Annotated in this window: 59 protein-coding genes (1 of these 59 running past the window's edge); 33 read left to right on the forward strand and 26 right to left on the reverse strand. The window is 48.3% G+C overall.

Annotated features, from left to right (window positions below; genetic code table 11):
* A partial coding sequence (locus ACLR2L_RS02380) for a LysR family transcriptional regulator (protein ID WP_413365369.1) occupies window positions 1-554 on the reverse strand: 554 nt, incomplete at its 3' end.
* A 90-nt stretch (window positions 555-644) separates the two neighbouring features.
* Between ACLR2L_RS02380 and ACLR2L_RS02385 the strand changes: the two genes are divergently transcribed.
* The 3 genes from ACLR2L_RS02385 (at window position 645) to ACLR2L_RS02395 (ending at window position 4259) form a co-directional block, all read left to right on the forward strand.
* The gene (locus tag ACLR2L_RS02385) at window positions 645-1145 is read left to right on the forward strand and encodes a lactoylglutathione lyase family protein (RefSeq protein WP_140958463.1); all 501 of its coding nucleotides are present in this window, start codon (window positions 645-647) and stop codon (window positions 1143-1145) included.
* Window positions 1146-1401: 256 nt separating this feature from the next.
* On the forward strand, window positions 1402-2871 hold the full coding sequence (locus ACLR2L_RS02390) for a M16 family metallopeptidase (RefSeq protein WP_413365372.1): 1470 nt from the start codon (window positions 1402-1404) through the stop codon (window positions 2869-2871).
* 5 nt (window positions 2872-2876) lie between these two features.
* Window positions 2877-4259 (forward strand): M16 family metallopeptidase, encoded by a 1383-nt coding sequence (locus tag ACLR2L_RS02395; protein ID WP_413365374.1) that lies wholly within the window; start codon window positions 2877-2879, stop codon window positions 4257-4259.
* 66 nt (window positions 4260-4325) lie between these two features.
* Here ACLR2L_RS02395 and ACLR2L_RS02400 read toward each other — a convergent pair whose 3' ends face one another.
* On the reverse strand, window positions 4326-6455 hold the full coding sequence (locus tag ACLR2L_RS02400) for a methyl-accepting chemotaxis protein (RefSeq protein ID WP_413365377.1): 2130 nt from the start codon (window positions 6453-6455) through the stop codon (window positions 4326-4328).
* 44 nt (window positions 6456-6499) lie between these two features.
* A complete protein-coding gene (locus tag ACLR2L_RS02405; RefSeq protein ID WP_413365379.1) occupies window positions 6500-7189 on the reverse strand; it encodes a TorF family putative porin in 690 nt (229 codons plus the stop codon).
* Between the two features lie 448 nt (window positions 7190-7637).
* Here ACLR2L_RS02405 and ACLR2L_RS02410 point away from each other — a divergent pair, with 448 nt between their 5' ends.
* Entirely contained in the window at window positions 7638-9926 is a 2289-nt protein-coding gene (locus ACLR2L_RS02410) for a glycosyl hydrolase 115 family protein (protein ID WP_413365381.1), read from the forward strand.
* Between the two features lie 44 nt (window positions 9927-9970).
* On the opposite strand, the gene ACLR2L_RS02415 is transcribed toward ACLR2L_RS02410, so the two are convergent.
* The 7 genes from ACLR2L_RS02415 to ACLR2L_RS02445 form a co-directional block, all read right to left on the reverse strand.
* On the reverse strand, window positions 9971-11995 hold the full coding sequence (locus ACLR2L_RS02415; RefSeq protein WP_140958458.1) for a methyl-accepting chemotaxis protein: 2025 nt from the start codon (window positions 11993-11995) through the stop codon (window positions 9971-9973).
* Between the two features lie 271 nt (window positions 11996-12266).
* On the reverse strand, window positions 12267-13082 hold the full coding sequence (locus tag ACLR2L_RS02420; protein ID WP_413365384.1) for a symmetrical bis(5'-nucleosyl)-tetraphosphatase: 816 nt from the start codon (window positions 13080-13082) through the stop codon (window positions 12267-12269).
* Window positions 13083-13086: 4 nt separating this feature from the next.
* Window positions 13087-13485 (reverse strand): Co2+/Mg2+ efflux protein ApaG, encoded by a 399-nt coding sequence (gene apaG / locus ACLR2L_RS02425; RefSeq protein ID WP_140958456.1) that lies wholly within the window; start codon window positions 13483-13485, stop codon window positions 13087-13089.
* Entirely contained in the window at window positions 13466-14278 is an 813-nt protein-coding gene (gene rsmA, locus ACLR2L_RS02430) for a 16S rRNA (adenine(1518)-N(6)/adenine(1519)-N(6))-dimethyltransferase RsmA (RefSeq protein WP_413365386.1), read from the reverse strand. The genes apaG and rsmA overlap by 20 nt, the downstream gene beginning before the upstream one ends.
* The gene (gene pdxA / locus ACLR2L_RS02435; protein ID WP_140958454.1) at window positions 14275-15258 is read right to left on the reverse strand and encodes a 4-hydroxythreonine-4-phosphate dehydrogenase PdxA; all 984 of its coding nucleotides are present in this window, start codon (window positions 15256-15258) and stop codon (window positions 14275-14277) included. Before pdxA ends, rsmA begins: the two co-directional genes overlap by 4 nt.
* 15 nt (window positions 15259-15273) lie before the next feature.
* Window positions 15274-16557: a peptidylprolyl isomerase SurA gene (gene surA, locus ACLR2L_RS02440; RefSeq protein ID WP_413365389.1), complete on the reverse strand. Its 1284-nt coding sequence runs from the start codon at window positions 16555-16557 to the stop codon at window positions 15274-15276.
* A 39-nt stretch (window positions 16558-16596) separates the two neighbouring features.
* Window positions 16597-18873, reverse strand: coding sequence for an LPS-assembly protein LptD (locus tag ACLR2L_RS02445; protein WP_413365391.1), 2277 nt, complete (start codon window positions 18871-18873; stop codon window positions 16597-16599).
* Window positions 18874-19137: 264 nt separating this feature from the next.
* Between ACLR2L_RS02445 and djlA the strand changes: the two genes are divergently transcribed.
* The 11 genes from djlA to mazG all read left to right on the forward strand — a co-directional run bounded on the left by djlA (window position 19138) and on the right by mazG (window position 30344).
* A complete protein-coding gene (djlA, locus tag ACLR2L_RS02450; protein WP_413365393.1) occupies window positions 19138-19986 on the forward strand; it encodes a co-chaperone DjlA in 849 nt (282 codons plus the stop codon).
* On the forward strand, window positions 19983-20900 hold the full coding sequence (gene xerD / locus ACLR2L_RS02455; RefSeq protein WP_413365395.1) for a site-specific tyrosine recombinase XerD: 918 nt from the start codon (window positions 19983-19985) through the stop codon (window positions 20898-20900). The genes djlA and xerD overlap by 4 nt, the downstream gene beginning before the upstream one ends.
* Before the next feature lie 169 nt (window positions 20901-21069).
* A complete protein-coding gene (gene dsbC, locus ACLR2L_RS02460) occupies window positions 21070-21798 on the forward strand; it encodes a bifunctional protein-disulfide isomerase/oxidoreductase DsbC (protein ID WP_413365397.1) in 729 nt (242 codons plus the stop codon).
* Window positions 21799-21907: 109 nt separating this feature from the next.
* Window positions 21908-23635 (forward strand): single-stranded-DNA-specific exonuclease RecJ, encoded by a 1728-nt coding sequence (gene recJ / locus ACLR2L_RS02465; RefSeq protein ID WP_413365399.1) that lies wholly within the window; start codon window positions 21908-21910, stop codon window positions 23633-23635.
* Entirely contained in the window at window positions 23632-23901 is a 270-nt protein-coding gene (locus tag ACLR2L_RS02470; RefSeq protein WP_413365401.1) for a hypothetical protein, read from the forward strand. Before recJ ends, ACLR2L_RS02470 begins: the two co-directional genes overlap by 4 nt.
* Window positions 23902-23922: 21 nt before the next feature.
* The gene (gene recO / locus ACLR2L_RS02475) at window positions 23923-24618 is read left to right on the forward strand and encodes a DNA repair protein RecO (protein WP_140958448.1); all 696 of its coding nucleotides are present in this window, start codon (window positions 23923-23925) and stop codon (window positions 24616-24618) included.
* Window positions 24619-24773: 155 nt separating this feature from the next.
* On the forward strand, window positions 24774-25526 hold the full coding sequence (gene pdxJ, locus ACLR2L_RS02480) for a pyridoxine 5'-phosphate synthase (RefSeq protein ID WP_140958447.1): 753 nt from the start codon (window positions 24774-24776) through the stop codon (window positions 25524-25526).
* 10 nt (window positions 25527-25536) lie between these two features.
* Window positions 25537-25917: a holo-ACP synthase gene (gene acpS / locus ACLR2L_RS02485; protein WP_140958648.1), complete on the forward strand. Its 381-nt coding sequence runs from the start codon at window positions 25537-25539 to the stop codon at window positions 25915-25917.
* 3 nt (window positions 25918-25920) lie between these two features.
* Window positions 25921-27285: a 23S rRNA (uracil(1939)-C(5))-methyltransferase RlmD gene (gene rlmD, locus ACLR2L_RS02490; RefSeq protein ID WP_413365404.1), complete on the forward strand. Its 1365-nt coding sequence runs from the start codon at window positions 25921-25923 to the stop codon at window positions 27283-27285.
* Between the two features lie 85 nt (window positions 27286-27370).
* Window positions 27371-29551, forward strand: a complete 2181-nt coding sequence (gene relA, locus ACLR2L_RS02495) for a GTP diphosphokinase (RefSeq protein WP_413365406.1) — start codon at window positions 27371-27373, stop codon at window positions 29549-29551.
* Complete coding sequence (mazG, locus tag ACLR2L_RS02500) at window positions 29529-30344, forward strand: nucleoside triphosphate pyrophosphohydrolase (RefSeq protein ID WP_413365409.1); 816 nt, start codon at window positions 29529-29531, stop codon at window positions 30342-30344. Before relA ends, mazG begins: the two co-directional genes overlap by 23 nt.
* Here mazG and ACLR2L_RS02505 read toward each other — a convergent pair.
* Window positions 30341-31258: a hypothetical protein gene (locus ACLR2L_RS02505; RefSeq protein WP_413365411.1), complete on the reverse strand. Its 918-nt coding sequence runs from the start codon at window positions 31256-31258 to the stop codon at window positions 30341-30343. The two genes, mazG and ACLR2L_RS02505, sit on opposite strands and share 4 nt — an antisense overlap.
* Before the next feature lie 247 nt (window positions 31259-31505).
* On the opposite strand from ACLR2L_RS02505, the gene rplM reads away from it, so the two are divergent.
* The 11 genes from rplM (at window position 31506) to ACLR2L_RS02560 (ending at window position 39568) form a co-directional block, all read left to right on the forward strand.
* Entirely contained in the window at window positions 31506-31934 is a 429-nt protein-coding gene (gene rplM, locus ACLR2L_RS02510) for a 50S ribosomal protein L13 (protein WP_140958442.1), read from the forward strand.
* Between the two features lie 12 nt (window positions 31935-31946).
* On the forward strand, window positions 31947-32339 hold the full coding sequence (gene rpsI / locus ACLR2L_RS02515) for a 30S ribosomal protein S9 (protein ID WP_140958441.1): 393 nt from the start codon (window positions 31947-31949) through the stop codon (window positions 32337-32339).
* 139 nt (window positions 32340-32478) lie between these two features.
* Window positions 32479-32859 carry a glutathione S-transferase N-terminal domain-containing protein gene (locus ACLR2L_RS02520; RefSeq protein WP_413365414.1) on the forward strand — a complete coding sequence of 127 codons (381 nt, stop codon included), beginning with the start codon at window positions 32479-32481 and terminating at the stop codon, window positions 32857-32859.
* A 459-nt stretch (window positions 32860-33318) separates the two neighbouring features.
* Entirely contained in the window at window positions 33319-33951 is a 633-nt protein-coding gene (petA, locus tag ACLR2L_RS02525) for a ubiquinol-cytochrome c reductase iron-sulfur subunit (protein WP_413365416.1), read from the forward strand.
* A gap of 1 nt (window position 33952) precedes the next feature.
* A complete protein-coding gene (locus ACLR2L_RS02530; RefSeq protein ID WP_140958438.1) occupies window positions 33953-35218 on the forward strand; it encodes a cytochrome b in 1266 nt (421 codons plus the stop codon).
* On the forward strand, window positions 35215-35949 hold the full coding sequence (locus tag ACLR2L_RS02535; RefSeq protein ID WP_413365418.1) for a cytochrome c1: 735 nt from the start codon (window positions 35215-35217) through the stop codon (window positions 35947-35949). Before ACLR2L_RS02530 ends, ACLR2L_RS02535 begins: the two co-directional genes overlap by 4 nt.
* Before the next feature lie 112 nt (window positions 35950-36061).
* On the forward strand, window positions 36062-36694 hold the full coding sequence (gene sspA / locus ACLR2L_RS02540) for a stringent starvation protein SspA (protein WP_140958436.1): 633 nt from the start codon (window positions 36062-36064) through the stop codon (window positions 36692-36694).
* Entirely contained in the window at window positions 36691-37125 is a 435-nt protein-coding gene (locus ACLR2L_RS02545) for a ClpXP protease specificity-enhancing factor (RefSeq protein ID WP_140958435.1), read from the forward strand. The genes sspA and ACLR2L_RS02545 overlap by 4 nt, the downstream gene beginning before the upstream one ends.
* Before the next feature lie 174 nt (window positions 37126-37299).
* Window positions 37300-38013: a spondin domain-containing protein gene (locus ACLR2L_RS02550; protein WP_413365421.1), complete on the forward strand. Its 714-nt coding sequence runs from the start codon at window positions 37300-37302 to the stop codon at window positions 38011-38013.
* A 9-nt stretch (window positions 38014-38022) separates the two neighbouring features.
* Entirely contained in the window at window positions 38023-38727 is a 705-nt protein-coding gene (locus ACLR2L_RS02555) for a spondin domain-containing protein (protein ID WP_413365423.1), read from the forward strand.
* Window positions 38728-38845: 118 nt separating this feature from the next.
* Window positions 38846-39568 carry a response regulator transcription factor gene (locus ACLR2L_RS02560; protein WP_413365425.1) on the forward strand — a complete coding sequence of 241 codons (723 nt, stop codon included), beginning with the start codon at window positions 38846-38848 and terminating at the stop codon, window positions 39566-39568.
* On the opposite strand, the gene mgtE is transcribed toward ACLR2L_RS02560, so the two are convergent.
* Window positions 39565-40923: a magnesium transporter gene (gene mgtE / locus ACLR2L_RS02565; protein WP_140958431.1), complete on the reverse strand. Its 1359-nt coding sequence runs from the start codon at window positions 40921-40923 to the stop codon at window positions 39565-39567. The genes ACLR2L_RS02560 and mgtE overlap by 4 nt on opposite strands.
* A gap of 248 nt (window positions 40924-41171) precedes the next feature.
* Between mgtE and ACLR2L_RS02570 the strand changes: the two genes are divergently transcribed.
* Complete coding sequence (locus tag ACLR2L_RS02570) at window positions 41172-43166, forward strand: hypothetical protein (protein WP_413365427.1); 1995 nt, start codon at window positions 41172-41174, stop codon at window positions 43164-43166.
* Here the strand turns inward: ACLR2L_RS02570 and ACLR2L_RS02575 are convergent.
* Window positions 43163-43894 carry a helix-turn-helix domain-containing protein gene (locus tag ACLR2L_RS02575; RefSeq protein ID WP_140958429.1) on the reverse strand — a complete coding sequence of 244 codons (732 nt, stop codon included), beginning with the start codon at window positions 43892-43894 and terminating at the stop codon, window positions 43163-43165. The genes ACLR2L_RS02570 and ACLR2L_RS02575 overlap by 4 nt on opposite strands.
* Window positions 43895-44018: 124 nt before the next feature.
* Between ACLR2L_RS02575 and ACLR2L_RS02580 the strand changes: the two genes are divergently transcribed.
* From ACLR2L_RS02580 to yiaA, 3 genes are read left to right on the forward strand one after another with little or no spacing between them, the layout of a single operon-like run.
* Complete coding sequence (locus ACLR2L_RS02580; RefSeq protein ID WP_413365429.1) at window positions 44019-44363, forward strand: hypothetical protein; 345 nt, start codon at window positions 44019-44021, stop codon at window positions 44361-44363.
* A gap of 21 nt (window positions 44364-44384) precedes the next feature.
* Window positions 44385-45188, forward strand: coding sequence for a DUF2145 domain-containing protein (locus tag ACLR2L_RS02585; protein WP_413365431.1), 804 nt, complete (start codon window positions 44385-44387; stop codon window positions 45186-45188).
* Window positions 45189-45197: 9 nt separating this feature from the next.
* Entirely contained in the window at window positions 45198-45587 is a 390-nt protein-coding gene (gene yiaA, locus ACLR2L_RS02590; RefSeq protein ID WP_413365435.1) for an inner membrane protein YiaA, read from the forward strand.
* Window positions 45588-45644: 57 nt separating this feature from the next.
* On the opposite strand, the gene ACLR2L_RS02595 is transcribed toward yiaA, so the two are convergent.
* The 13 genes from ACLR2L_RS02595 to ACLR2L_RS02655 form a co-directional block, all read right to left on the reverse strand.
* Window positions 45645-45821: a hypothetical protein gene (locus ACLR2L_RS02595; protein WP_413365437.1), complete on the reverse strand. Its 177-nt coding sequence runs from the start codon at window positions 45819-45821 to the stop codon at window positions 45645-45647.
* Window positions 45822-45967: 146 nt separating this feature from the next.
* Window positions 45968-47152, reverse strand: coding sequence for a pyridoxal phosphate-dependent aminotransferase (locus ACLR2L_RS02600; RefSeq protein ID WP_413365439.1), 1185 nt, complete (start codon window positions 47150-47152; stop codon window positions 45968-45970).
* Between the two features lie 252 nt (window positions 47153-47404).
* On the reverse strand, window positions 47405-47677 hold the full coding sequence (locus tag ACLR2L_RS02605; RefSeq protein WP_140958425.1) for an HPr family phosphocarrier protein: 273 nt from the start codon (window positions 47675-47677) through the stop codon (window positions 47405-47407).
* Window positions 47677-48522, reverse strand: a complete 846-nt coding sequence (gene rapZ / locus ACLR2L_RS02610) for an RNase adapter RapZ (RefSeq protein WP_140958424.1) — start codon at window positions 48520-48522, stop codon at window positions 47677-47679. The genes ACLR2L_RS02605 and rapZ overlap by 1 nt, the downstream gene beginning before the upstream one ends.
* Before the next feature lie 30 nt (window positions 48523-48552).
* Entirely contained in the window at window positions 48553-49002 is a 450-nt protein-coding gene (ptsN, locus tag ACLR2L_RS02615; RefSeq protein ID WP_140958423.1) for a PTS IIA-like nitrogen regulatory protein PtsN, read from the reverse strand.
* 12 nt (window positions 49003-49014) lie between these two features.
* Window positions 49015-49302, reverse strand: coding sequence for a ribosome hibernation promoting factor (gene hpf / locus ACLR2L_RS02620; protein ID WP_140958422.1), 288 nt, complete (start codon window positions 49300-49302; stop codon window positions 49015-49017).
* Between the two features lie 24 nt (window positions 49303-49326).
* Complete coding sequence (locus tag ACLR2L_RS02625; RefSeq protein ID WP_413365442.1) at window positions 49327-50805, reverse strand: RNA polymerase factor sigma-54; 1479 nt, start codon at window positions 50803-50805, stop codon at window positions 49327-49329.
* 68 nt (window positions 50806-50873) lie between these two features.
* Complete coding sequence (gene lptB, locus ACLR2L_RS02630) at window positions 50874-51599, reverse strand: LPS export ABC transporter ATP-binding protein (protein ID WP_413365444.1); 726 nt, start codon at window positions 51597-51599, stop codon at window positions 50874-50876.
* Complete coding sequence (lptA, locus tag ACLR2L_RS02635) at window positions 51599-52186, reverse strand: lipopolysaccharide transport periplasmic protein LptA (protein WP_413365446.1); 588 nt, start codon at window positions 52184-52186, stop codon at window positions 51599-51601. Before lptA ends, lptB begins: the two co-directional genes overlap by 1 nt.
* Complete coding sequence (gene lptC / locus ACLR2L_RS02640) at window positions 52155-52718, reverse strand: LPS export ABC transporter periplasmic protein LptC (protein WP_413365448.1); 564 nt, start codon at window positions 52716-52718, stop codon at window positions 52155-52157. The genes lptA and lptC overlap by 32 nt, the downstream gene beginning before the upstream one ends.
* The gene (kdsC, locus tag ACLR2L_RS02645) at window positions 52715-53269 is read right to left on the reverse strand and encodes a 3-deoxy-manno-octulosonate-8-phosphatase KdsC (protein ID WP_413365450.1); all 555 of its coding nucleotides are present in this window, start codon (window positions 53267-53269) and stop codon (window positions 52715-52717) included. Before kdsC ends, lptC begins: the two co-directional genes overlap by 4 nt.
* On the reverse strand, window positions 53269-54246 hold the full coding sequence (locus ACLR2L_RS02650) for a KpsF/GutQ family sugar-phosphate isomerase (RefSeq protein WP_413365452.1): 978 nt from the start codon (window positions 54244-54246) through the stop codon (window positions 53269-53271). Before ACLR2L_RS02650 ends, kdsC begins: the two co-directional genes overlap by 1 nt.
* Window positions 54246-55202, reverse strand: coding sequence for a calcium/sodium antiporter (locus tag ACLR2L_RS02655; RefSeq protein WP_413365454.1), 957 nt, complete (start codon window positions 55200-55202; stop codon window positions 54246-54248). Before ACLR2L_RS02655 ends, ACLR2L_RS02650 begins: the two co-directional genes overlap by 1 nt.
* A 570-nt stretch (window positions 55203-55772) precedes the next feature.
* Here ACLR2L_RS02655 and mlaF point away from each other — a divergent pair.
* The 3 genes in view from mlaF to mlaD are tightly spaced (at most 9 nt apart) and all read left to right on the forward strand, a layout consistent with a single transcriptional unit that may run on beyond the window.
* Window positions 55773-56573: a phospholipid ABC transporter ATP-binding protein MlaF gene (gene mlaF, locus ACLR2L_RS02660; protein WP_413365456.1), complete on the forward strand. Its 801-nt coding sequence runs from the start codon at window positions 55773-55775 to the stop codon at window positions 56571-56573.
* Complete coding sequence (gene mlaE, locus ACLR2L_RS02665; protein ID WP_413365458.1) at window positions 56570-57346, forward strand: lipid asymmetry maintenance ABC transporter permease subunit MlaE; 777 nt, start codon at window positions 56570-56572, stop codon at window positions 57344-57346. The genes mlaF and mlaE overlap by 4 nt, the downstream gene beginning before the upstream one ends.
* A gap of 9 nt (window positions 57347-57355) precedes the next feature.
* Window positions 57356-57671: the 5' portion of an outer membrane lipid asymmetry maintenance protein MlaD gene (gene mlaD, locus ACLR2L_RS02670; protein WP_413365461.1), read on the forward strand. The gene runs 155 nt beyond the window's last position; the window shows 316 of its 471 coding nt (coding positions 1-316); the start codon lies at window positions 57356-57358; its stop codon lies off the right edge, out of view.

Raw genomic sequence — 57671 nt, forward strand, 5'->3', positions numbered from 1 at the left:
AAACCAAGGGATTGCAACGTTTGCCACGAAATCTCTTTTACGTTGGCAGGGGTCACCAATAGTAATGGTTCCTGGGCAATAGCGGTGGCTGTTATTTCCCGGTGAGTAGCCGGACGAGTCATTAAACCAACATCAATCGTATCGTTTAGCACCGCATTCTCAATATCGCGATTGGGAGCAAAGCGAAAGTCGATCTGCAATTCCTTGTGTTGTTGCTGCAAATCCAGGCAGTGTGGGTAGAGTTTCAGGCCGATACTGCCAGGTGACATGACGCGAATTTTACCGGCATAAGGAGAGTCAAATCCTATACCCTGTTCCAGGGTTTGCATGGCCGTTAACACGGCTCTGGCGTCGCTGAGTAATCGTGCTCCCGCATCGGTCAGCACAAATTGTTTGCCCTGGCGTATTACCAGCGTGTTTTTAACCTGTTGCTCCAGCTTCATTACGTGCTGACTCACCCCGGATTGCGTCATAAACAGTTTTTCCGCTGTGCGGGTAAAGCTTTGCTCATCGCATAAGGTACAAAATGTTTGCAGCCATTTAGTGTTTATCATAACAAAATGTAATCGTTTCGATTTTGATTGATAATTTTACGTAATCTATGGCGAAAGTTAAGCTTTAAATCAGTCTAAACAGGAGGATTTATGAGCAATACATACCCACGAACGTTTTCACACATTGGCATTTCAGTCCCCGATGTTGAACAAGCGGTTGCGTTTTACACCAGCGTGCTAGGCTGGTATCTGATTATGCCGCCCACAGACATAACAGAAGATAATTCGGCCATTGGCGAAATGTGTACTGATGTGTTTGGTAAAGGCTGGCAGCATTTTAAGATCGCACATTTGTCTACAGGTGATCGCATTGGCGTTGAAATATTTCAGTTTGATCAGCAGCAAAATCCAGACAACAACTTTGAGTACTGGAAAACCGGTATATTCCATTTTTGCGTGCAGGACCCTGATGTAGAAGGATTGGCCGCGCGTATTGAGGCTGCCGGGGGCAAACGCCGGATGCCTGAGCCCCGCTATTACTATCCGGGCGAAAAGCCGTACCGAATGATTTATATGGAAGATCCCTTTGGCAACATTCTGGAAATCTACAGTCACAGTTACGAACTGATTTATAGTGCTGGCGCGTACTGAACCCGATTAACAGCTTGCGCCGACCACGTTGTGGCGGCGCACTGTGCATTCACCCGGCCCTTAATAAAACCATTTCAAAATATGTCTGCACCTTGACCAATCCCTGAACTGGTTGCATGCTGAATATGGCACACTAGGGTGCACACCATCCTGGCGTTAAACTGTCTTTTTTATTGCTGATCACAGCCAGCATTTGTGCGTAGCAATAAAAATTCAAATCTCATCGTTGTAAGTAAAAATAATAAAAGGGAATGTCATGAAAACAATGTCTTTACTGACAGTGGGGGTCATGTCTGCCATGTTGCTGGGTTGTGGGCAGCCCGACTCTGCATCGCAACAGTCTTCGCAGGCCAGCATGCCGTCGGCAGAAAATATTGCAGCAAAAGCGGGTGGCGTATCAATGGGAATCGATTACAACGTTCCTGTTGATTACTTCACATTGGGAAACGGCCTCAAAGTGGTACTGTCGCCCGATAAAACCTCGCCAACCGTAACGGTAGCCGTGTATTACAACATCGGTTTTCGCAATGAGCCCCGCGACAGAACCGGCTTTGCGCATTTGTTCGAGCACATGATGTTCCAGGGCTCTGACAACCTGGGTAAAATGGAATTCATTAAACTGGTGAACGATAGTGGTGGGGTGTTGAACGGCTCCACGCGCTTTGACTACACCAACTACTTTGAAATAGTCCCTTCTCACAAGCTGGAAACCTTTTTATGGGCAGAGGCCGATCGTATGAAAGGTCTGGCTATTACTCAGGAAAATCTCACCAATCAGCAAGGTGTGGTTAAAAACGAAGTGAAGGTAAACGTGCTGAATCAGCCCTATGGCGGATTCCCCTGGCTGGACATGCCGCAATACGCATTCAACAACTGGTATAACGCACACAATTTCTATGGCGATCTGGCGGACCTTGACGCCGCATCACTGGAAGACGTCGATGCGTTCTTTAAAATGTACTACGCGCCCAATAATGCCGCGCTGGCCATTGTGGGCGATTTTGAGCCTGCTGAAGCCAAGGCGATGGTAGAAAAGTACTTTGGCAGCATTGCCTCTGCCGAAGTTGCGCCGCAACCTGATTTGTCTGAACTGCGACAGGAAAAAGAAAAAGTCTTCAATAAGTTCGACAAGTTAGCGCCTAAACCTGCGTATGCGTTTGCTTATAAAATGCCACCCCGTGGTACACCTGAATACTATGCTATGGGCATAATCGACCAGATCCTGGTGCAGGGTGAAGACAGCTTGTTGTATCAGGAATTGGTGAAAAACCGCCAGATCACAGGAGACGTTGGTGGCGGTATTAACTACTTACTGGGTAATATGTTTAATTACAATGGTCCGATGTTATGGATGAGTTCATTTACTCACGACGATACTGTCAGCCGTGAGCAAATTACCCAGGCTATCGATGCCGTAGTCAGTCAGCTTACTGAAAAGCCGCTGAGTGAAGAGGCCATGTCTCGGGCGATCGTAAAAATCCGCTCCAGTTTGTTTGATGCTATCGATGATTTTTACGGGTTTGGCAGGGCTGATTTACTGGCAAGCTTCGCCTTGTTCGACAATGATCCGGGCAAGATTAACGAGCTGGAAGCGAATTTTAAGCAGGTCACACCTGAACTGATTATCAGTACCGCCAAGGAATATTTGCGCCCGACAAACCGGACTGTGCTAACCGTTACGCCAGGTGACGATCCTTTAGCACAATCCGCCAGTGATAAGGAGTAATCAGCATGACGAATTTTAAAACACTCTCTGTATCAGCTTTGTTGCTGATGATCTCTGCTGTATCTGTGGCGAAGGAACTGCCCCCTGTAGGAGGCAAGCCAGGTAATTTCGTGGTACCACAAACCAAACAAGTGGTATTGGACAACGGCCTGAAAGTAACGTTTATTCCCTATGGCAGTACGCCCAAAGCAACAGTGCGTTTGGTTACGCATACGGGCAATATTGATGACGGTGGCAAGGTATGGCTAGCGGATCTGAGCTTTGAAATGTTGCGTCAGGGCACGGCGAATCAATCCGCTCAGGCACTGGCTACTTCGGTTGCCAGTATGGGGGGGCAGATAGAAACATCGGTTGGCCTGGATTCAAGCTGGGTGGGTATGGATGTGCTGAGTGAGTTTGCCGATGAAGCCGCTGCTACCCTTGCTGATATGGTGCTGAATGCGAGTTTCAACGAAAAGGATCTGGCGCGTATTAAAGTTGACCGTCAACGCGAACTGGAAGTAGCGAAGTCGCGTCCTTCCTCTATTGCAACTGAAGCCTTCTACCATAAACTTTACGGTAACCACCCGTATGGTCAGCTTTATCCTACGCAGGAAACCCTGGCTGCTATTAGCACAGAAGAAACTGCCGCGTTTATTCGCACGCAGTTTGTTCCTAACCGAAGTCACCTGTACGTCTCGGGCGTGTTTAACGATTTGGTTGTGCTGGCGGCAATAAAAAATGCCTTTCAGGATTGGCAGCCAGGCGCTGAGAGGGAAAGTAAAACTGTGTTGGCTCAGGCAGGCCCTTCCGTTACCGTAATCAACCGCCCGAATGCACCACAGTCTACTTTGCGTCTGGGTCTTGTTACCATCGCGCCTGACCACGAAGATGCGATGACCATGAACGTAATGAACACGTTACTCGGTGGGGCATTTTCCAGTCGTATCACATCGAATATCCGCGAAGATAAAGGGTATACCTATTCGCCGCGTTCATCCGTGATGGACAGGGTAGGCACGGGCTTTTGGTATCAGGGCGCGGATGTCACCGCAGAATCAACAGCCGCCTCATTGCGCGAAATTGTAAAAGAGATCAATTTACTGGCCAGTGAAAACCCGTCTAAGGAAGAACTGTCGGGCGTGCAGAACTACATGGCAGGTATTTTTGTGCTTCGCAACAGTTCGCGAAGCGCCATTATTAGTCAGTTAGCCTTCACGGAATTACACGGACTTGACGCCAGCTATCTGCAAACCTACGTAGATAACATTTACGCCACTACTCCGGCAGACGTCAGTAATGCAGTAAAGCAATACCTGGACGTAAGCAAAATGCATCTGGTTATTGTGGGTGATGAAACCGACGTGAAAACCCAGCTTAAAACCCTGGACGGGGTGTTGGCACTATAGTCAATGCAGCAGTATGTAGCCACCGGTAAGCACCGGTGGCTATGTTTTACTCTCTAGTTTAGCGCGTTAGCTGGTTTTGAGTTTATTGAGCTGTTCAATCAGGTTGTGGGATGATTGATAAATATTCTGTGCGCTACTTTCTGACATTTTAGACAACGACGCTATTGCTTTAGTTGAATCGCCAATCACGACCATATTCTTATTTAACTCTTCAGATACATGACTTTGCTGTTCGGCTGCGGCCGCAATTTGAATGATACGGTGGTTAATTTCTTCAATTTGCGCAACGGTTTCTTTCATTTTCAAAAACGCTGCATTAGCACACGACGCGGCACTTTCTGCTTTGTCCGTGCCTTTTTTGATTATGTTCACGGTATGCGAAACTTCGGTTTGAAGCGCAGTGATCACTTGCGATATTTCGTCAACCGACACGGCTGTTTTTGACGCAAGGGCACGTACTTCATCGGCCACCACACTGAATCCTCGTCCGTGATCGCCAGCCCGCGCGGCTTCAATGGCGGCGTTAAGTGCCAACAGGTTGGTTTGTTCGGCTATCGAACCAATGACATCCAGAATTTTCCGAATGTTTTCACTGCGCTCCGATACCGCTTTTACTGCGTCGGATGCAACAGCAATTTCACTGGATAATTCTGACGCTTGCTTTGACGCGGCCGATACTTCGGCTTCCGTTTCCCGCACTGAACGTGTCGCCGCAGAGGTGTTGTCAGCCGCAGAAGAGGCTGTATTGGCGACTTCCTGTGCAGTTGACGACATTTCGGTAATGGCCGTTACAATGGTTTCAACCTCGGCCTGCTGTATGTACATTTGCTGATGCGTTTGCTGCGCGTTTTCTTTACTCACCTCGCTCAACGCTATCACTTCTGCTCCCGCGCGTTTGGCGGCATCAAGCAAGGCTCTTACAGTTTCTCGGAACTGATTGAAGCCGTTGCCTAATCGGATCAGTTCAGCATGAGAATGTACGTTGATCGCTTGTGTTAAATCGCCGCCCTGGCCAGCCAGTTCTGCCATGCGGTCCGATACCATCTCAACGGGACGGACAATACTTCGGGTAAACAACTGGATAAGCACGAGGGCTACAATGGTTAACGCAATGGCAATCAAGGCGGTATTAGTGAGGATACTGGTAATTTCATCTGAAATCATATCCGACACAGTATAAACAGGCTGCATAGCGGTTGCGACGTTAATGGCTACAACCAGTTCCCAATTTACCCCTGCGGTGGCAATCGGAATCGGCTGTACCACATACAAATAATTATCCAGGGTGGTCGCCATATTTTTACCCGAAGTTTGCAACAGTTTTTCGCTTTGCTTAAACACGCTGTTAAAGGGTTTGGCCAGGCTGTCTTCCAGGTCTGTGGCGGCGGCAAGAAAGCCTTTGTGACTAACGATATACACTTTTGCGTTACCCTCGTACAAGGACGCTTTTAACTCATTAGCGAGCTTTTGCAGTATAGGTAAGTTCAAATCCGCACCCACCACGCCACGGAATTTGCCTTGTGCTATTACTGGTACCGCCAGGCTGGTCATGAGTTCGCTGTAGCCAGGGCGAATTTCGTAATTGTAAGGATTGGAAGCACAGGGTTTTAGTGAGTCAGACGAACACAAGTACCACTCCGCCGCGCGAAAGCCATATTCATCCACTGTTGTATCGTGTTTCTCATTGGCGTCATCAATTGGCACCTGCGAAATCGAACCGTCGGCCTCTTTCACAAAATACACTTCAAAACTGCCATGGCCATCAACCGAATGTGAAAATCCGCTGATGTATTGCCGATCTTTCCCATCAAACTGGTTATCTTCAAACTGGGCATACAGTGAAGATACGCTGGCGGTTTTAAGAGCGTTCCTCACCATTGCTTCTACCTGTTCACGGGTAAAAGACTCGGGAATGTAACCCTCTATGTTGCTTTTAATCAGGGCAGAGATGCCCAGTGGCACTGAAAACGACTTCTCAAATAAATTACCAATCTGAGCGGCAATGGCATTGGCCCGGGAACGCACGGTGCCTTCAATCTGACTCGATACCTCTTCACTCACCTGATGGGTGATCACCTGCTCGGTTTTTCCCAGCGAATAAATACTCACGCCGATATAACTGGTGGACATCAAAACAAAAAGCGCACCAACAACCAGAAGCAATTTTAAAGATAAACTCTTTCCTTCAAAAAACATGGGCGATCCCCGCACTAAATTTTATCGACTATCAAATTCCCGTTTTACAATCCAAACGTATATCCAATTGTGCCTAACGCTTTGATATTTTTATCATATGCTAAATCTGTTTTTTCCAGTCCCAGGGTAAAGTCTAAGCCAAGCCAACTGAAGGCGGCCTCTGCTTTTACGTGAACATAGTCTTTATCGTTGGTATCCCAACTGTACTGTTCGGGGTCCAGGCTGGCAGAACGGTCAATCTGAAACGTGAGTAACACATCGTCATTTAACTGGTATGCCTGCGAGAGGGCGATGATATAGTGTCTGGCACCCGAGCCGAAATAGTCGTTTGAATACCAAATCTGAGCACGTGTATCGTTGTAGCTCAGGGCAAGGTAAGCTTCGGCGTAATCGTATTGGCTACTGTCGTCACCACCCAGATATGTGTACATAGCCACACCGGCATCGTAAGCGATGTGTTCGGATATATTGCCTGTATGCCCCACGTAATAATCCAACTCGTAATCGGTGCCTTCTCCGTAATCTACCCCGGACGCAAAACTGCCGGCATACCAGCCTGCATCGTTCCACCAATCCAGACTGCCCTGGACGGTAGGCTTGTCATTGGTTTGTGATACACCGTTAAACAAATAGTCTGAGACTAACGTTGTAGTAACCGATACTTCAGCGAAACAGGTCGACGATAAGGCCCAACAACACATCACCCAAAGCGGGCGTACAAAACGGTTGCGCATAAACAAACACTCATGCTTTTCCAAGTCATCTAAGAATAGTTAAGTAATTTCATTTGTGACAACTATGTTAACGAATTAAAAATGTCGGGTATGCTGAAATGGTTCTTTGGTCAGCACGCGTTTAACTCGCAGGAGTTTGAGTCTGTGTCTGAGGCGCTGGTAGGAGGGTATCAAGGGGCAACAGGCTCGCAAACTGACAAACGACCCAAACCGGTTCGTATCCGGAACAATTAAACGGTGCGTATTGACCCTCTGAACACACTGACCTAGCGTGAGGCATGATTACCAATCTGTTGAATCTATGCTGAAGCCTAATGCCTTTTTACGTTGCTGCTTAATGTGTGTTGTTACATTGTTGAGCGCCCGTTCTGGTGCGTCGGAATCGAATACATTTACTTTCCCTGTCAATCAATCCTCAATACCGCTTTTCACCAGTCACTCAGATCCCTTGATCACGTGGGCTGTTGAAGACTTTGCCGTTAATGTGAGTCGCAGGCTAGGCGTGAAAGTATTAGTAACTGATCAACGATTTACCGACGTCTCAGGGGTTATTGTGTCTGTTGAACCCGGCCATCCAAGGTTAGCAGCCCTTGTGAATACACCACACGGGCAGTGGGAAGGGTTTACTGTGTTTGTAGAACACGCGAATTTGCATATCGTTGGGGCGGATGTAAGAGGCGCGGTGTATGGATTGATGACGGTGGCCGAAAAGTTGGGAATCTCCCCCTGGCAATGGTGGGCGGATACTGGCGTAACGCCTGTGTTACCGGAAATGGTAGCGGAAATGGGGCCGGTCATGCTCACCGGTTTGCCTCTTCTAGACAGTCCGGCCGTAAAATACCGGGGCGTATTTTTAAATGATGAGGACTGGGGATTATTACCCTGGGCTTCAAACACGCTCGAACCCAGCGTGGGCAATATTGGCCCACTCACCTATGAGAAAATATTTCAGCTACTACTGCGCTTGAAAGCCAATACTATATGGCCAGCCATGCATCCCGGTACCAGGGCGTTCTTTACCGTCGATGGTAATAAAGCCATGGCGGAGCGCTATCAGATTCATATTGGTACTTCGCATGCAGAGCCCATGATGCGCAATAACGTTGATGAGTGGGACAGTGCTAAAAGGGGCGAGTTCGACTTTGTAAACAATGCCAGCAGGGTGAACAAATACTGGGAAAGCCGGGTAAGCGAATTAAAAGATACACCGCAACTGCCAATATTTACGTTAGGGATGCGGGGTGTTCACGACAGCCATATGCTTGGCACATCGTCTACCGAACAATCGGTGCAAGTGTTACAAAATGTACTGGATACCCAGCGCACAATGCTGTCAGACATTTATGGAAACAGCAATGTCGTTAAGCAGGTTTTTACCCCCTATAAAGAAGTACTTGCACTCTACGGGGCCGGTTTGGTCGTGCCGGACGATGTTACGCTGATATGGCCGGATGATAATTATGGTTATATCCGCAGGCGGAGCAATGCTAACGAACAGCAACGATCAGGTGGAAGTGGCGTTTATTATCACCTGAGCTATTGGGGCAGGCCCCATGATTATCTTTGGTTGAGCACTACCCATCCCGCATTAATTCAGTTTGAAATGGCCAGGGCGTATGCCGACGGGGCCAATCAAATGTGGATAGCCAATGTGGGGGATATTAAACCCTTAGAGTACAACATGGAGTGGTTTCTGCATCTCGGCTGGACCGGACCAGATGATCCTGACGATTCTGCCAGGCAGTATTTAGTTCGCCAATTTGACAGAGATTTTGGTGAGAGTCTCGCGCAACCGTTAGCCAACCTGATGTTGGATCACTATCATCTGGCGTTTATTCGCCGCCCGGAATTTATGGGTTGGAGCCAGACTGAGCCTACTACGCAAACCGGTTTAACAAGCTTTACCGAAACCCAAATCAATCAGCGGTTGGATACGTATGAGCACCTGGTTGCTACCGTGAATAATTTAGAACAATCGCTGTCTGAGGCGCAGCAATCTGCCTGGTTTCAACTGGTCGCTTATCCTGTAAAAGGGGCCGCAGCGATGAATCGCAAGTGGCTTTACCGGCACCTTGCCAGTCTAAATGCCTCCCCGGTGCAGCAACAGCGCCTGATAGAAAAGGCGCGTGAAGCACATAGCGACATTCAACAATTAACGGCAACCTACAATGGGCTAAATAAGGGAAAATGGAATAGGATGATGGATGCCAGTCCCAGGCGATTGCCGGTATTTGCTGAGCCTGAAGTTATTACAACCGGGGTAAACGTTGCAGGTCAGCGGTATAAGTCTGTTTTACTGACTGTCAGTGATATGCATGCCCCAGTAGGGACGCAGTGGCGGATAATGCCTGAACTGGGCTATTCGCGCAGTGCAATGACAGTATTTCCTTTACACTCCCGCTATTTTTATCACGAAAAACCGTCTATTTCTTATCAGTTTACCCTCGAGGATGCGGCCGATGTACTGGTTGATGTCGCCACCTTGCCCACTCACGCCAATGCGTTTGATCATCGCCTGGACATGTCATTAAACGGCAAATTGATTAAGCAAACCTTGCTTAATACGCAAGGGCGGAGTGAATCATGGAAACAAGGCGTACTGACTAATCGAATATTAACTCAGGTTAAGCTTGAGGGGTTAGCTGCCGGTAAATATGAACTGACACTTGCGGTGAATCAAACGGGAATTGTAGTGGACGAAGTGTTAGCTACAATGATCAAAGCAGGGCAGAAATAAGAAATGCGGGCAAACGGCTAAGCCGTTTGCCCGATAAGGATTTATTACACTTTAAACTGACGAATCGAACTTTGCAGTTCTTCTGCAAGACGAGCAACTTCAGAACTCGACTCAGAGGTTTGTTGAGCACCAACCGTGGTTTCTTCAGCAATACCAACAATGGTTTCAAGCTTCTCACTGATGTCCTGGGATACCAGGTTTTGCTCACGGGCAGACTGCTCGATTTGCGAACTGACATCGTGGGCACGGTGCACGGCATCGGAAATGATGTCCAGCGCTTTGGTCGCCATGTCGGTTTGTTCAACACACTTGGCAGTTTGTTCTTTACCCTGATTCATTACCGCAACGGCTTTTTCTGCGCCTTCTTGCAATACTTCAATCATGGCATTGATTTCACGTGTTGATTCCTGAGTACGGCTGGCCAGCGTTCTTACTTCGTCCGCAACTACCGCAAAACCACGGCCTTGTTCACCTGCACGAGCCGCCTCAATGGCAGCGTTCAGTGCCAGCAGGTTGGTTTGATCGGCAATGCCGCGAATAACGTCAAGAATACTGCCGATACTGGCGCTGTCCTGATGTAATTTATTAATTACCTGAGCAGCCTGATCTACATCTCGGGCCAAAATTTCAATGGTGGCTTTGTTTTGCAACGAAATGCTGCGAACCTTATTAGACTCTTCATCGGCGTGACGAATTTCTTCCAGTGTGTTTTCCGCATTTTGCGTAACCAACTGTGATGTAGAGTGCATTTCGGTTGTTGCAGTGGCAACCAGACCGATTTGGGTTTTTTGATCCTGAATGGACTTGGTAGTTTGCGTGGTAACCGCTGAGGTTTGCTCAGAAGCGGCTGCCAGCTGTTCTGCGCGCAAATTAATGCCCTGGATCAGATCTTTCAGGCTGGAAATAAGCTTATTACAGTTTCTCGCCAACTGGCCAAACTCGTCTTGCTTGGAGTCGTCCAGTTTATGGGTTAAGTCGCCAGACGAGGCAATATTCAGTAATTCGTTTACCTTAGCCAGTGGAACTGTGATTGCCGATACGGTTTTCATTCCGGTTAAGAACGCAATCACCAGTGACACGGCAACAATCACCAGTACACTGGTTGTTCCGGTAGCGACACTGGCGGTGACTTTCTCTTCAAGGGATTTAGCTTTTTTGTTGGTCAGCGCCAACAAATTTTCGAGTTCGTCGATTGCTTCAGAGGCTTTCTCATCGGCCTGACCGAGCGATTGTTGTGTTTGGTTGCGCAATTCAAGGCGACTCATGTGCAACTGAATGATACCGTCGCTGCCAGTCACCGCATCAATGGCCTCGTTCACCATGCCTTCAATATCGCTGAGCATGCCGGTGCTATCCTGACCATCTGCAGCCGTAACCATGGCGTCAAGTTGGTCGTTAATTGCTGTTACGGCAAATTTAACTTCGTTGCTCAGTGTGTCGGCACGCACCAATGTTTGCGTTTTAATGTAGTCGTTTGTGACTGTCATCAGCGTTAACAGGCGTGATTCCAGATCAGCACCCAATTGCGCGGCTTTTTTCAGCTTGTTATTGCGCGCTACTGCACTGTTATCACTGAAATCCAGCAGATTAGTAGAAGCGTCATCGGCGTTGTCTTCTACATCTGACAAGCGGGAGGCGACTTCGTCGCGTTTACGCAAGTACTGTAAGTGGCTGTTGTACAAACTGTTTACGGTAGTCAGATACTCTTCATACTGACCGCGCACAGTTTGCAGTGAAGATTTAAGCTGGGGATCGTTTTTAACGGTTGCAGCCAGTTCTTTGTAGGCAGCATCGAAACGTTGATTAGCGTCGTTAAACTTCGCCTGGCTCGACTCAACTGACGAAATTTCCTCAGAAATATAGGCTTCAAAGGTTAACCGGCCCATATTCAGGAAGGTCGCCTTAAGTGTATTGCTGCCAATGACCGTTGGCATGGCAACCTTGTTCACTTCTTCTACATCGTCGTGAACTGAACTTAAATTAAATAACGAAAATACACTGATAATAAAGAGTAATGTGCTGATGGCGACAAAACCAATAATGATTCGCGCTTTAACCGTTAAATTCATTCTGGCTCCCAGAGCTTTTTATAGTTTTTAGTATCCAAACAGTGTTTTTACGTCGCTTGTTCATGCGTCTGGTATTACTGATTGGCCTTCAAGGTTCTGATGCTGCGTCCCCTACAGCACAACTTCCATAACAGTCCTTGATAAGTCCGGCAACAATCATTGCTGCGATTACTTTTATACCAACCTTTCAGGCATGATACAAAAGTATTACGCACAAAATACCGAGATCAGACTTCTTTAACACTCCCGTTACATAGTATCGGTTGAAATTCTAAAAATTTGAAGCGTTGATGACAAATGTTTGTTCGCTATCCAGCTCGTAGGCCGTTAGTCGATTGCCCCAAACATAGCCGGTATCCAGTGCGATAAACTGAGATGAACTGGTTTGGCCTAACAAAGCGGCCCAATGACCAAAAATAACCCGCTGGTCAGGCTGGAGATGCGAATTTGCAACCTTAAACCACGGGATTAGTGAGGCGGGGGCATCCTGTGGCGACGACTTGGCTTTGAGGTTCAGTGCTCCATCAGCCTGCATAAAGCGCATTCTGGTGGTGCTGTTAATAATAAAACGTTGGCGGGCGGAGCCTTTTAGTGCATTTTTCCAGTGAGAAGGGCCATTACCGTACATATTTTCGAGTAACTGACACCATCGTGGGCCTTGCAGTTCCAGAGCGATTTCATTACTTAACTGCATTAACTGCTCAATAGACCAGGTGGGATGTAAACCTGCGTGAACCATGACCGTTTTGTCGTCCAGCATCATGGCCAGTGGCCACTGGCGGTACCAGTCGATTATTTCTGGGAGTTCCGGGCAGTTAAGTAAAGTATCCAGCTTATCGTTGGCCTTGGCTTTCTTAAGCCCTTGTGACACGGCTAAAAAGTGTAAATCGTGGTTGCCCAGCACGGCTTTAAACTGTGTGCCCAGGCTTCGCAGGAATCGTATCGTACTGAGAGAATCTTCACCGCGGGCTATCAGATCACCCACGGTGTAGAGAGTATCGCAGGCAGGATCAAACTTTACTGCGTCCAGTAATCGGCACAGCCCCTCGTAACATCCCTGAATATCCCCTACAACGTACCTTGCCATGCGCCTAATTTATAATATTGGGCAAAGCCAGACGAAAAGGCGCAATTGGCACCCGAAATTGCTCACCCTGATCGGTCTTCATTTCGTAATAGCCTTGCATTGTACCCACTTTGGTATCCAGAACTGAGCCACTGGTATATTGAAAACTTTCACCAGGGTTAATGGTTGGTTGTTTGCCAATGACCCCTTCACCACTCACTTCAATCTGCTTGCCATTGGCATCAGTCACCAGCCAGTAACGATGGGTCAGGGTTACCGCACAGCTATTGTGGTTGCTAATGGTAATTTGATAAGCGAAAGCAAACTTATCGCTGTCGGAGGGTAAATGTTCAGGCAGATGTCGGGTCACTACCTGGACAGTCACCTGTTCTGCCAGAACCGATTCAGGTGTTGGTGTTGTCATGTTCGTCTACCCAGTTGGCTATAACGGCGAAATCCTGCAGCGACAGGGTTTCTGCGCGGCGGGTGGGATCAATGCCAAGTGCCAGTAATTGCGATTCTTCAATACACTCTTTTAAACTGTTGCGAATGGTTTTACGGCGTTGATTAAACGCCAGTGTGCATACACGCTCAAGTGTTTTCACCGAGCTTACCTGTACTGGCGGCTCAGCGTGTGGAGACAGTCGCACAACGGCTGAATCGACTTTTGGAGGCGGAACGAATGCACCGGGTGGCACATCCAGTACAGGCTGCACCTTGCAATAATACTGTGCCATTACCGACAACCGGCCATAATTTTTATGTCCCGGGGTAGCGGCAAGACGATTCACCACTTCCTTCTGAAACATAAAATGCATGTCTTTGATCAGGTTCGCAAAGCTGAATAAGTGGAACATAATTGGCGTAGAGATATTGTAAGGCAGGTTGCCAAACACGCGCAGTGGTGCGTCTACCTTAGCCAGATCACTAAAATCTACCTTAAGTGCATCCTGTTCAACAATGGTTAATTTACTGCCATGAAACGGGTGGTGACGCAGTCGTTTTGCCAAATCGCGGTCTAATTCCACAACTGTCAGGGCATTTACACGTTCACACACCGGGTCGGTTAACGCGCCCAGTCCGGGGCCAATTTCTACCAGGTTGTCACCATCCTGCGGGTTGATTGCGTCAACGATCCGCTCGATAACAAAGGTATCATTTAAGAAGTTCTGACCGAAGCGCTTGCGCGCGGTGTGACCTAAGTGTGTTTTATTCATTGTTGATGTTTTGCTAACTCTATTGCTTTAAGCATGGCCTGGGTAAAGCTGCCGCAGTCGGCTACGCCTTTACCCGCTAAATCCAGCGCCGTACCGTGATCCACCGAGGTACGAATAAAAGGTAATCCCAGAGTAATGTTTACCGAAGCGCCAAAACCTTTGTATTTTAGCACGGGCAAACCCTGATCGTGGTACATCGCCAGCACCACGTCTGCGTCTTCCAGGTATTTGGGCTGAAAAATGGTGTCGGCTGGCAATGGCCCTGTAATCCGAATGCCCTGTTCCCTTAATTCGTTCAGGGCTGGGGTAATGGTAACGATTTCTTCGCGGCCGATATGGCCATCTTCACCGGCATGAGGGTTTAACCCACACACATAAATATGTGGCTGTCTGATGTTAAACTTCAGTTTCAGGTCGGTATGAATGATATGAATCACTTTGTGCAGGCGTTCACGGGTGATAGCACGCGATACATATTCCAAAGGTATGTGAGTGGTGGCGAGCGCCACGTTCAGTCCTTTGGTTGAGAGTAGCATAACCACGTCGATGGTATTCGACTGATGGGCAAAATACTCGGTGTGACCGCTAAAAGAGATCCCCGCTTTATTGATGATGCCCTTGTTGACTGGCCCGGTTACCACAGCACCAAAGTCACCTTCAATATTCGCCTGACAGGCCTGGCGAAGGGTTTCTACCACATAATGGCCATTTTCACTGTTCAGTTCTCCAGGCACAACCGGTACTGCCGCAGGAATGGGTTGGATAAATAATTCACCGGGCTCCTGTATACGGGTCTCACCGGGTACATAGTGAGTCAGCTTAAGTGGTTTACCCAACATGCTGGCGCGTTCCAGCATCATGGTTTCATCGGCGAATATAACCAGTTGAGCCGGCCAGGATTGCTGGGCCAGCTCAATTGTCAGGTCAGGACCTATCCCAGCGGGCTCGCCGGGCGTAACTGCAATTTTTAGCGGTGTCATACAGAGGCCTTCAGTTTACTCACTAAGGACTTCGATATAAGCCGTGTCGCGCATTTCGCGTAACCAGTTCTCGCTCTCTTCCGCAAATTTACGATTGTAAAGGAGTTGGTAGGCTCTATCTTCCTTGCGTTGTTCGGTCGCGTCATCTACCCGGCGGTCCAATAATTGAATTAAGTGCCAACCGTGTGCGGAGCGAACAGGATCACTGTACTCTCCCGGGGCCAATCTGGCCAGCGCATCTTTAAATTCTGGTACGTACATATTTGGGTCTGCCCAACCCAGTTCTCCACCACGCAGTGCAGAGCCCGGATCAGCAGAGTGCTCTTTTGCCAGTTCCGCAAAGTCTGCATCACCTGCCAGTACTTTTTCTTTAAATTCTTTCAGCATTTTCTGCGCGCGTTCTTCGCTTAAAATAATAGACGGTTGGATAAGAATATGACGCGCGTTAACTTCTTCTACTTCAACAACTTCAATCCCACGGGTATCAAGAATTTTCAGAATGTGAAAACCGGCACCGCTTCGAATCGGGCCAATCAGGGCGTTTTTGCGTTTGCCTTGTACTGCATCAGCAAACAGGGTAGGCATAGCGTTAATATTCATCCATCCCATGTTACCGCCATCCAGTGCTTCTGAACCCGATGATGCCGCAATGGCAATACGTGAAAACTCAGAACCGTTGTTTAGCAGGTCAATAACTTTATCGGCGCGCTCACGGGCATCAGCAACATCTTCGTCGGTTGCGGCGGCAGGAAGGCCAATCAGAATGTGGCCCAGTTCGTATTCTGCCTGATCGCCACCTTGTTGAGCCATGATTTCAACCAGTGTGGATATTTCCTGTGGGGTAATGTAAATCCGGCGGCGCACATTGGCGCGGCGCACCTCGCCCATGATCATTTCTTCGCGAACCGTTTCGCGATAATCATCATAAGCCATACCCTGACGCGCCAGCTCTTCGCGCAATTGCGTTACCGTGACGCCCTGGTTTGCAGCAATGTTGGCAATAGTTTGATCGAGTTGAGGATCACTGATACGGATCCCCATCATGCCTGCACGCTGAAGCTGCAAATTCTTGAGAATCAAACGCTCGATGGCCTGAGTGCGCAATGCAAGGTCCGACGGTAATTGTTGCCCTTTGGCTTCAGCATCGGCTTTTACTTCGCTTACCAGCGACTGAACTTCGCTTTCCAGCACGACGCCCTGGTCAACGATCACGGCCACCTTGTCCAGCATTTGTACCTGAGCAACGGCAGGCAGGCTGAATACCAAACCCAATAACAAACCACGAATAATATACTTCATAAACTCTCTTGCTTAGTGTTTGAATGGTCAATGCTACGGTTAATTTAACACGTAGGGCTGACGGTAACCGAACATGCCGTCTTTTAGCATATCGCGGTTTGAGCGCGCTGACCCAATTCCCTTAAAGATAAATTGTAATCCGATACTTGAGTCAAACTCGTTGGTGTTTTGCTGACCCAACGCGTCATAGCGATTACTCAGGCTGCGTTGCGCAACTAAACGCACAGCCCAGCAACAGGACTCGTACTGTACCCCAAAATAGTTCTCGATGCTTCTGTCTCTTTCCAAATCCCGGTATGAACGCCCAACCCAGTGCCAGTTCTTTGCGATTGGCCAACTGGCAGACATACCGAGTTGATCAATGGTTTCTCCTGATAAATCCCGCACAAAGCGGTGACTCAATTGCACCAGACTGTCGTTATCACGGCGATACTCCACAACCATACTGCTGCGTTCAACTTTGTCGTTGTCGGTAGCAATTTGAACGGTGGAATGAACAAACCAATTTTCGTGCAGGCGCCAATCTAACTCAGCTGCCAGTGCCGAACGGTTGCGATCGTCGGTTGTTGCCGTGATCCGGGTATCAGCCAGATAGAATATCTGACCCAGGCTCACCACAAATTGTTCCCTGTTGGCGCTGTCAATTACGCGGGAAGTTACCCCAAGGGTAATTTGATTGTTGTCGTTAATCCGGTCCAGACCAGTAAATTCCTGACCCCGGAACAATCCGTTTACGTCGTTCAGCAAGGCAGTTGTATCGTACAATCCAATGTTCGACTGGTCTTCATACGACGTATACAGGTACTGCATTTTGGGTTCCAGGGTAACAGTCATGTCGTTACCTAACAGACCGTCATTGCGCTCCAGATACAATGAGCTGAACAAACGTCCCTGGGTAAGTGTCCGGTTTACTTCTTCGTCCAGTGCAGTGCCTTCAATCTGGCGCTGATGGTAATAGGTGTTCATTACCGTCAGCTCCGCGGTCATCTCACCCCAGTAGCGCTGGTAGGGCAATGACAGGGTTGGCGCTACGTGCCAACGCAGTGCCGTAGGGTTGTTTTCCTGCGCGTTGTCGAAATAGGCCAGCTCTGAATCTACGGTAAGTGCCAGCATCTCACCAAGGGGCTGACGCAGCTGTATTTTGGCTTCAGGTAAGGCGCGGTAAATATCCTGGTAATCCCCGATAGTGTCGAAGTCGCGCACATAAAGGCTGAAATCGGCATGGCTGGAAAAATACTCTACGCCAAATGTGCGGTTTATCGTGGTATCAGAGCGGTTGTAATAGTCTGATCCTAAATCCACAATGTAGTTATTGTCGCTTATGCCATTTAAATCGGCATTCAGCATCCAGTTATCGCTTAATGCGCCCTGATGCTGATAGCGGTAGAAATAGCGGCTGTCGTTATTGTCGAGTTTGGTGTCTCTGGGCAGGTACTCTAAAAACAGATTGCCCTGCGACTCCTCGGTTAAATAGCGAAATTCAGTTTTCAACTGCACACCGCGATTTGACATTAGCCGTGGCGAAATGGTCATATCGTAATTAGGTGCCATGTTCCAGTAATAGGGCTGCTCGTAGTCAATCCCGGTAGAGGTTGAACTGCTGATCAGCGGAAATAACAAACCGCTCTGACGTTGATTGCTTACCGGAAAAGCAAAATAGGGTAAGTACAGTACCGGTACATTTCCCAAATAAAAGCGGGTATGGCGGGCTTCGCCCATGCTTTTGCCTTGCTCAATGCTAATTTCAGACGCCACCAGTCGCCAGTCTTCCTGCCCGAGCGGACAGGTTGTAAAACTTACTTCTTTCAGGCTTATCCCTTCGTCTGCACTGATATCGATTTCTTCGGCTGCGCCATGACCAATAAACCCGGTTAATTGATACACCGTGTTTTTCATATTTAACGACTGGGTTTGTGAGCTTACTGTCAGCCCATCACTGCTTACGCTTAACTGACGGTCACTGTAGCTTACATCGCCAGTAGCAGACATCGCTTTCCCGTTATCGCTTACCTCGGCTTTTGAGGCATGAATAATGGCGCTATCGGTAACAATGTCCACATTGCCTGCAAAACTGGCCAGCTGGTTTTCCAGCACCTGCGCAGAGTCCGACATCACCTTTACCTGTTTTTTCGACAGCAACTGGCTTTCGTTAAAAGGGCGGGCTGTTACTACACAGGCGGCATCATCTGAGACAGCGTCAGGGGCAATACTCTGTGCCCGGGCCGCCGTAGCAAACCAGCTTGTGCTGAGGCAGCACAGCAGTAAAAGCGTTTTGGTATGGCGCGATTTGGGTTCGCTAAATAAGGTCGACAGCAATGTAACTTACTCGATGTTCACCGGTGAAAGTAATGAATCACTTACCGCTAACATTCGTTTGCGTAGGTAAGCGTGAGAACAAGGCGCTAATTCTATGCACTTCGTCGCCATTTACCAACAGCAGACCTGAAAAAAATCGAAAAATTCCCCTGATATCCCCAATTTCCTGATTGAATGACGAAGCGTTTACCATTTTCGCTGGCTAAGGCATGATAATGTACGCGGGTTTTGATTCGTGCATTGCATCATATTTGGGAGGAATACATGCCATCTTGGGGCACCGTACTTGGCTTTATGTTTGGATTTCTGGCATTTCGGGTGCCTGGAGCCATACTGGGCGCTGTTGTAGGTTATTTATTCGACAAAGGCTACGCGCAGGACTTTAACCAGTCTGGCGGCTTTGGACGCTTTTTTACCAGTCAGGATGGCATGAAGCAGCAGGCGATTTTCTTTCACAGCCTGTTTGCCTCGTTGGGGCATCTTGCCAAAGCTGATGGCAAGGTAACCGAGCAGGAAATACTGGTTGCATCGCGCCTGATGGACGACATGAAACTGCACGGTGACGCGCGCAAAGAAGCGCAGCAAGCGTTTCGCGAAGGCAAGGAACGCGATTTTCCGATTGCCGATATCCTTAGGCAACTGCACGAGTCCTGCCACGGCCGTCGCGACATATTACAGGTGTTTCTGGAAATTCTTATACAGGCAGCCTTTGCCGATGGGCATTTGTCGCGTGATGAATACCAGGTACTGGAGAAAGTGGCGAAACCACTGGGGTTTGTTCGCAGAGATTTGGATTATCTGATTGCCATGTACGAAGCGGAGATCCGCTTTCGCCGTCATTCGCGTTCCCAGGGGGCGGGGCAGGGGCAGCGACGTCAGGCGCAGTCAACAAGTGGCCCATCGCTTGACGATGCTTATACCATCCTTGGCGCATCGGCCAGTGACGATGAGAAAACCATAAAGCGCGCTTATCGCAAACGCATGTCTGAACATCATCCCGACAAGCTGGCCTCTAAGGGATTACCGCAGCAAGCCATGGAAATTGCCAAGTCTAAAGCGCAGGACATTCAGGCCGCTTACGAGCTGATTAAAGCTCGCCGGGGCTTTAAATGAGTAAGGCTGCTTTGCTGTTGCGCGACAATGACACCGATAACATTGAAGCCTTCATTGAGCATTTGTGGCTGGAAAAAGGCCTGAGCGATAACACGCAGCAGGGATATCGACGGGATTTGTGCGACCTGGCGCAATTTTTAACCGCCAGGAAACGCCCGCTGATTGTAAAAGTATCACTGGACGATCTGCGTGACTACCTGGCATACCGGGATGAAAACGGATTGTCGGCCCGCTCTACTCAACGCGCAATAAGCGCAATGCGTCATTTTTATCGCTTTTGTGTGGCAATGCGATTTCGCGAAGACAATCCGGTATCAAAACTTGCAATGCCCAAAGCCGCTAAAAAGCTGCCGGGTACCTTAAGTGAGGCAGACGTAGACGCATTGCTTGAAGCCCCCAATACCGAAGATGACATTGAATGTCGCGACAAAGCGATGCTGGAAGTGCTTTATGCTACCGGGCTGCGGGTAAGTGAGTTAACCGGATTGCGAATGTCGCAAATCAGTTTAACCCAGGGCTTGGTCAGGGTTACCGGCAAGGGCAATAAAGAACGGTTGGTGCCGTTAGGCGAGCAGGCGCTTGATGCGTTACAGCATTATTTAAAAGCGGCGCGCCCGGCATTGCTGAAGCATCAGACCGATGTGGTATTTGTAAGTAAACGCGGCGTGCAAATGACCCGGCAAACGTTTTGGCATCGCATTAAATACTACGCGGTGGTGGCTGGGATAACAGAGCATTTGTCGCCACATACCCTCAGGCATGCTTTTGCCACGCATTTACTGAACCATGGTGCGGATTTACGCGTAGTGCAAATGTTACTGGGGCACAGTGATTTGTCGACAACACAAATATACACCCATGTTGCTACCGAGCGATTACAGAGCCTGATTGGTGAGCATCATCCCCGGGGATAGTAAAGCGTTAAATAGAATCCGGATATATCGCATTGCGCATGCTACAGGCAATCTTCTATGCCGGGGTTGAATGAGGTATGATGCAATTTTTCGGGGAATTAACGGTCTTATGACCATCACCCTCAATTTCATTGGCACATAAAGAGTGATGCCAGTCACAGGAGTAAGTATGAGATTGTTTTCCCGCGGCGTGGCCGTGATCCTGAGTGTAATAGCGTGTGGCGCTCAGGCAAACGTATTGGCTAATGCTGCAAATGATCACATCAAAGCGAAGATTGAATCTACCCTGCAATGGGAAGTAAACGCCATTGCTGATTCGCCGGTACGCGGCCTGGTTCAGGTGAGCACTGAAAACGGGCTCTTCTATGTGAGCGCCGATGGTACCTATATTTTGCAGGCTAAAATTTATAACCTCGATGAGGAAATGCGCAACGAAACCGAGATTGCGTTGGCAGACATGCGCATAGAAGGCCTTAAGCAATTTGATCATTCCTACATTGAATTTAAGGCCAAACGCGAAAAATACGTGGTAACGGTATTTACCGATACCACTTGTGGATATTGCAGAAAGCTGCATGAACAAGTGGGCGCCTATAACGATGCAGGCATCACAGTGCGGTACCTTGCCTATCCCCGCGCAGGCTTGAATAGTCCTACATACCGTCAGATGGTAAATGTGTGGTGTGCAGCCGATCCAAAAGACGCTATGACCAGCGCTAAAAACGGTGAAACCGTTGTGGCGGCTAACTGTAGCAACGATATCGCCAAACAATTCCAGTTTGGTCGCAGTATTGGTGTAAACGGCACACCCAATATTATTTTGTCTAACGGGACCATCATTCCAGGCTACCAGCCTCCAGAGCAATTATTGGCTGCACTGCAGGACATTGCGGGATAACTACCAGTGTGCTGATGTGCAATGCCTGCATCGGTGCAATAAGCTCAATCATTGCCGCATAAACTCCAATGGGTGATTGTGCGGCAAACTCAATCATCATTGGCGTTTCATGGGTTTATCAATTCAACGACGCGAACTTGCGTCAACACCACTGCCAGTTAATCTTCATCCGGTACTTGCCCGCATTTATAACGGTAGGCGAATTGCCACGCCAGCGCAGTTAGATACCGGTGCCAAAGCGCTTTTGCATTACAGCGAACTGCTGAATAGTGAAAAAGCCGCCGGCCTGATTGCCGATGCGTTGGCAGCCAACGAGATGATCACCATTATTGGCGATTTCGACGCAGACGGTGCGACCAGTACGTCGTTATGCATGCTGGCACTGTCTGAAATGGGCGCAACAAGGTTGGATTATCTGGTGCCAAATCGTTTCGATTTTGGTTACGGATTGTCGCCGGAAATCGTTAATGTAGCGGCAGAGCGCGGTACCCAGCTGATTATTACGGTAGACAATGGTATTGCGTGTCACGCAGGGGTAGAGCGAGCTAAAGCGCTGGGCATAAAAGTCATCGTTACCGATCATCACTTACCAGCCGACACACTGCCCAATGCCGATGCAATCGTTAACCCCAATCAACCAGATTGTACTTTTCCTTCCAAATCCCTGGCTGGTGTGGGCGTTGCCTTTTATCTGATGCTCGCCTTACGGGCTGAACTCGATCAGCGTGGCTGGTTCGCCAGCGCGGGCTGCCCGTTACCTAACCTGGCAAATTATCTGGATATTGTGGCGGTAGGTACAGTGGCCGATGTTGTAGTACTTGATCAAAATAACCGGATTCTGGTGCATCAGGGGTTACAGCGAATTCGGGCCGGGCGTTGCCGCCCCGGGATCACAGCCATGCTGGATGTGGCGCAGCGTCAGGCGGCCAGGATCACGGCATCTGACCTGGGGTTTGTTGTGGGGCCTCGGTTAAATGCGGCGGGTAGACTTGATGATATGGCAGCAGGTATTGAGTGCTTATTGTGTACTGACGCCATGCAGGCAAGAGCACTGGCCGCAGAGTTGGACAGTTTAAACCAACAGCGAAAAACCATTGAACAGGATATGAAACAACAAGCCGAGGAGGCGCTTGCGGCGCTTGAACTTGGCGAGGGCGGCAGTGCGCTTAACGCTATCGTGTTGTTCGACGAGGCATTCCATCAGGGCGTGATTGGCATTGTAGCCGGACGCTTAAAAGACAAGAACAAGCGACCAGTAATCGTGTTTGCCCGGCAGGATGACGATACCCTCAAGGGGTCTGCGCGTTCAATTGATGGGGTGCACATACGTGACCTGCTCGACGCCGTTCATACTGCGAATCCTGAATTAATTATAAAATTTGGTGGCCATGCGGCGGCAGCCGGATTATCGATTCCGGCAGATCAACTGGATCAGTTTACTCGCGTATTTTCCCGGTATGCGGGTGAAGCGCTCAAACATATTGGCGATCCTCATGTAATTGTCACTGACGGCGAGCTGGCAGATACCGAGCTGAGTTTGGATGTTGCGCAACTACTGCGTCAGGCCGGCCCGTTTGGTCAGGGATTTCAGCCGCCGTTGTTCGACGGTGTGTTCCATCTGGTGCAACAACGCATAGTCGGTGAGCGCCACTTAAAAATGGTGCTGGCTCATCCGCATAGTGGCGAGGAGTTTGACGCCATTGCATTTAATATCGATACTCACATCTGGCCAAACGCGTCGATTCGCCAGGTAGAAATAGCCTACCAGCTGGACATTAATTTTTTCCGTGGCCGGGAGTCACTACAACTGTTGGTGGATGCCATTGCCCCGTTATGAGTGTTGACAAATTACTCGCCAAACATCCTTCTCTTACCCATTCTGAAAATGTGAAGGTGGTATCGCACACGCAACGTCAGGAGGGTGACTGGATACGTCATACGCTGATGATAGAGGGGGTGGATGTGCCATTTGTATTCAAACGCGGCAAGCCATATCAGTCGTTAAAAGGCGCGCGGGTAAATCTGACTTACTATCCTGTTAGCGAAACCGTGGCGGGCATGGCGTTTGAACAAATGAAAGTCGTTCGAATTAAGCGTGCCTAAGCAAGGAGCCAGCGTTTAACCATGACCCCAAACTGGCTTAATGCGTATGTGTTGCACCGACGCCCCTACCGGGAAACCAGCTTTCTGGTGGATTTTTTTACCTATGAACAAGGGCGGGTCAGCGCTGTGGCTAAAGGTGTGCGCGGGGCTAAATCAGACAAGCGCAGCCTGCTTCAGCCTTTTCAGGCGCTGCGCATTCAGCTATCGGGTAAATCAGATTTAAAAAATTTAACGCAAATTGAAGCCGCTGCGCCGGCGCTCAACGTAACCGGCGATGCGCTTTACTGCGCCTTTTACGTTAACGAACTCACCAATCGGGTTTTGCCCCAGGGCCTGGCGGCAGAAATGCTGTATCAAACGTATGGCAATACGCTGGACAATTTAAAAAATACCGCACAGCTTGATCGTCCGTTACGCGAATTTGAAATGGCATTAATCGCCGAATTGGGCGTGATCCCGGATATGACGGCCGAGGCGTTTTCCGATGCGCCTATTCACCCGCAAGGATGGTACGACTATTTTGCCGAGCAGGGTTTTAGTGCAGTGGCGCAAGCCGGACGAAACAGCTACCTGGGTCAGGACTTATTGTCGCTGGCAGAGGGCGAGTATACCAGTAGTGCCCTGAAAACCGCCAAGCGCCTCACCCGTCAGGTGCTTCAGCCCTTTATAGGCGATAAGCCACTTAAAAGCCGGGAACTGTTTCTGGCCGGGCGTTAGCAGCAGTGTTGTAATCTATCCTGCTAGCAACAAGGATTGCAGCTGCAATTACAATTTATACGCACAATATCATTACCGCAGCGCATCCCGATATTTATCGACAAGCCTATCACTGGTACAATTGCCGCGCATTTTTACCCTACAGGCTTCTGGTAATGAACGATATTTTTCTTGGCGTTAACATTGATCACATTGCAACGCTGCGCAATGCACGTGGCACTTCTTATCCTGATCCGGTGCATGCCGCCGATATCGCAGAGCGTGCGGGCGCAGATGGTATTACAGTACACCTGCGTGAAGATCGCCGTCATATTACAGACCGCGACGTACACATTCTGGCGCAGACCATCAAAACCCGTATGAATCTGGAAATGGCGGTAACCGAAGAAATGCTGGGTATTGCCGAACAGGTTAAACCGGTGTTTTGCTGTCTGGTGCCCGAAAAGCGCGAAGAACTCACCACCGAAGGCGGGTTGGATGTTGCGGGTAACCTGAGCCGTATTACCGATGCGTGTAAGCGTCTGGCTGAATCTAACATTCTGGTATCGCTGTTTATCGACGGCGATGAAAGGCAAATTGACGCAGCGAAAGCCACGGGTGCGCCCTTTATAGAAATTCACACTGGTCACTACGCCGATGCTACCAGCGAAGCGCAGCAGCTTCAGTATTTAAGCCAGATCCGCAAAGCCGTTGAATACGCGCACTTGCTGGGTTTGCAGGTTAACGCGGGTCACGGATTGCATTACCACAACGTAAAGCCTATTGCGGCTATTCCGCAAATTCTGGAACTGAACATTGGTCACGCTATTGTGGCACGTGCAGCATTCGACGGACTGCACAATGCCGTGGCGGATATGCGTAAATTAATGCAGGAAGCCCGCACCAGCGCGCTACTGCAACAACGCTGAGTTAGTGAGTATGGCCATTGCTGGCATCGGTACCGACATTGTTGAAATTGCACGGTTAAATCGCGATCAGGCGCAGCGTGATCGCCTGGCAAAACGCGTACTCACCGACGCGGAACTTGCCTGCTATCAGTCGCACAGTCAGCCAGAACGCTATCTGGCTAAGCGATTTGCAGCCAAAGAAGCGGCGGTGAAAGCGCTGGGTACCGGCATTGGACGGGGTATTGGCTGGCAACAAATGTGCATCACAAATAATGCACTTGGCGCGCCTGAGTTGCAGGTAAGCGGCGAGTTTGCTGCGTTGTGTGAGCAGCGCGGGATCGCGCACTGGCACGTATCCTTGTCGGACGAGCAACATTACGCCGTCGCAACCGTTATTCTGGAAACCCGCTAAGCTATGGCCCGTTCATATCAGCCTAAACGGGGTAAATCCCGGCCTCAGTCGTCACGTAGATCGTCTGCTGCTAAAAGTCCGGCGATAACAGTAACTGCCACCATCGACACCTGGGATGCGCGGGGACGAGGTGTGAGTCGCAGTCATCAACCGGTGTTGTTTGCCGACGGTGCATTGCCTGGCGAAACCTGCAAGGTGTTGGTAAGCAAACAAAAAAAACAGGTTTTTGAAGGCGAGGTGATTCAAATTGAACAAGCCTCAGAGCACCGTATAGCCCCTTTTTGTCCGCTGATTAACCAGTGTGGCGGGTGTTCACTGCAACATGTCGCGCCGGAACAAGCCCTCATCTGGCGGCAGGATGCGCTGGACTCGCAGTTGCGACGCCATCACAAATTAGCGGCATTGCCCTGGCAAACACCCATTGTAAGTCCGCATCCTGGTTACCGGCGTAAAACCCGTTTGGCGATTGATGCCCGTGACCCTTCCGATATTAAACTAGGGTTCAGGGCGGCGGGTGCGAAAGCCATTGTGAATGTGCCGCATTGCCCGGTATTAACCAGTCCGCTTAACAACCTGTTACCTGCATTACACCAACAACTGAAGCAGTTAAAGCGCGCCGATTTACTCGGCCATATTAGCTTACTCGAAAGCGATAATGCCATTGCGGTTACTTGCCGGGTAACTCAGCGCTTGCCTCAACAGGATCTCGATAGCTGGCGAGCGTTTGCTGAAACACATAATCTGTTGCTTCGTGCCGATTATGGCGACTCAGGCAGCGTGGTGTTGCGGGGGCAAAGGGACAGCCTTACCTGCGCCACATCCGATAGTTGTTATGTGTCTGTGACTACCGAAGATTTTGTGCAGGTAAATCATCAGGTCAATCTGGCAATGGTTGAGCAGGCCCTGAACTGGCTGGCGTTATCGCCACAGGATACGGTATTGGATCTGTTCTGCGGGCTGGGCAATTTCAGTTTGCCTATTGCAAAAAAGGTAAAACAGGTTACGGCGGTTGAAGGGGTTGCCACAATGGTGCAACGCGCAGACGCCTGTGCTCAGGAACAGGGCATTACCAATATCGAATGGCGCTGCGAGGACCTCTCCGATCATCAGGTGGTGAGTGCCCTAGCAATTAATAATACAACCAAAGTGTTACTGGACCCCTCGCGGGAAGGCGCGCACACTGTGTGTGAGCAATTAGCTAAACACAAGGTACCGTCAATCGTGTATGTATCTTGCAACCCGGCGACACTGGATCGCGATATTGCGCCGCTGCTGGCGGCAGGCTATCGCATCAGTAAGGTTGGCTTGATGGAAATGTTCCCGTTTACACAGCATATCGAGATGATGATGCTGCTAACCTGTGATTAAGCCGGAACACAACACGAATAAGCGCGGTCTTATCGTTTTAAGCTGCATTAATAAATAAATGACGCAGGACAATTGGTGAAGAATAATGGTTTCAACCCGTAAAGTGCATGAAGCACAGCGGCCACCGTTTGAACAATGGCTGGCCAGTCTGGATATGTCTGAAGTAACACGTCAGAAGTTGCGTGAAATTTCGCACATGCCGGAACAATTGCTGGTTGGACAGGAAATGGTTGAGATCCTGCACCAGTTGAACATGGATGACGCTACCCTGCAGGCCGCATTGGTGTTTCCGTACTGTCAGCAGCACATGCTTACCGATGCCGAGGTAAAAGAAACCTTTGGCCCGGAAATAGAGCAATTAATTGTAGGCGTGCGCAGAATGGATGCCATTCGCTCGTTGCACAACCGCAAACAATCAGCGAGTAAATTTTCCGCGTCAGATGAACAACACATCGACAGCATTCGCCGCATGTTACTGGCAATGGTGGAAGATGTGCGCGCGGTGGTGATAAAAATGGCCGAGCGCATTTGTGCGCTGCAGCAGGTTAAAAAAGCCGACGAAGAAACCCGGGTTATGGTGGCACGTGAATGCGCCACTATTTATGCGCCTTTGGCAAACAGGCTGGGCATTGGTCAGTTAAAGTGGGAACTGGAAGATCTGGCATTTCGCTATTTACACCCGGTAACCTACAAGCAAATTGCCAAGCAGCTCGATGGCAAACGCCGCGAGCGCGCTGAGTACATAAACAATATCGTGGCCGAATTACAATCGCTGGTAGATGATGAAAACATCAAAGCCGAAGTGTATGGCCGCCCCAAACACATTTACAGTATCTGGAAAAAGATGCAGAAAAAGCATCTTACCTTCGAACAGCTTTTCGACATTCGCGCAGTGCGTATCATTGCCGAACGTTTGCAGGATTGTTATGCGGCACTGGGTACGGTACATGCCAATTACAAGCATATCCCCAACGAATTCGACGATTACATTGCCACGCCAAAAGCCAATGGCTATCAGTCTATTCACACTGTAATTATTGGGCCTGAAGGCAAGGCCGTAGAAATTCAAATTCGTACCCAGAAAATGCATCAGGATGCGGAGCTGGGTGTAGCTGCGCACTGGAAATATAAGGAAGGTAGTACCGGCAAAGCATCGGGCTATGATGAACGGATCAACTGGCTACGGAAAATTCTGCAATGGCAGGAAGAAGTGGCCGAGTCAGGCGATCTGGTAGAAGAATTACGCAGTCAGGTATTCGACGACCGGGTGTACGTGTTTACCCCCAAAGGTGACGTAATCGATTTGCCACAGGGTTCTACGCCGGTGGATTTCGCCTACTATATTCACAGCAACGTAGGGCATCGCTGTATTGGCGCTAAAATCAACGGGCGCATTGTGCCGTTCACGTATCAGTTGCAAAGTGGTGACCAAATCGATGTGCTTACCGGCAAGGAGCCAAATCCGTCGCGAGACTGGTTACACCCCGGATTGGGCTATGTGCATTCGTCGCGTGCCCGCGCAACTATTCACAGTTTCTTTAAAAAGCAGGATAAAGAAAAGAACCAGCAAGCCGGTAAAGAATTGTTGGAGCGAGAGTTAGTAAAAGCGCATATTGCCCTCAAAAAGGCGTCAGAAGCCTGCGAAAAATTCAATATGCCTTCGCTCGATGAACTCTACGCAGCGATTGGCGCCGGCGATATTCGCGTGATGTCGGTTGTTCATTATCTGCAGCAATTGTTAGCCCCTGCGCCGGTTGAACCCGAATTAAGTCCGAAGCTGAAAACGCGAAAAGTAGCGCGCAGCAAAGGCAAGAAAGACTCTGTGGTGGTGGAAGGGGTTGGCCATTTGCTAAGTCAATTGGCTAATTGTTGCCAGCCGGTACCGGGTGAGCCTATTTTGGGTTACATCACGCAAGGGCGCGGTGTAAGTGTGCACAAAGAGAGTTGTGAGCAACTGCAGAATCTGTTAACTCAGCATCCTGAACGCCAGATTGAGGTGAATTGGTCAGACGAACTCAATGTGGGATTTGAAGCTGCCGTTGACGTGTATTGCACCGATCGCACTGGTTTACTGCGAGACATTACCACCGTGTTGGCAAACGAAGGCGTGGCGCTGCTTGGGGTGAACAGTTTAAGCGACAAAGCCCAGCAAACCGCGCTTATTTCGTTGTCGGTGGAAGTGGCCGATTTGAATACATTGTCGCGGATGATGTCTCGTCTTACGCAGCTTAAGGATGTGCTGGATGTCAGACGAAAAGCCAACTGAACCGGCGCAGGCCCTTGAACGCCTGCTAACCATGATGGCGCGTTTACGCGACCCGCAAAAGGGCTGTCCCTGGGATGTGCAACAAACCATGCAGTCGCTTACCCGCTATACCATAGAGGAAGCCTACGAAGCCGTTGATGCGATTGAGCGTGGCGGTATTGCGGAGATTCGCGATGAACTGGGCGACCTGTTATTTCAGATTGTGTTCTACGCGCAAATTGGCAAGGAGCAGGGAGCGTTTGATTTTGCCAGTGTCGCCAGCGCGATCAGCGACAAAATGGAACGCCGGCATCCGCATGTGTTTGCGGACGCGACCACCAGTGAATCGGAACTGGCAGCCCAATGGGATGCGATAAAAGCGCAGGAAAAGTCCAAAGCCAGGCACACACATTCGTCCATTCTTGATGACATCCCCACAGGACTACCGGCGTTAATGTACGCGCAGAAAATTCAAAAGGCATGTGCCAAGGTGGGCTTTGACTGGCCTGATATTGCACCCGTACTCGACAAAGTAAACGAAGAAATTGAAGAAATTCAGGCCGAACTCAATGAGGTAACGGTTAATCAACAGCGGCTGGAAGAAGAAATTGGCGATGCGTTATTTGCAATGGTTAATCTAGCCCGGCATGCCAGTGTTGATGCCGATACCGCTTTGCGCAGAGCCAGTTTGAAGTTCGCAAAGCGGTTTGCGCAGGTGGAGCAGGCTGCGCACAATAAACAGCAATCCCTGACACAGTTAAGTCTGGATGAGATGGAAAGCCTGTGGCAACAGGCAAAACTAAAAGAGCGCTAGTTGGCGGTTTGCGTGCTTTTCAATATGGCTTCTTCAAGTAGCTGGCGCATTTCTGTGGCGTCGTTTCCCCACAGTGGATTGGTATACTTGTAAGCTAAATCAGGATTATTGAGTTCAATCATAATGCGACTAGGATCCGTTGCCAGCAGCATAGCCTTTTTATGGTTGTCGTGTTTTTCAAATAGCACTTTCAATTCACCGATATTCAGCATGCGCAATAACCCGATTTGCAAACGATTCACTAACTCTGGTTTAAGTGGTGATACAAAAAAATACTCGTAGCTGGGGTATCGCAAAATAAAATTATCTTCGAGTTTAATACGCTTGGCCTTGTGCCTTTCAAGATCATTACTGACTTCTATGACATTGCGAGGAAAATAATCCACCATGCCTTTTTCAACTGCTGTGAACATGGTTTGAAACCATAAACTCCACTGCGCCCCTTCTACCTTGAACCCGTTGTGTCTTAACACGGTTAAATCCGGCCAGTCATTGCCTTGTACGCCCACCAGGTTTTGTAAATCAGCTTTGGTTAACGTCGTTGGATACTGAGCCTGTTTATAAGCGTTGATAACCAATACCCTGTAGCCTGCCAAACCTTGTAGCAGTGGGAATCGAACCGGTAACAATTGTTGTTCCCGCTCATTGGAAGTCGCACTCCACATTACGTCGCCTTCGCCAGCTTGTAATTTTATGATTTGACGGGCTTGCGGCATAGGTTGCGGGTGGGGCACGGCAACCGCCTTACCAAATTCGGGGGTAAGTTCCAGTATCCGCTGAAGTATCTGCGCATGATAATAGCCGTAGGCGTCATCTGCAAAGGCGCGTGTGAAAATGACTTCACCCGGCTCGGAGGCCTGAGCACGCGGTACGAATAAGGTGATTAAAACAACAAATACGGAGAGTTTTTTCATGTACTACATCGAATATAAACAAACCCTTTAAGGCTAGAGGAGTTTTTTTGTTTTTACCAATGAAAAAAATAGAAAATAGGGGTTCGCTTTTTGGGCAATTACTGTATAATTCGCGCCCTGCCCAGTTACACCCACTTTGGGAAAGTGGAAGAAATCAGTGGATTCGAAGGGGTCCGAATATTGATTTTTCAGGGGGTTTTTACAAAAAACCTAAGTAACGACGAATATTTTTCGGGTAAATTTAAAAATGAAAACTTTTGTTGCAAAGCCAGAAACGGTTGTACGTGACTGGTACGTGGTAGACGCCACAGACAAAACTTTAGGCCGCTTAGCTTCAGAAATCGCTCTGCGTTTACGTGGTAAGCACAAGCCTGAGTACACACCGCACGTTGACACTGGTGACTACATTGTAGTGATCAATGCAGAGAAAATTACTGTAACTGGTAATAAAGCTCAGGGCAAAATGTACTACTCGCACACTGGTTACCCCGGTGGTCTGAAAGAAACGAACTTTGAGAAGCTGATCGCTCACAAGCCAGAAATGGTACTTGAAAAAGCGGTTAAAGGTATGTTGCCAAAAGGTCCTCTGGGCCGTGCAATGTTCCGCAAGCTAAAAGTTTTCGCAGGTGCTGAGCACAAGCACGCTGCACAACAACCTCAAGTATTGGACATCTAAGGAGTTACTCACATGGCAGATACTCAATATTACGGCACTGGCCGTCGCAAAAGTTCTACTGCTCGTGTATTCCTGCGTCCAGGTACAGGAAACATCACAGTAAACAAACGTGCTCTTGACGAGTACTTTGGTCGTGAAACTGAATGTATGGTTGTTCGTCAACCACTTGTGTTAGTTGAAATGACTGAGAAGTTTGACCTTTACATCACTGTTGCTGGTGGTGGTTCAAACGGTCAGGCTGGTGCAATCCGTCACGGTATCACTCGTGCTCTGATGGAATACGACGAAACACTTCGTCCGGCACTGCGCAAAGCTGGCTTTGTTACTCGTGACGCGCGTCGCGTTGAACGTAAGAAAGTTGGTCTGCATAAAGCACGTAAGAAGCCTCAGTTCTCAAAACGTTAATTCGTTTTATCTGGTTTCAAAAAACCCGGCATCTGCCGGGTTTTTTTTTAGATCTAATCGCGCTTTTCCCTGTATTTACTTGCGCACTGTATTTACTTGCGCACTGTATTTACTGGTGTACAAAATATTTGAGTGGTAGATGAACATGTTGATTAAACTGGTTAGAAACGCCCTTGGGCTGGTCATTGTATCGGTAGATGTGTTAACGCGCTGGAGCCGCGTTAAACGCACTCCCGAAGCACAACTGAAGGCAAATGAAGCGGCTAAACACCTTACGCTGTATCATTTCTTTGCTTGTCCGTTCTGTATCAAAACCCGTAGAGCGATTTACAAGCTGAATGTGCCTGTTGAAAAACGCAGTGCGGTACAAGGCTCTCCTTTCAGAGATACGCTCCTCCAGGGCGGTGGCAAAGTTCAGGTACCTTGTTTGCACATTCGTCATCCTAATGGCGATGAGCAGTGGATGTATGAATCAGGTGAGATCATTGCTTATCTCAACAAGCAGTTTTCCATTTCCTGATTAACCAACGCGGTTACCCCGCTGTGTGTTAACCACAAACATCCGAATTACTGAACAAAATAAATGCTGTGAATGGGCAATAAATTCCGTCGTTATCTTTTAAGGTAATCTACACTGTGAGGCGTAAAACACATTATTGCCAAGACGTTACAGGAAATGATAAATCGATGTAAAAAATATGTGATGAGGAGTGTGCAGGTTTACGACTTTCGTCTCATCGGCTTTGATGGGGCTCAAACCTTACAACTATTTATCCAGTTAATTCCAGTAATTCCTTGTGTTTTGAGGGGGTTTTCTTTTATCATTTTCGGTCGAAAAATTTGACTTTCTTTCGTGAAATCGCCGAACTGTGAAAAGTGCCAAGAGCGAGTAACACGATAAGTACCATGAATACCGATAAACACTGACCTAGGTAGGTGATTGTCAGTTTCATATTATCCAAAACCTGGAGAAAAGTGGATGAGCAATGTGTCTGTAGATGCAAAAGAGTCTGCGCTGAGTGATGACAAGCCGCAAGACAATCCGCGTCGTCGGTTCCTGACCGTAGCAACGTGTGTTGTTGGTGGGGTAGGTGCAGCCGGTGCAGCCGTACCTTTTATAGCGTCTTGGAATCCAAGTGCAAAAGCTAAAGCTGCCGGTGCTGATGTTGAAGTAGATATCAGTGCAATTGAACCTGGTCAGTTGATTCGTGTTATGTGGCGAAGCAAGCCGGTATGGATTGTGCGTCGTACCACTGAGATTCTTGCTGAACTTGGCAAACACGAAGATCAGCTACGCGACCCTAATTCTGAAAATGAGCAGCAGCCTGCTTTTGCGAAGAATCAGTATCGTTCACTTAAAGAAGAATATTTGATCCTGGTTGGTATCTGTACGCACCTTGGATGTTCTCCACAGCATATGAAAGATGGTGCTTTTGAAGAATACGTTGAAGGCGTACCAGACGGTTTCTTCTGCCCATGTCACGGTTCTAAGTTTGATATGGCTGGTCGCGTATTTGAAAACGTACCTGCTCCATTAAACCTGGTAGTACCCCCTTATCAGTACGTGAATGACCACACGGTTATTATCGGTTCAGAAGCGGAGGTTGTATAACATGCAAGCGTTTTTAGCCTGGATCGAAGCCCGTATCCCAATGATGCGCGTGGCAAACATGCACGCCATCCAATACCCAGCACCCAAAAACATGAACTTCTGGTACGTGTTTGGGTTTTTGGCCACTGTTGTACTGGTAAACCAAATTGTTACCGGTATCTGGCTAACCATGAATTTCAATCCGACTTCTGAAGGCGCATTTGCTTCAGTTGAATACATCATGCGTGAGATTGATTACGGATGGATCATCCGTTACATGCACAGCACCGGTGCTTCTGCGTTCTTTATCGTAGTGTACCTGCACATGTTCCGCGGCATGATTTACGGCTCGTACCAAAAACCACGCGAACTGCTGTGGATCTTCGGTATGCTGATTTACCTTGCGCTGATGGCAGAAGCATTCATGGGTTACGTACTGCCTTGGGGACAAATGTCTTACTGGGGTGCACAGGTAATCGTATCGCTATTTAGTGCCATTCCGGTAATTGGTCCTGACCTGGTTCAGTGGATCCAGGGTGACTATGTTATCTCTGGTGCTACGCTAAACCGTTTCTTCGCATTGCACGTTATCGCACTGCCTCTGGTTATAGTCATTCTGGTATTCCTGCACATCATTGCACTTCACGAAGTGGGTTCTAACAACCCTGACGGCGTGGCGATTAAGCATAAGAAAGGCAGCTTATCAGAAGACGAAAAAACCAAGTTTGAAATTCACGAATACTACACCAGCAAATACGACATTGCTGACGACGTTCTTCCATTCTTCCCGCACATAGTGCTGAAAGATCTGGTTGCGTTCTGTTTCTTCCTGGCTGGCTTTACTTACATCTTGTTCTTCGCTCCTGAAATGGGCGGCAAGTTCCTGGAGCATCCAAACTTTGAAATTGCTAACCCGATTAAAACGCCTGCGCATATTTTCCCGGTTTGGTACTTCACGCCGTTCTACGCGATTCTGAAAGCGGTTCCGGACAAGTTGTTTGGTGTAATTGCAATGTTTGGCGCAATCATCTTCCTGTTCCTGTTGCCTTGGTTCGACCGTGGCACAGTGAAGTCATGGCGCTACCGCAGTGGCTTGCACAAAACTAACCTGATCGTGTTTGCCATTGTGTTTATCTTCTTGGGTTACCTGGGTGGTACACCGCAGGAAAACTGGAAAATTACTGCTTCACAAATACTGACAGTAATGTATTTCGGTTTCTTCATTCTGCTGTTTATTTACAGTAAAAATGAGACCACAAAACCAGTTCCAGCGAGGATCCCTAAATGAGAAAACTAATTTGTATTCTGGCTTTCTTAGTACCTGGTATTGCGTTGGCCGCTGGCGGTAACGTTCACCTGGACAAAGCAAACTATGATTTAACCGACAAAGCGTCGTTACAACGTGGTGCAAAGATTTTCATGAACTACTGTCTGGGCTGTCACGCTCAGCAGTACCAACGATATCAGCGTACCTTTAACGACCTGGGTATTCCGGAAGATCTGGCGCAGGAAAACCTGCAGTTTACGGGTGAAAAAATCTCTGATTACATCACGCGTTCAATGCCGGCTGAGTCAGCTGCTGTCTGGTTTGGTGCTGCGCCGCCAGACCTGACGCTGGTAGCCCGTGTTCGTGGTGCAGACTGGATTTACACATACCTGCGTTCGTTCTACGTTGATGAGTCGCGTCCTTTCGGTGTAAACAATACTGTGTTCCCGGAAGTGGGTATGCCTCACGTACTGCAACCTCTGCAAGGTACACCGCGCATGACTGAGGAAGAAGCACTGGTAGATGGCGAAAAAGTGATGCGTCACGTGGGTATTAAGACCGACGGCGACGGCAGCATGACTACGGCTGAATATGACCAGGCAGTGCTTGATTTGGTTAACTACCTCGAGTACACCGGCGAGCCGTTCCGCTTAGAGTCTGAAGCCATCGGTAAATGGGTTTTGGTATTCATTTTAGTACTGTTTGTATTTGTATACTTGCTGAAAAAAGAATACTGGCGAGATGTGCACTAATTAAACTGATTTATAGTATAATGACCGACAGGGGGCTTCTCGCCCCCTTTTTTCACTTTAATCGGGTGTTAAAGTGAACAGTTTCAAACGTATCTCTGACGGAGGAGAATGAATGGCCGTAGCCGCGAATAAACGTTCAATCATGACGTTGTTCTCAGACACAATTGATATCTACAGTCACCAGGTTCGCATCGTATTGGCGGAAAAAGGTGTGGGCGTAGAAATCTGCTACACTGACCCCAGCAAGCTGCCTGAGGATCTACTTGAACTTAACCCGTATGGTACGGTACCAACGTTGGTCGATCGTGAATTGGTGCTTTATAAATCGCACATCATCATGGAATACCTTGATGAGCGTTTTCCGCATCCTCCATTAATGCCGGTTTATCCTGTATCTCGTGGTCAAAGTCGCCTGATGATGCACCGCATAGAACAAGACTGGTACAGCCTGGCAGCACAAATTTTCCGTGGTGAAGGCGACGTAGATACGGCGCGAAATGAACTGCGTGAAGCGCTGTTGAGTCTGGCTCCTGTTTTCTCTGAAATGCCTTATTTCATGAGTGAAGAATTCAGCCTGGTTGATTGCTATCTTGCTCCGTTGTTATGGCGTTTGCCTGCATTGGGCATTGAGCTATCAGGCAATGGCAGCAAAGACATTCATTCTTATATGAATCGCATTTTTGCCCGTAGCTCGTTTAAAGCATCGCTGACCGATCAAGAACGCGAAATCCACAATCCGCTATGACCCAAATGACGTCAAACCAACCCTATTTATTGCGTGCGTTTTTCGACTGGATTGTTGATAACAATCTCACGCCATATATAGTGGTAGACGCCACCAACGAATTAGTGGAAGTGCCTCTGGAGTTTGTGAAAGACGGTCAGATAGTACTTAATATCTCACCGTCTGCCTGCGTGAATTTTTATCTGGATACTGATGGATTGTCATTTCAGGCCAGATTTGGAGGTCAGCCTCGTCGTATAAGCATGCCTTGCCATGCTGTTCTGGCGATATACGCCAGAGAAAACGGCGCGGGAACTGTGTTTGCTGCTGAGCCTGTTGAGGAGTCAACAGACAGTGCTTCATCAATCAGCGAAGTTAAAACCGACGCGGAAGTGCCACCCCAGGTTCCGCCAAAGCCAACAGGCAAACCAAACCTGAAAGTGGTTAAGTAACACATCCTAAATATCCGGCATTCGCCGGATTTTTTTTGCCGTGTGATCAAAACCTGCGCAGATATAAAATAGTGATGTTTCTGTGATAATTTCGCGAAACCTATCACGCATTATTTCCTTACCACGCGTCAGTGAATGTCAGCTGACCGCTTTTGACCCTTGTAAGGAGATACAATGAAACGTTCAAACCTATTTCGTTTAATGCTCGCTGCTGGCCTGGCCGGTGCGGCTGTTCAGGCCCATGCTGTAGATGTGGAATTAGAGATTCAAAACCTCACTCGTGGGATTTACTTTACGCCTATTCTGGTTGCTGCTCATCCTTTTGATCAACAGCTTTTCAGAGTAGGTGATCCCGCAACTACAGAGCTTCAGTCGATGGCAGAAGGTGGTGATATTTCTGGTTTGGAAACCGCTGCAATGGCATACAACGCAAACATCATCAGTAATCCAGCTGCAGGACTGTTAGCGCCTACTATGTCAACCAGCGCAACATTCTCCACGTCGGAGTCAAATGAATATCTTTCTATCGTGGCAATGATGTTGCCAACTAACGATGGATTTATTGGTTTAGATACCTGGGAAATTCCACAGGAAGCAGGCACTTATACGGTTTATCTGAATGCCTATGACGCTGGTACAGAAGCGAACGATGAAATTAGGGGTGGCGGCTCACCAGGTACGCCGGGTATGCCTGTTCCTCCACCGTTAGAAGATATGATTGGTACCGGCGGCAGTGGTGTTACTTCAACCATCAATAATGCAATGGTTCACGTTCATCCTGGTAACTTAGGTGACGCTGATATGATGGCGGGCCAGAGTGATATTCAAAACACCGTTCAGCGCTGGCTAAATCCGGTGGCTAAAGTCACTATTACCGTTACGGAATAAGGGGGCGTCATGAAGCTTTCAACGTTACGAAATGTGGTGCTACTGGGCATAGGTTCGGTGTTACTTGCCGCTTGTGATCACAACGACAATAAGCGCAATACGCCTGAGCCGGAACCGGTTACGCGAACCTACTATCTGGGATTGCTGAATGTGACAGAATCCCAGCCATTTTCACCTGTTACCGCATTAATTCACAATGACCAGCGATTATGGGAAGTGGGTGAATCAGCATCTGTACCATTGGAAATACTGGCAGAGGGCGGTGATAACAGCGAATTGATGATTCTGGACGGTGTAACTATGGCTGAAACAGGCCTTGCACCATTACCTCCGGGATATTCAGAAGGCTTTGAATTTACTATCGACGAAGATGATGTTGCTTACCTTACAGTAGTCACCATGCTGGTGAATACCAACGATGCCTTTACCGGCATAACAAACAAATCGCTCGCTGAGTTAGCGGTACATGATTCAATCACAATGATGTTACCAGTCTACGATGCGGGTACAGAAGCAAATGATGAAGTCGCTGGCACTATTCCGGGCCCGGCGGATGGTGGTGAAGGATTTAATGCTGAACGTGATGATGCTGACACCGTGAGCTATCACCCCGGGGTTGTGTCCTCTCAGGATGGCTTGCCTGGATCAGTGTTAATGGCTGAACACCGGTTTGATAATCCGGTAGCCCGATTAATTATTACCCGCGTGGAATAATTCGTTAGCTTTTCCTGTCTGTTGGATAAGAGTTACGCTGTTTTAGCCCATAGTATAAAGCAGCGAGCCTGGCTTCATAGTGAACCAGTCAGGCAATTCGACAGACCGGAGAAACGGAATGATTCTAATAGTAAATCAAGGTACTGCTCATTGTTCAGATTTACATCGTTGCTTGCAACGCGTGAATGAACAGTGTGCAACCGCAACCAATATGGTAACGGCGCTGCATAAATGTACTCATGAATACGTGCCCGTTATTGTGCTGGCACTAAACCAGCCACTGATTAATTGTCTGGATGATTTCAGAGCGCTGGTGCGCAAGGCGGTGAATTCGGCGGTCATCGTGGTTGCGCAACAAGGCTGTGATGCTGAGCGGATTTTGTCGCTTGAACTAGGGGCGCAGGATTATTTGGATTATCCCTGCAATCCCGCTGAATTACAGGCCCGCGTGCGGGTACAGTTACGCAGAACACCGGGTTCGTCGTTGAAGATGAAGGATCAACCTGTGCAGATCGGGTGTTTTCGCATCGATCACAATTACCATCACGCCACGGTTAATGGCTATAAGCTGTCGCTCACCGCCACGGAGTTTGATTTACTGTATTTTCTGGCCAGTCATCCTGATCAGGTGTTTACGAGGGGGCAATTACTGTCGTCGGTATGGGGATATCATTACAGTGGCTACGAACACACGGTTAATAGTCACATTAATCGCCTGCGCAGTAAGCTTGAGAAAGCCCCATTGGAGAGCAAACTGGTGGAGACGGTATGGGGCGTGGGTTATAAATTCAACTCATCCAGTGTAATGCCCACAGCATTAGCACTGCCCTACAGTGCTTAAACTAAGAACAGTGTAGCGCTGCCTAAAAAAGCAAAAATACCCACAACATCGGTAATAGTGGTTAGAATAACACTGCCTGCCAGCGCTGGGTCAATTCTCAATTTCTTCATAATGATTGGCAGTGTGGCGCCCGATAGCGCTGCAGCAATCATGTTCATCAGCATCGCAAAGGCAATGATCAGCCCCAGCGTGAGATCTTGTTTCCACAGCGCGATAACCGAGGCTATTAGTACCGCCCATATCACGCCATTTAAGCCGCCTATGGCAAGTTCCTTGTAAATTAACCAGCGGGAGTTCGACGGGTTAACATGGCCCAGCGCCATACCTCGGATAACCAGCGTAAGCGTTTGGTTCCCGGCTACACCGCCCATGCTCGGTACAATGGTATTCAGAATCGCCAGCACTGCCAGTTGGCTCAACGTTGCTTCAAATAAGTCACTCACTGCCGCTGCCGCCAGTGCGGTAAGTAAGTTAACACCCAGCCACACCGAACGCCGCTTGGTACTTTGCATAACGGGTGCAAAGGTATCTTCTTCGTCGTCTAAACCCGCCATACTCATCATCGAGTGTTCAGCATCTTCACGAATAATGTCTACTACGTCATCAATGGTGATTCGACCTACCAAGCGGTGTTTGTCGTCAACGACGGGGGCTGATAGCCAGTTATAACGTTCGAACATGCCAGCCACTTCATCGTCGGGCATATTGACCAGAATGGCTTCTGGCTCCTCATCCATCACTTCCGATACTTTGGCTTCCGGATCGGCAGTAAGCAAACGGGATACCGGAACAATTCCCACCAAATTATCGGTGCGGTTTACCACGTAAAAGGTATCGGTATTTTCTGGTAATTCGCCTTTCAGGCGCAGGTAGCGCAGCACCACATCTACTGACACGTCGGGTCTGAGTGTGATGGTGTCGGTATTCATTATAAAACCGGCGGTTTCTTCGCCGTAAGACAACGCCTGCTCGGCACGATGCCTGTCCTGCGCATCCATCGATTGCAGAATGTCCTGTAACACCTCATCTGGCAGACTCGACAGCGTTTCTGCCAAATCGTCGGTATCCATGTCTTCAAGGGCGTCTACAACCCTGGCTGGCATCATTTTGGCGATAATGCCGTTGCGCACATCTTCCGATAATTCTTCTATTACGTCGCCGTGAAAATCACTGTCGATCAGTTCCCACAGATCATCACGGGTTTTAGTTGGACTGGATTCCAGAATATGGGCAACATCGCAGGGCGGCATTTCGTGGAGACTTTTGCGCACAGAGACAAACCGGCCTTCTGACAAAGCCTGATTAATGTCACGTAACTGACTCTGTGCGTATTTTGATTCGATAGCTTCTGCCACCTGACATCTCCCAAATGCGCCACGCGGCACGCTGGTGTTTAGATTACCGCAGCAGGTTTATTCTGTCATGATCAAAACAATTGATTGCTTGTTTTTTATTCCATAAATGCTGGTTAAGTTTAATTTTAATAATTAATCAATATCTTATTTCACATAATTTATACAATTTTACCCTCCGGTATTTGATATAAAAGAATAATAAAAATAAATAAAAAACAACATCTTATACTAAAGTTGAAGGAAGGGTTGTGGAAGCGCTATTACGACAGAACAAAAATAATTTAATTGGCCTGTTTCAATCGGTTAATCGGCATAAGATTAACCTTGGCAGTTTGAACACCTGGTGGGATAAGGTCGCCCTGATCGGTAAAATCAACAGTTTGAACGTGCCGCAAAGTTTGTTGATGAACATGCTGGAGACCAAAGCGGAGTTTGCAGAATTACAGGCTACGCTGATTGAAAACCTGCTCGCCGAACAACTTGAACAGCAGCATCGAAGAAATAAAGCAATTGCGCAGGTCATTGTGGATATTCCAAATCGAAACCTGTTCGAACGTACTGCCGATGTAGGATTTCTGGCGACCGACGCCGACTTAATTGCCTTCCTTTCAAAATCTTCTTACAGCGATACCGAGCAGCAGGACATGCACGCGCGGCTTCAGGCCTATGCAGCCAAATACAGTGTGTATGATGACATACTGCTTATTGATATAAAGGGGCAAGTTAAGGCCCAATTGGATATGCTGCACCCGGTAAAGAATACCGATGACCCGGTGATTGCTGAAGTGTTTCAGGGTAAGCAAGATTATTACGAAATTTGCCGTTACTCTTGTTTACGCCCGAACAAGTCGTTGTCCTCGCTTTTTCTCGCTCCGGTGAGAGCGGCAGAACGAGACGGCGGTGGCATACTGGGCTTACTGTGTTTAAGCTTTAAACTCGAAGATGAAATGGTGGTGTTGTTTAATGATTTGGGAAGTAGCAGCGAGTCGGTATTTGCGCTGCTCGATAATGCGGGGAGGGTATTGATTTCAAGCCAACCCGAACGATTAAGTAAAGATACGTTGCTTACCTTGCACGATGAAACCCAAATGCTCACGCTTAATCATCACCGCTATCTGGTTACCCGGGCGAAAACCCGCGGCTATCAGGGATACATGGGGCTAGGTTGGCAAGGATGTGTCCTCCTGCCGTTAGTGCCTGTGAGCGAAAAGCGCGAAGTGCAGCCCGCCACTGAAAAAGCAGGAGAGCGATGGAAAGGCTTTTCACCCTCGTTAAAAGGTATTCAGCGGCGATCAAAAATAGTTACGGATGATCTGAATTTGGTTGTGCTGAATGGACGAATCGCCGCAGCGCGAAGTGATGCCGACGAGTTCATCCCTATTTTGGAGGAAATCCGCAATATTGGTCGGCAAATGCAATCAATTTTCAGCGATTCCGTTGAACAATTGATGAGTACAGCACTGAGTACACACTTCAACGATTTGCGATTTGATGCAGCACTGGCTATCGACATCATGGATCGCAATCTATACGAGCGGGCAAACGACTGCAGATGGTGGGCACTCACCACAAAATTCATTGAATTACTGCCGACTGCTTTGCGCTCTGAGCCATCTCAACAAACGCTCTCCGCCATTCTGAAATACATCAACGGCCTTTACACGGTTTACACATGTATCTATTTATACGATGAACAAGGGCGAATTGTTGCTGCTTCAACTACTGATTTTAACAAGCATATTGGCCAGACTGCCGATGTGACATCGAACTGGCAGGGGGTAAAAAACATCCTTTCCCCGCAGCAGTATTGCGTGTCGCAATTTGTACCCGGCACTTACTACCATGGCCAGCACACCTATGTGTACAATGCGGCGGTTCAGCATCAGGGCACGCTGTTAGGGGGGATTGGCCTGATATTTGACAGTGCGCCTCAGTTCAGAGACATGCTGAATGACGTGGTTACTGGTAGCAAAGGCAAGCGGATTGCTGCGTATGTAGAACGAAGCGGCAAAGTGATAGGCGTGAGTAAAGGCGCGCCCTGGAAAGTGGGTGACGCGCTTTCGCTGCCAGCGTCTGTAACCGGCCAGCCCAATGGCGCCCAGGGAGCTGGCTTGTTTGAGCTGGCGGGTAAAGAGTACACGCTGGGTTACGCCGTATCCAAGGGATACAGAGAGTACAAAGTGTCTGATGATTATAAAAACGACGTGATAGCAATTGTTGCCGAGGTGAATGTCGGCGACTAACGCCGCATTGCCTCAAACAACGACGGCTCCCAGGGACGCATGGCCATTAATAACCCCATATGCGTGCGCTGGGCAATGGGCAGTCTAGAATCCTCTTCGTTTAATTCGGCGGCTTCGCGGGTGATCTGATTTAACCGACGCTGCAATATTTCAATGGATGATTGGGAGTAACGTCCCCGCAGGTAAAAGCGAAAAGTCCAGGGTTCGTTTTTTTTGGGGGCCATGAACTTCACCATCACCTCCTGTTCCATAAATCGCTCAAGCGGGCCGCCAGGGATCCACCGGAAATCCTGCGCAATGAGCAACCGATAACGATTGCCTGGGTGTAATTCAATGAGTTTCAGGCGGTCCAACTTAGCGAATAACTGAATGGCCTCGTGTTCGCTGATATTGTAGTGAGTTGTTATTTCATCAAATTGCCAGCCATCCCTCACACATACCGCCGCAAGCAGTAGCTTGGGGTTTTCCAGCAGTTGTTGTTCCTGTGATGCAGAAAGCTGCGATACTTTTTGCTGCTGCTGAGCCATCAGCATAAACACGTCGCTTAACGTGATCCCCATTAGCTCCGTAATCTGCTCAAGTCGCTCTAACGAAAAGCTCTGTTGTGAAAAACAGCGCTTAATGCTGGCCTCGCTAAGCTGAAGGGCGGATGCGATATCCCGATAGGTTAGTTCATGCTCTCTGAGCAGTTGTTTTAAAGTGGCAGTAAGCTGCTTAATTTGGCTCATAGTATTAATATTTGATACCTTGGGTGGTAAAAGATACTACATTTTTTCTATGAGTTTACAATATTTGTACTTGAAACTAATTTGATTAGGCATTCAAGCAAACCTGTAAACAAGGAAATTCATTATGAAAAAGTTAGTAGCAAGTGTCGTTATGGTGATGTTAGCCAATCCAGTTTTTGCCGATGACTCAGTAGATCACAGTGCACAGGCCAGTAAACACAGTGTGTTAGCGAGTGTTGAAGGCGTGTCGGTTGGTGCCAGTGTAGCCAGTGCTGTTGTGGCCGTGCCGTTTATTGTCACTGCCGCTGCGGTGGTTACCGTAGCCAGTGCTGCAGACAGCATGGCTGATTCGGTTCACCAGAGCCATCAAAGCAGTGAGAAAAAGCCCCTGGTTATTACCACGAAGGTAATTACCCGCGACCCGCCTCCATCGGAAGTGGTGGTTGAACAAACGGTTGTAAACCATTAATTCTTACAGTAGCGGGAGCGAATGATGCGTTATATAGCAATACTCATTACCAGCCTGACACTGTTGGTGAGTCAACCCACTTTTGCCGGTAGTCAGGCTACCGGCGAAGCTCAGTTTCCAGCCGAAGACATTGTTGCGTTTGCAAAGCAGGTTGAACAATATGCGGCTGAGCAGCAAGCGTATGCCTTTATTATTGCGCGTCAGGGACGCCCCGAAAAAGAGTTACCAGAGGGCATTACCTTTACGCACGTAGCCGTTGCGGTGTATTCCAACATTGAACTGGATAACGGCGAAGTGGTGCAAGGTTATGCAATCCACAATCTTTACCAGCGCGCAAAGGATCCGGGTCACAGCGATATTATTGTTGATTACCCGGTAGATTTCTTCTGGGCAGCAAAAGCCATGAAAGCCGGGATTATCATTCCTTCACCTGCTATTCAACAGAAATTGGTAGCGTTGATAGCGTCGGGCAAGCATCTGGCATTGCATAATCCCAACTATTCTGTAGTTGCCAATCCGCACAACCGCTATCGTCAGAATTGTACCGAATATACGCTGGATGTGTTACAGGCGGCGATCTATCAAACAGAAGACATTGATCGGATCAAAGAGAATAACAGTGCCTACTTTACCCCACAGCCTGTCAACATGAGCCGATTTAAACTGGCGATCGGTGGCATGTTTTCTGATGGCGTTACGCTGAACGATCACAAAGGGAAAGTCGCTACGGCCACATTCGGCAGTTTACAGCGCTACATGAGCAAGTACGGATTATCTGAGCAGGCTGTGATCATGCAGTCAGACGGCTCTATCACTGTGTTATAAGGATATATTATGAAACCAACCAAAGCATTTAGCATTGCCTCTGCCATCGCCCTGGCAACCGGTTCGGTGGCTTACCTGCTGGGACTTTACAACGCCACTATGATGTTAAACGAAAAAGGGTATTACTTTGCCGTTTTACTGCTAGGCCTGTTTGGCGTAGTGTCTCTGCAAAAAAGTATACGCGATAAGCTGGCGGGTATTATGGTTACCAAGCCTTATATGGTGGCTTGCGTGGCCGCTACCGCTGCCGGCATTGCATTACTGGTGATTGGTTTGGTGAATGCCGACCTGTTACTGAGTGAGAAAGGCTTTTTTGGCATGGCCTATACGCTGAGTTTGTTCGCCGCTATTGCAGTGCAGAAAAACGTTCGCGACAGTGCCGAAATACAGCCTGAATAATTTATCCGGGTTGCAATTCCATACAATCTGAACGGCTGAGCAATAGTGTCAGCCGTTCTACTGCACAGCACTACTGCTGAATTGCAGATCCGCCAACACCCAGTACATTCCCACCTGAAATAATGACAAAGCGCCTGCCATGGATAAACTTAGTGGTGTGCTCAATGTGAGTGAAAACGTGATCGCAAAGGCCGCGATAAATAAACCGACTAGTACCCAGAATGCTGGTTTCATAGAGATGTCTCCTTAACGCCATTTAATGTGATGTAAGGAGTATGAGTGAAAATATTAATTAGAGAAAACGGGACTAATCGATAGCGTTAATCTTAAAAAGCAATCAAGCCCCGCCAACAGGTGCGGGGCATGGTTACTTAAATTGATTAAGCGTAAACAGCTTTCAACGCGTTCACACAAGCATCGGTTTCTTCAGGTGTTCCCACACTGATACGTGACCAGGTGTCGTAGCCCGGCCAGGTGCGGCCTACTACTTTAATGCCTAATGCCCGCATTTTGGTTGCGAATTCTTCATGCGGCATGCCGGTGTCCATGTAAATAAAATTGCCCTGTGGGTTTTTAGCATACGGACGGCCCAACGCTTCTGCTGCCGCGGTTAACTTAGCGCGCTCTTTACTCACGTAATTGCGCATTGTATTGAGGTTTTCCAAATCTTCCATGCTGGCCATGCCGGCAACCAGACCAAGATAATTTACACCACCCATGCGCAGCGCACGACCCATTTGCTTCGCCTGTTCGGCTGGCATTATGGCGTAACCCAGGCGCTGGCCTGCCATGGCGTGAATTTTCGAGAAGGTACGACAAATAACCACGTTGTAACCGTCGGCCGCCAGTTTAGACTGAACGTTTGATGGATAGGCATCCGACATTTCGATGTAGGCTTCGTCAATAAACACCTGGGCTTTTTGCGAAACCCGCTTGGCAAACGCAGTGAGTTTTGCTGGGTCAAGCGCGCGACCGGTTGGGTTGTTAGGGTTACAAATATACACCGCAGTGGTGTCATCGGTTACCGCAGCTTCAATGGCATCTAAATCGAAGTCCATGTTAGCGTCGAGCGGCACGTAAGTGACGTCGGCACCCATAAACTCGGCGCCACGGGGAATGCCTTCGTAGGTCGCTACAGACGTAACCAGCTTATTGCCGTTTTTAGTGATCCAATCGGCGTAGCCAAACAGGATAGGTGATGAGCCGTTGGTTACTACAATCTGATCTTCCGATACGCCTTCCTGGGCGGCAATTTTTTTCACCAGCACATCCACGGTGGCATCTGCATAACGACAGAGGTTAAACAGTTCGCCCTGCATGGCTTTTACCGCTTTGGCAGAAGGACCAAACGCGTTTTCATTTGAAGAAAGACGGATTAATCCATCGTTTAAATTTGGTGTTGCCGACGGGAAGTGATCGGTTTTCATTCCCGCTGCACTTAGTTCTTTCACACTCGAATCCACACACGCTGACAACGCAGCGGCACCCGCACCAATTCCGACAGTTTTTAGCCATTTGCGGCGTGAGGAATCAACAGGTGGTAAGTTTTGCATTTCACGTTTCATAGGCTGCTCTGTTCAGGGTTATAAAGTATACGGAATATCCAGATTAATTATTAATCACAGGCAATGCAATACCCCTATATAAATCAATCAGATGAAATAGGCAGTTCAGAGCAGAGATCAGGATAAACTTACAAAAAATGCGGATAAGTTGCAGTTTAATGGTTGGGCCATTAAAAAATGTTGTGCAAAATGGAGGGAATTTGAGGGTTATGTCCGGTATTCACAGGTGAACACCGGACAGGTGACGGGGTATTATTCGTCTTCGTTGAAGCGTCCAACGATGAGTGACTCTACAGCATCCATCGCTTCTGCAGCCTGGTCGCCCTCACAAATAATATCCACCTGTTCACCCTGGTGGCTTTCAAGCATCATCAGGCCTAATACGCTGTTGGCGTTACATTCGTTATCGCCCTTTTTCACAATAATAGTGGCTGTAAACTGATTCGCTAATTGTACTAATTGCGTAGCAGCACGTGCATGTAAGCCAAGTTTGTTTACTATGGTCAGTGTTTTTTCAATACGCATTATCGGTTGAGCTCGCGGTGGCGGATTTGTACATCCGGGTGTTTATCACTAAAGAGTTTGGCTAACGTTTGCGCCACAAATACCGAGCGGTGTTGCCCGCCGGTGCAGCCTATAGCAATAGTTACATAGCTGCGGTTATTGCGTTCGAGGTGCGGCAACCAGGTGGTCAGCAAATTCTGAATTTGCCAGATAAACTTGGTAACGATGGGTTGTGATCCAAGAAATGCTTCTACCGGAGAGTCTAAACCGGTTAAATGTTTCAAATCCGGCTCCCAGTGTGGGTTGGGTAAAAAGCGCGCGTCGAACACGTAATCGGCGTCTTTAGGGATGCCGTGTTTAAAGCCGAAAGACTCAAACACCAACACTAAACGGGAACTCTTTTTGCCCAGGATCCGTTCGCGGATCAGTTCAGCCAGCTGGTGGATTGACAGATTGTCGGTGTCGATATACAAATCTGCGCGTTCGGTAACCGGGGCGAGCAGTTCGCGCTCTGCCTGGATGGATTCGGCCAGTGATTTGTTAAGCTTTGCCAGTGGATGCAAACGACGTGTTTCGCTGAATCGCTTAACCAGGATATCGTCGCTGGCATCAATATACACGATGGTCATTGTCCAGGACGAGGGCAAATAATCCAGAATTTCAACCAATTCATCCGGGTCTTTTGGCAGGTTACGCACATCAATACTTACCGCAACCTGATCGTATTCATCTACTACAGTGTGAGTAAGCGTGGGCAGCAAATTTACCGGAATGTTGTCAACACAGTAATAACCCAGGTCTTCCAGTGCGCGTAACGCAACAGATTTACCTGAGCCAGAGCGCCCGCTGATAATGATGAGTTTCATGTGTAGCCCAGTTCCTTGTTAGCCGGTTGTTCAACCATCACAGAGAGCAGCAATAACCTCTTCTTTGGTTTCGGCTCCACGAATGGCTTTGATAATATCTTTCTGACTGAGTTTACCTGCGATAGTTGCCAAAGTCTGCAAGTGGCCTTGAGTTTGATTTTCCGGCACTAATATCGCAAAGAAAATATCGACGGGCTTATCGTCAATGGCGTCAAAGTCAATAGCGGGCGTAGTCGTCACCACCACGGCGGTCACTTTGGATAAATCTGCCAGCCTGCCGTGCGGCAGTGCAATACCATTGCCAATACCAGTACTGCCTACTTTCTCCCTGGCCATCAATGCACTGAGCACTGTTTCCTTGTCGATTTCGGGACTCGTCTGAGCGGCGATATCACTGATAATTTCAAGAATTCGTTTCTTGCTATTGCACTGAACCGCACACTCGGTGCGGTCCAGGCTCACTAACGCTTGTATATTCATAAGGTTGGTGACTTAATGTTTTTTGAGCTTTTCCTTGTGCTTGATAACCTGTCTATCCAGTTTGTCTACCATGCTATCAATCGCCGCGTACATATCGGAATCTTCAGACGAAGCAAACACTTCAGCACCGCTTAAGTGCACTGTAGCTTCCGCTTTTTGACTCAGTTTTTCAACATTCAGGATCACATGCACATTGGATATGTGATCGAAGTGTCGCTCCAGTTTAGTAAATTTTGTCTCAACATAATTACGCAAAGAATCGGTAATCTCAACGTGATGACCTGAAAGATTAATTTGCATAGTTCGTCTTCCTTATATTTCAGCCTAAATGAGGCTCTTGCGTTGGTTAGACGGTGGAATCGAAAGCGATTCCCGGTATTTTGCTATTGTCCGCCGGGCAACCATAATGCCTTGATCAGCCAACAATTGAGCAATCTTGCTATCGCTGAGCGGTTTACTGGGCTTTTCTGCGGCAACCAGTTTCTTAATTAACGCACGAATTGCTGTAGACGAACATTCGCCGCCAGACTCAGTGGCAACATGGCTGGAGAAGAAGTACTTCAACTCAAAAATACCACGCGGTGTGTGCATGTACTTTTGTGTTGTCACGCGCGAAATGGTGGACTCGTGCATATCTACCATTTCTGCCACGTCATTCAGTACCATGGGCTTCATCATTTCCGGCCCGTGTTCAAAAAAGCCAAGTTGCTGTTGCACAATACAGTTTGCCACTTTCATCAGCGTTTCGTTACGCGATTCCAGGCTCTTAATGAACCATTTGGCTTCCTGCATATGTGAACGGATAAACTGTGAATCTGAGCTGTTACGCGCTTGGCGACTCATGGCCGCGTACTGCTGGTTAACGCTCAGTTTCGGTAAACTATCCGGATTGAGTTCTACCATCCATCGACCATTGCGCTTGGTCACCGACACATCCGGGATCACGTATTCAGGCTCTTTGGTAATAAGAGCACTGCCAGGACGGGGGTTAAGTGTTTGCAACAAACGCATGGCTTCACGCAAATCGTCCTCTTTTAGACGCGATTTACGCATAAGGGTTCGATAATCTTTACTGCCAAGTAAGTCGGCGTATTCGTCGATCAGCATTTTTGCTTCGTTCAGCCAGGGCGTATCTTCGGCAAATTGCTTTAACTGAACCAGAAGGCACTCCTGTGGCGTCCGTGAACCAGAACCAATCGGGTCGAACATTTGAATGCGTTTCAGTACGCATTCCACTTCGTCCATTTCTATGGGCTCATCCACATCGTCTTCAGAATTTACGCTTTGAAGAATGTCGTCCAGGCTAACCGTTAAATATCCTGATTCGTCAATTGAGTCGATGATAGCGATAGCTATAGCCCGGTCTACATCGCTGAATGGGGTTAAACGCATCTGCCAAAGCAAATGGTCCTGAATGTTGTCGGTGGTTTCACCCTGAAAAATTTGTTCGTCGTCGTTAGATGACGGGCCCGGTGCAGGGGCCGAGCCTGCTGAGTAGTATTCGTCCCAGGTGCTGTCGATGGGAAGTTCATCGGGTAATTCGTTCTTCTCCAGCGCTTCGTTGGTATCCATACTGTCGCTGCTGGTACTGGGTTGCGCCTCGTTGTCGGCATCCAGGTTGTTTCTTTCAAAGTGGTCGGTATCGCTACTTTCGTCTATTTCCAGCAGTGGATTAGCGTCTAGTGCTTCCTGAATTTCCTGCTGTAAATCCAGCGTAGAAAGTTGCAGCAGCTTAATAGCCTGCTGTAACTGCGGCGTCATGGTAAGTTGTTGACTAAATTTGAGTTGTAAAGATGGTTTCATCTACTTCTTTTCTTAACGCCCTGTTATTGGATGGGGTATTGCATCAAGCTTTTTCATATTTACCTTAACTATAGCCTGAATTGCTCACCAAGGTATACATCCTTCACTTTTTGATTACTTAAAACCTCTTCTGCGGTGCCCTGGGCTATCAGTTCACCCTGGCTCACTATGTATGCTTTCTCGCACACATCAAGGGTTTCCCGCACGTTGTGGTCGGTAATTAATATACCGATATCCCTATCCCGCAAATGCTGAATGATCTTCTTTATATCATTAACCGAAATTGGGTCAACACCTGCAAAGGGTTCGTCCAGCAAAATAAATTTGGGATTGGCCGCCAGAGCCCGGGCAATCTCTACCCGACGGCGCTCACCACCCGATAAACTCATGCCTGTACTATTGCGTATATGGTTGATATTAAATTCATCAAGCAGGGCATCGGCTTCATTCTGGCGTTCATCTGCACTTAAATCTTTACGCGTTTGCAGAATAGCCATGATGTTGTCGAATACGCTGAGTTTGCGAAAAATAGACGCTTCCTGCGGCAAATAGCCAATGCCATGGCGCGCGCGTTCATGCATGGGCTGGCGGGTTAGATCCATGTCGCCAATGCGTATGTCGCCTTTGTCCAGTGGCACCAATCCAACGATCATGTAAAACGTAGTGGTTTTACCTGCGCCATTAGGGCCGAGTAAACCTACAATCTGGCCGCTTGACACTTCAACACTAACGTCCCGTACCACCTGGCGGGATTTATAGGATTTTGCCAGGTGTTTCGCTGTGAGTACTGCCATTAGCGCTGGTCTTCCTTAGCATCGGTATCAGGTGTGGGATTCTTGGGCTTTTTGTCCTGCTTATCTTGCTTTTCCTGCTTTAATGCATCAATAGTTTGGGTGCTGAATACCGTGGTAACACGGCCAGTGCCACTGCCATCGCCTTTGGCGATCAGTTGCTCTTTTTCCATGTTGTACACAATAGAGTCACCTTTCACCACAGAGCTGTTTTGCAGTAGTTCTGCTTTGCCGGTTAGCGAGATCGTGCGGCTACCTACTTCGTAGCGAATTTCAAATGCCTTGGCTTCCACTGTGCGACCATCATCCAGCTTTTGGCGGTAAATAGCAGGCTTGCCCGTGGCAGAAAACACTTCTTTACCTTTGCCTTCAGTGGCTTCTACTTCTACCCGGTCGGCCAGAATATTCAGGCTGCCTTGTACAATTTGTACGTTGTCGATAAACACCGACTTTTTATTTTTACCGTCTAAGAATTGTGATTCAGCTTTTAGCTCTATCGGCTTTTTAAAGTCCGATTGTTCTGCATAAGCAGTGGTTGCTAACACAGCTAGTGCAGCACTAGTTAGCAGGCTGATAAGTGGTTTGTACATGTTGATTTAACTCATAAGTTTTATTCAGCAAATCGGCCGTTAATCCATTGCTTTGAATAGTAAATTCAGGTCCGGAAATCACAACGTGAGCTTCTGATACCATCGACTGTTTGTCCAGATCTATTTCCAGATAATCGGTTTCAACCCGTTGTACAAAGTCGTCCGGGTTTTTACTCACAATCACCACGTTGTTTTCTAACTGGATCATATTGTTATCGTAAAGTGTACCTTCGCTGGCCACTACCTGCCATGGCGGCTCGCCCGATGTCTGATAGATAGTATATTGCGGTGCCAGAAAGAGCACAAAGCCTAAAAACTGATAATGTTCCATTCGCGATGAAAAGACTTGTTGAATACGGTTGCCTTCTTCGTCATATATAGTGGTGGTGAGATTGCGCGCCTGGTAGGTTGGCGTAAGGGCACGGGCATCTTCATCCATTACCTGCTTGGGTGGCTCTTCCATTAAGCCGGGTAAATACAGCCCTAATGCCAGAATAAACAGGCCGGCAATAATTAATCCCAGTCGGCTCATACACTGGCCCCAAGAATGCCTTTCAATTTGCCTTTTGCCTGCAATATGGTGTCGCATACTTCCCGCACGGCACCAAATCCGCCTGGCAAGGTGGTTACCCAGTTAGCCTGCGCAATCACCTGAGGATGGGCATCTCTAACAGCAATATGCACGGCAGAATGTTCGAACATGCCGGTATCGGGCATATCATCGCCAATGGCGGCTACGTCCTGCGGTTTGATGTTGAGTTTTTTAAGCAGGGCAGCCAGTGCGTCAGCTTTGTTCTCTTCGCCCTGAATGATGTGCTGTACCGTGAGCGATTTCATGCGATTAGCCACAATGGCAGACGTTCGACCGGTAATAACAGCAACTTCCACACCGGCGTTAATCAGCGCTTTTATCCCGTAACCATCACGGGTGTGAAAGGCCTTCAGTTCTTCACCATTATTGCCCAAATAAATTCTGCCGTCGGAAAACACGCCGTCTACGTCACATACCAATAATCGCAGTGTGCGTAACTGCTTGAATTGCTTTAACGCTATCGGCCCATAAAGGGTATCAACGGTATTCATTAAATTACTCCGGCTTTTAACAACATATGCATGTTAAAGGCACCAATAGGCTGTCTGTTTTCGTTTACTACCAGTAATGCGCTGATTTTGTAGCTTTCCATCAGATTCAGGGCTTCTACAGCAAGTTCCCCTGCCTGAGACGTTTTACAGCCTTTAGTCATCACATTTGCCACTGCCGTGGCGTGAATATCTACCCGGGCATCCAGCAAACGTCGCAAGTCGCCGTCAGTAAATACGCCAAGTAATTCATTGTGTTCATTAACGATGCCGGTAAGTCCTAATCCCTTTTTGGATATTTCCAGCAGAGCCTGGGTAATGGTGGCCGAAACAGGCACTAACGGGATTTCGTCGCCTTTGAGCATAATGTCATCAACCGTGAGCAAGAGTTTTCTGCCCAAGCTGCCGCCAGGATGTGACAATGCAAAATCATCAGAGGTAAACCCTTTGGCATCCAGCAATGCAACCGCCAGTGCGTCGCCCAGGACCAGGGTTACCGTTGTGCTGGTGGTGGGAGCCAGGCCAAGCGAGCAGGCTTCCTGCTCGACACCGATGTCCAGTACTACGTCTGCATATTTTCCCAGTGTGCTGTCGGCGCGATTAGTAATAGCAATCACAGGTACATTCATGCGTTTTACTACGGGCAACAGGTTGAGTAATTCCCCTGTTTCGCCTGAATTCGAGATGGCTACCAACACGTCGTTTGAGGCCAGCATGCCCAAATCACCGTGATTGGCCTCGCCTGGGTGCATAAAAAAAGCTGGCGTACCTGTACTTGCCAGGGTGGCGGCAATCTTGTTGCCAATGTGCCCGGATTTTCCCATGCCACTTACCACTACTTTTCCCTGACACTGCATGAGCAGTTTACAGGCATTGGCAAATTGTTCGTCCAACCTGCTACTGAGCGCTGCTATCGCGTTTAGCTCGATGTCGACTACTTGTTTACCCGAGGCAATAAATTGAGCGTTTGTTGTTGTCATTATGCGAATAACCAATACTGATAGGCGAAAAAACTAAGCAGCAATAAACCGGCTTCGATACGGGTTATCTGCCGGGTTCCCCGGAAATTAAAGCTGAAGGTGAGCAATAATAATGTCATGCCGAGCATAACAAAGGCGTCCCGGTTTGCTGCGTTTTCATCCAGTAAGCCAGGCGCTATCAGCCCTGGCATACCAAGCACCGCCAATAAGTTAAAGATGTTTGAACCGATAACATTACCCAGTGCCAAATCATCCTCGCCTTTCATTACGCCAGCCACACTGGCAGCTAATTCAGGCAGGCTGGTGCCCAGGGCAATAATCGTTAAGCCAATAATAAGATCGCTCAACCCAAAATAGCGTGCTATGTAAACTGCGGAATCTACCATGTATTGTGCGCTCAGTGGCAACAGTATCAGCCCAACACCAATCCATAAAACGGCTTTGCCGGTTTCTTCCTGCGAAGGTATTTCATCGGAGGTTTCATTGATAAGTGGATCGCCTTTTTCTACCAGCAACGAAATCCACGCCATGCCAGCCAGCACAAAAATAAACAGCAGTATAAGAATAATGCCTTCGCGGGCGCTCAATTCCCCATCGTACAGAAAATAGACCGCAATAATGTTAACGGCAAGCAGAACCGGAAACTCGCGTTTAAGCGTACTGGATGACACGAGCAGCGGTTTAATCAGGGCGGTTATGCCCAGTACCAAACCGATATTGGTAATATTTGAACCAAGCGCATTACCTACGGCCGTATTTGTATTACCGCTCAACGAGGCAACCGCTGATACCACGATTTCAGGTGCAGAAGAACCCATCGCCACAATGGTTAAACCAATCATCATGGGCGATATGCCAATGTTCCTTGCCAGTGCTGAAGCACCGTATACAAACTTGTCTGCGCTCCAGCTAAGCACCGCCAGACCGACCAGGAAAATTGCGATTTGTGTTACCACGCGAAAACCTGCAATGCACCAAAAAGTGTATTCTCGCAAAAAAAAGCGCGTATTCCTATGCTTGGGTGGGGAGAAATATTGGCTTTTGCTGGTCCTATGGTTGAACACAGCAACAGATTACTCATCGTTTACATCTATTTACGATATATACCTACATGAATGTATGTAATTGGAAATTGCTGTGGTAGACTTTAGTTGAATATAAAAAGGTAGGGGGATCTGTCTCCCAACGCAGACTAACGGTTTACTTTTAATTGCCGGTAAACTGTATTGTATCGGTCCAGGTTAGCGGTTTGGTAAGCAAAGTACCTAAATTCGAGGATTTCGAATGAGTAAACCGGATCTTTCAAACAGACCGTATAAGCAAAATGCCTGATAATTTGGCCAGTTATTTGCTAACGCCTAAGCGCTAAAGCTGAGTAGAGCAAGCCCGTTAGTTATAAATTGTAACGTATTTGTGTTTAGAGGATGGCGTTGAAACAGCGTACAATCCTACGAAGGGACCGAGATTGGGCTTCTGATCTGAAATGTTAGCCATATTTCAGTCTGTAACAGGAAAAACAAACAAACATGGACTATTTAGTCAACGTAGACAATATGACCTTTTCCCGTGGTGACCGCGTGATCTACGACGGTATATCACTACGGGTACCCAAGGGCAAGATTACGGCAGTAATGGGGCCCAGTGGTATAGGCAAAACAACGTTATTGAAGCTCATCGGTGGGCAATTGCAACCCGATCAGGGAGATATCACATTTGACGGTGATTCAATTGTTCGCATGTCGCGCCGCGAATTGTATCAAACCCGCCGCAGGATGAGCATGCTCTTTCAAAGTGGAGCACTTTTCACCGATATGTCAGTGTTCGACAACGTTGCGTTTCCATTGCGCGAGCACACTAAGTTGTCTGAATCGGTAATTGCGACCATTGTCGCATTAAAGCTACATGCAGTTGGATTGCGCGGCGCAGCGCAGTTAATGCCCAGTGAATTGTCAGGTGGTATGGCGCGTCGTGCCGCGTTGGCCAGAGCCATCGCGCTGGATCCAGACCTGATTATGTACGATGAACCCTTTGCGGGTCAGGATCCTATTTCGATGGGCGTATTAGTGAAGCTGATCCGCGAATTAAACGACGCACTTAATTTAACCAGCATCGTGGTAACACACGACGTAACGGAAGTGCTGACGATTGCCGACTACATTTATATTCTGGCTGACAAGCGCATTATTGGCGAAGGTACTGCAGAGCAAATTCAGGGGAGTAAATCTGAACTGGTTCAGCAGTTCCTGCGCGGAGAAGCCGATGGTCCTGTGCCATTTCATTTTCCTGCTCCATCGTTAGAGAAAAGTTTGTTGGGAGAAGAGATTTGAATTGGATTCGTCAAATCGGGCGTACCACGCTAGACCGTGTTTCGGCAACCGGGCGTGCAGGGCTGATGTTGTTTGGTGCTCTCGTAGCGCCGCCCAGTTTTAAAAATATCCCGCTTACCATCAAGCAAGTGTACGTGGTAGGTGTGCAGTCGCTGGCTATTATTATTGTGTCAGGGTTGTTTATCGGCATGGTAATGGCGCTGCAAGGCTACACTATTCTTACCGATTACGGTGCAGAAGGCAGCCTTGGGCCAATGGTGGCGCTGTCGCTACTGCGCGAATTAGGACCGGTTGTTACAGCTCTGCTGTTTGCTGGTCGCGCAGGCTCTGCACTCACTGCAGAGATTGGTTTAATGAAAGCCACTGAACAGTTAAGCAGTTTAGAAATGATGGCGGTGGATCCGCTGCGCAGAGTCGTCGCCCCGCGTTTTTGGGCAGGCATGTTGTCGATGCCAATGCTGGCGTTAATTTTCTCTGCGGTAGGTATTTTGGGCGGCCACCTGGTGGGCGTCGACTGGTTAGGTGTTGATTCGGGCAGCTACTGGTCAATTATGCAGGCAACGGTCGACTGGGACAAAGATGTCATAAATGGGGTCATAAAAAGCCTCGTGTTTGCCTTAGTTGTGACCTGGATTGCCATATTTAAAGGTTATGATTCGATACCAACATCCGAAGGTATCAGTCAGGCCACCACGCAAACCGTGGTGTTCTCATCATTAGCAGTTTTGGGGCTGGATTTTGTTTTAACCGCCCTGATGTTTGGTATCGAGTAGGGGAAAGTAATGAACCGATATAAAACGGAATTAATGGTCGGCGTATTTGTGGTAATGACCATTGCAGCTTTGTTATTACTGGCACTTAAAGTGGCCAATCAAACCGTAGTAACAGACGGTAATACTTATACCCTCTATGCCAAATTCGACAATATTGGCGGATTGAAAGTGCGCTCACCGGTAAAAGTAGGTGGCGTAGTAATAGGCCGGGTAAGCAGCATTAAGCTGGACAGTAGCGATTATAGTCCGGTGGTTGAACTAACCATTCAGGCTGAATATAACGCGTTTCCGGAAACCAGCTCGGCGTCTATTCTGACATCTGGCT

Source organism: Alteromonas sp. AMM-1 (assembly GCF_047290655.1).
GTDB lineage: Bacteria > Pseudomonadota > Gammaproteobacteria > Enterobacterales > Alteromonadaceae > Alteromonas > Alteromonas mangrovi.

Coding starts and splice junctions, on each gene's coding strand:
- ACLR2L_RS02385 (WP_140958463.1), top strand. CDS start 645: ATGAGCAATACATACCCACGAACGTTTTCACACATTGGCATTTCAGTC.
- ACLR2L_RS02390 (WP_413365372.1), top strand. CDS start 1,402: ATGAAAACAATGTCTTTACTGACAGTGGGGGTCATGTCTGCCATGTTG.
- ACLR2L_RS02395 (WP_413365374.1), top strand. CDS start 2,877: ATGACGAATTTTAAAACACTCTCTGTATCAGCTTTGTTGCTGATGATC.
- ACLR2L_RS02400 (WP_413365377.1), bottom strand. CDS start 6,455: ATGTTTTTTGAAGGAAAGAGTTTATCTTTAAAATTGCTTCTGGTTGTT.
- ACLR2L_RS02405 (WP_413365379.1), bottom strand. CDS start 7,189: ATGCGCAACCGTTTTGTACGCCCGCTTTGGGTGATGTGTTGTTGGGCC.
- ACLR2L_RS02415 (WP_140958458.1), bottom strand. CDS start 11,995: ATGAATTTAACGGTTAAAGCGCGAATCATTATTGGTTTTGTCGCCATC.
- ACLR2L_RS02420 (WP_413365384.1), bottom strand. CDS start 13,082: ATGGCAAGGTACGTTGTAGGGGATATTCAGGGATGTTACGAGGGGCTG.
- apaG (WP_140958456.1), bottom strand. CDS start 13,485: ATGACAACACCAACACCTGAATCGGTTCTGGCAGAACAGGTGACTGTC.
- rsmA (WP_413365386.1), bottom strand. CDS start 14,278: ATGAATAAAACACACTTAGGTCACACCGCGCGCAAGCGCTTCGGTCAG.
- pdxA (WP_140958454.1), bottom strand. CDS start 15,258: ATGACACCGCTAAAAATTGCAGTTACGCCCGGCGAGCCCGCTGGGATA.
- surA (WP_413365389.1), bottom strand. CDS start 16,557: ATGAAGTATATTATTCGTGGTTTGTTATTGGGTTTGGTATTCAGCCTG.
- djlA (WP_413365393.1), top strand. CDS start 19,138: ATGCCATCTTGGGGCACCGTACTTGGCTTTATGTTTGGATTTCTGGCA.
- xerD (WP_413365395.1), top strand. CDS start 19,983: ATGAGTAAGGCTGCTTTGCTGTTGCGCGACAATGACACCGATAACATT.
- dsbC (WP_413365397.1), top strand. CDS start 21,070: ATGAGATTGTTTTCCCGCGGCGTGGCCGTGATCCTGAGTGTAATAGCG.
- recJ (WP_413365399.1), top strand. CDS start 21,908: ATGGGTTTATCAATTCAACGACGCGAACTTGCGTCAACACCACTGCCA.
- ACLR2L_RS02470 (WP_413365401.1), top strand. CDS start 23,632: ATGAGTGTTGACAAATTACTCGCCAAACATCCTTCTCTTACCCATTCT.
- recO (WP_140958448.1), top strand. CDS start 23,923: ATGACCCCAAACTGGCTTAATGCGTATGTGTTGCACCGACGCCCCTAC.
- pdxJ (WP_140958447.1), top strand. CDS start 24,774: ATGAACGATATTTTTCTTGGCGTTAACATTGATCACATTGCAACGCTG.
- acpS (WP_140958648.1), top strand. CDS start 25,537: ATGGCCATTGCTGGCATCGGTACCGACATTGTTGAAATTGCACGGTTA.
- rlmD (WP_413365404.1), top strand. CDS start 25,921: ATGGCCCGTTCATATCAGCCTAAACGGGGTAAATCCCGGCCTCAGTCG.
- relA (WP_413365406.1), top strand. CDS start 27,371: ATGGTTTCAACCCGTAAAGTGCATGAAGCACAGCGGCCACCGTTTGAA.
- mazG (WP_413365409.1), top strand. CDS start 29,529: ATGTCAGACGAAAAGCCAACTGAACCGGCGCAGGCCCTTGAACGCCTG.
- ACLR2L_RS02505 (WP_413365411.1), bottom strand. CDS start 31,258: ATGAAAAAACTCTCCGTATTTGTTGTTTTAATCACCTTATTCGTACCG.
- rplM (WP_140958442.1), top strand. CDS start 31,506: ATGAAAACTTTTGTTGCAAAGCCAGAAACGGTTGTACGTGACTGGTAC.
- rpsI (WP_140958441.1), top strand. CDS start 31,947: ATGGCAGATACTCAATATTACGGCACTGGCCGTCGCAAAAGTTCTACT.
- ACLR2L_RS02520 (WP_413365414.1), top strand. CDS start 32,479: ATGAACATGTTGATTAAACTGGTTAGAAACGCCCTTGGGCTGGTCATT.
- petA (WP_413365416.1), top strand. CDS start 33,319: ATGAGCAATGTGTCTGTAGATGCAAAAGAGTCTGCGCTGAGTGATGAC.
- ACLR2L_RS02530 (WP_140958438.1), top strand. CDS start 33,953: ATGCAAGCGTTTTTAGCCTGGATCGAAGCCCGTATCCCAATGATGCGC.
- ACLR2L_RS02535 (WP_413365418.1), top strand. CDS start 35,215: ATGAGAAAACTAATTTGTATTCTGGCTTTCTTAGTACCTGGTATTGCG.
- sspA (WP_140958436.1), top strand. CDS start 36,062: ATGGCCGTAGCCGCGAATAAACGTTCAATCATGACGTTGTTCTCAGAC.
- ACLR2L_RS02545 (WP_140958435.1), top strand. CDS start 36,691: ATGACCCAAATGACGTCAAACCAACCCTATTTATTGCGTGCGTTTTTC.
- ACLR2L_RS02550 (WP_413365421.1), top strand. CDS start 37,300: ATGAAACGTTCAAACCTATTTCGTTTAATGCTCGCTGCTGGCCTGGCC.
- ACLR2L_RS02555 (WP_413365423.1), top strand. CDS start 38,023: ATGAAGCTTTCAACGTTACGAAATGTGGTGCTACTGGGCATAGGTTCG.
- ACLR2L_RS02560 (WP_413365425.1), top strand. CDS start 38,846: ATGATTCTAATAGTAAATCAAGGTACTGCTCATTGTTCAGATTTACAT.
- ACLR2L_RS02575 (WP_140958429.1), bottom strand. CDS start 43,894: ATGAGCCAAATTAAGCAGCTTACTGCCACTTTAAAACAACTGCTCAGA.
- ACLR2L_RS02580 (WP_413365429.1), top strand. CDS start 44,019: ATGAAAAAGTTAGTAGCAAGTGTCGTTATGGTGATGTTAGCCAATCCA.
- ACLR2L_RS02585 (WP_413365431.1), top strand. CDS start 44,385: ATGATGCGTTATATAGCAATACTCATTACCAGCCTGACACTGTTGGTG.
- yiaA (WP_413365435.1), top strand. CDS start 45,198: ATGAAACCAACCAAAGCATTTAGCATTGCCTCTGCCATCGCCCTGGCA.
- ACLR2L_RS02595 (WP_413365437.1), bottom strand. CDS start 45,821: ATGAAACCAGCATTCTGGGTACTAGTCGGTTTATTTATCGCGGCCTTT.
- ACLR2L_RS02600 (WP_413365439.1), bottom strand. CDS start 47,152: ATGAAACGTGAAATGCAAAACTTACCACCTGTTGATTCCTCACGCCGC.
- ACLR2L_RS02605 (WP_140958425.1), bottom strand. CDS start 47,677: ATGCGTATTGAAAAAACACTGACCATAGTAAACAAACTTGGCTTACAT.
- rapZ (WP_140958424.1), bottom strand. CDS start 48,522: ATGAAACTCATCATTATCAGCGGGCGCTCTGGCTCAGGTAAATCTGTT.
- ptsN (WP_140958423.1), bottom strand. CDS start 49,002: ATGAATATACAAGCGTTAGTGAGCCTGGACCGCACCGAGTGTGCGGTT.
- hpf (WP_140958422.1), bottom strand. CDS start 49,302: ATGCAAATTAATCTTTCAGGTCATCACGTTGAGATTACCGATTCTTTG.
- ACLR2L_RS02625 (WP_413365442.1), bottom strand. CDS start 50,805: ATGAAACCATCTTTACAACTCAAATTTAGTCAACAACTTACCATGACG.
- lptB (WP_413365444.1), bottom strand. CDS start 51,599: ATGGCAGTACTCACAGCGAAACACCTGGCAAAATCCTATAAATCCCGC.
- lptA (WP_413365446.1), bottom strand. CDS start 52,186: ATGTACAAACCACTTATCAGCCTGCTAACTAGTGCTGCACTAGCTGTG.
- lptC (WP_413365448.1), bottom strand. CDS start 52,718: ATGAGCCGACTGGGATTAATTATTGCCGGCCTGTTTATTCTGGCATTA.
- kdsC (WP_413365450.1), bottom strand. CDS start 53,269: ATGAATACCGTTGATACCCTTTATGGGCCGATAGCGTTAAAGCAATTC.
- ACLR2L_RS02650 (WP_413365452.1), bottom strand. CDS start 54,246: ATGACAACAACAAACGCTCAATTTATTGCCTCGGGTAAACAAGTAGTC.
- mlaF (WP_413365456.1), top strand. CDS start 55,773: ATGGACTATTTAGTCAACGTAGACAATATGACCTTTTCCCGTGGTGAC.